Source organism: Flavobacterium sp. (genome assembly GCF_039930565.1).
GTDB lineage: Bacteria > Bacteroidota > Bacteroidia > Flavobacteriales > Flavobacteriaceae > Flavobacterium.
Genome location: NZ_JBDTTP010000024.1, coordinates 1 through 45,816, shown reverse-complemented (window position 1 = coordinate 45,816; position 45,816 = coordinate 1). Strand labels below are relative to the sequence as shown.

The following is a 45,816-nucleotide window of genomic DNA, read 5'->3' as shown; positions in this document are numbered from 1 at the left end:
TAATTGTTTCTGAAATAAAAATAGCAAAATTATATTTGTGTCCACACGGTAGGCTAGCGGGGGAGCTGGTGCGCACGAGCGAGACGCTCACGGCAGCAGAGGAAAGACTGCGGGAAGCGAACAAATCCACCCATAAACTACAAAAAAAGCCCCGTAAATGGGAGCCCTAAAAATATTCTGAAAGCATTTCAATGCAAATAAATATAGTCGAACCAAGAACGTATGTTATGCATCATTACGGCATATACGTCTTCAACTTATCATCAATATAGTATTCCGTCTGCTTTTTCTGGTCACGGACATTAAAATAGAATTTAAGCCCTGCCCTGTTTTCGACGGTAACTTCATCTCCCTGCATCTTCTGTGTGGTATAATTTATCGCTATGATTTCAAGTTTTTTCTGCGGTCTGATGACCCACTGCATCTTCAGCATGTCCAGCACACCACTCAACTCATCATTATACTCCACCGAGTATCCATAATAGTTGATGCGCAGCGAACGCTCTGTATCAATAAAGGAGAAATTGCCTTGCGTACTGCTGTTGCTCCCGCTGATTATATCATTCACCAGCTTCTTTTCCCCATCCATATTGATGAATCCTTCCTCTCCGGCCGAATTCTTGTATTTGAACCAGATGATGTCATTTCCAAGATTCACCATCTCCAAAGCCAAATAGTCAAACCCCAGATTGCTTCCTGTCTCTCCGTCCTCATTTATCACTGCCTTTTTGCCATCTTTTAAGGCAATAGCAAAATTCCTGTTTTTATATTTGAATAGATAAGGGCAGTAGGTATAGATACCCGAATAGGAAAAAATCTTGTTATTAACCACATAAAAGCCTCTTGAGTATCCTTTGCTTATGGGCTCATGATATTCTGAATTGTCATCGAAAATCCTCCACTGTTGCAAATAGACCTTAACTTCTTTTGTCCTGCCGTCAATCTCAAAAAAAGCAGTATTGTCAAAATTCCCCTTAAGGTTAGGTTTGGCAAAATCCAGCTTATGATATTTTGGCTTCAGGACAGCCTTATTGCTTTTTGAATTAAAATATCCGGCACCTTTTCTATTTTCAAAAGGAACCAGATACTGGAAGTCCTCCAGCTTTATCCTGGCAAAATCTTTTTCAATAACCGCCTTAACGCTATCCAAATATTTTTCCTGAGAAAATGCGGTGCTACAAAAAAGAAATCCCAACAGGGACAACAATGGTAATTTTCTGATCATAATTTATTTGCATTAAAATGGCTTTGCTCTTCGAGGAAATTTATAAATCTCATACAGCAGAAAACATACAGGCTCTCTCTTCAGGAGCACTTTTGTGTGCCAAATATAAAACAATATCTTAATTACAGGTCATAATTCTCATTTGTCTGATGCAAATATTTCATCAAATAAATCACTTTAGCCTCTATTCCGTTCTGTCTCTCATAAAAAAACCTCCCAATTATCTTGAGAGGTTTTCAATAAATCTATAAAAAATTAAAATCTACATATTCCTTCTATACTGTCCACCAACTTCAAACAACGCTGAAGTAATCTGACCCAAAGAACAAACCTTTGTAGCTTCCATTAAATGGTCGAATAAGTTTTCGTTTTTAATGGCGGCTTCCTGTAGCTTGTTTAGGTGCTCATTTACTTTTGCTTCGTGAAACTGGTGTAAATTTTCCAGCATTGTAATCTGATATTGTTTTTCTTCTTCGGTGGCGCGAATTACTTCTGCCGGAATTACTGTTGGAGAACCTTTTGAACTCAGGAACGTATTTACACCCACAATTGGGAAATCTCCGTTGTGTTTTAAAGTTTCGTAATACAAACTTTCTTCCTGAATTTTAGAACGTTGGTACATCGTTTCCATTGCGCCTAAAACTCCGCCACGTTCTGTGATTCGGTCGAATTCCTGTAGAACGGCTGCTTCTACCAAATCGGTCAATTCTTCGATGATAAACGAACCCTGAATTGGGTTTTCGTTTTTCGTCAAACCTAATTCTTTATTGATAATCAGCTGGATTGCCATGGCACGACGTACAGATTCTTCGGTTGGTGTTGTAATCGCTTCGTCATAAGCGTTTGTGTGCAATGAATTACAGTTGTCATAAATGGCATACAAAGCCTGCAATGTGGTTCTGATATCGTTAAAATCAATTTCCTGAGCGTGTAACGAACGTCCAGAAGTCTGAATATGATATTTCAGCATTTGCGCTCTTTCGTTGGCTCCATATTTGTTTTTCATGGCTTTCGCCCAAATTTTACGTGCTACACGACCAATAACCGAATATTCAGGATCTACTCCGTTCGAGAAAAAGAACGATAAATTGGGTCCAAAATCGTTAATGCTCATACCGCGGCTTAAGTAATATTCCACATAAGTGAAACCATTTGAAAGCGTGAAAGCCAATTGCGTAATTGGGTTTGCTCCGGCCTCGGCAATATGATATCCTGAAATCGAAACTGAATAAAAATTACGAACGTTTTGGGTAATAAAATATTCCTGAACGTCGCCCATTAATCTCAAAGCAAATTCGGTTGAGAAAATACAAGTGTTTTGCGCCTGATCTTCTTTTAAAATATCAGCCTGAACAGTTCCACGAACTTGCGATAATGTTCTGGCTTTTATTTCATTATAAACTTCCAAAGGCAAAACCTGATCTCCGGTTACACCTAAAAGCATTAATCCTAAGCCATTGTTTCCTTCCGGCAAATCTCCTTGGTATTTGGGACGTTCAGTTCCCTTTTCCTTATATATATTGTTGATTTTTATGTCAACTTCTTTTTCTAAATCATTATCCTTAATATAATACTCACATTGCTGATCGATTGCGGCATTCATAAAAAAGCCCAACAGCATTGGCGCTGGTCCGTTGATGGTCATACTTACAGAAGTTAAAGCATGTACTAAGTCGAAACCTGAATACAGTTTTTTAGCATCATCCAGACAACAAATCGAAACTCCGGCATTCCCGATTTTTCCGTAAATATCAGGTCGAATATCCGGATCGTTTCCATATAAAGTCACACTGTCAAAAGCTGTCGAAAGTCGTTTTGCAGGTAATCCTGCACTCACATAATGAAAACGTTTATTGGTTCTTTCGGGCCCGCCCTCGCCCGCAAACATTCTTGACGGATCTTCGCCTTCACGTTTGAAAGGATACAATCCTGAAGCAAACGGAAATTCACCAGGCACATTTTCCTGTAAATTCCAACGCAAAATATCGCCCCAGGCTTCGTATTTAGGCAAAGCAATTTTCGGAATCTGTAAATGTGATAAACTTTCAGAATGTGTTGCAATCTTGATTTCTTTATCACGGACTTTAAAGCTGTAAACCGGATTTTTATATTTGGCTACTTTTTCATCCCAATTCAGGATAATTTCCCAATTGTACGGATCCAGGTCCATTTTTACTTTATCAAATTGATTGAGTAAAAGATTTAAAAAGATTCTGTTTTCGTCATGTGATTCGATTGCGCTTGTTAAAACGGTCGAATCATCAATTCCTGCTTTATTAATTTGTGGAAGTTTTCCTGAAACCGATTCGATTGTTTTAAATATTCCGTACAATTTCTGAGCTACTTTTTGCTGCGAAAGTGCGCTTTCATCGTAACTTCTGTTGCTTTCTGCAATTTCAGATAAATAGCGGGTTCTGTGTGGCGGAATCACGAAGATTTTCTCGCTCATTTCTTTTGAGATTACAAAAGTCGATTGCAATTCTGAATCTGTTTTTTCGACAATTTTATCCATAATCGCTTTGTATAGCGTATTCATCCCGGGATCGTTAAACTGCGAAGCAATGGTTCCGAAAACCGGCATTTCGTCCGGATTTTTATCCCATAAATTATGATTACGCTGGTATTGTTTTTTTACATCACGAATTGCATCTAATGCACCTCTTTTATCGAATTTATTTAATGCTACTAAATCAGCAAAATCAAGCATGTCAATTTTCTCTAATTGTGTTGCAGCTCCAAATTCGGGTGTCATTACATATAAGGATACATCAGAATGATCCATAATTTCGGTATCAGATTGTCCGATTCCGGAAGTTTCCAGAATAATCAAATCATATTTTGCGGCTTTCAAAACCTGAATCGCTTCGGCAACGTACTTAGACAAAGCCAAATTGGACTGGCGTGTTGCCAGCGAACGCATGTAAACGCGCGGATTATTAATGACATTCATACGGATTCTGTCTCCTAAAAGTGCTCCTCCTGTTTTTCTTTTGGAAGGATCTACAGATATTAATCCAATTGTTTTTTCAGGGAAATCAATTAAAAAACGACGAACCAATTCATCCACCAAAGATGATTTTCCAGCACCGCCAGTTCCTGTAATTCCCAAAACCGGAATTTTAGAATTGGCATTATTTTCATGTATTTTATCAAAAACCGGTTTTGCGATTTCGGGAAAATTTTCTGCAGCCGAAATTAATCGTGCAATTGCGGTTGGAATTTTATTTTCGATATGATCAATTTCTCCGTTTAGTTTATCTCCAATCGGGTAATCAGATTGTTCAACCAAGTCATTAATCATTCCCTGCAAACCCATAGAACGACCATCATCAGGAGCGTAAATTCTGGTAATTCCATAGTCCTGCAATTCTGCAATTTCGCTTGGCAGAATTACGCCTCCGCCTCCGCCAAAAATCTTAATGTGCCCTGCTCCTTTTTCATGAAGCAAATCATACATATATTTAAAGTATTCATTGTGCCCGCCCTGGTAGGATGTCATGGCAATGGCATTGGCATCTTCCTGAATGGCTGTATTCACCACTTCTTCAACACTTCGATCATGACCTAAATGTATAACTTCGACTCCGGTTGACTGGATAATGCGTCGCATAATATTTATGGCAGCATCATGTCCGTCGAAAAGAGATGCGGCTGTAACAATTCTTACTTTATTTTTAGGAATATATGGTATTTGTTGCTCCATTTTATGAATATGATAATTTTAAGGGAGCAATTTACAAATTTTTTTAATATTTGATTACTACTATGGATTTATGTTTTATAAAAAAAATAAGTATTTGAATTTAAAGGAAAATAGTATCTTTCATAAATTAAAAATAAAATATTATGGAAGAAAATTACACTGAAGTTAGAAAAAATTGGTGGGACAGAAACTGGAAATGGTTTGTTCCAACGGGGTGTTTAAGTCTTTTGGTTCTTTTTGGGTTATTTATAGCCGGAATCTTTTTCGGAGTTACCTCTATGATAAAAGAATCCGATGCCTATAAAGGTGCTATGACTGAAGTACAGCATAATAAAGTAGTCATTGAAAAACTAGGAAGCCCTATTGAATCAGACGGAATGACCTCTGGCAGTATTAATGTTAACGGCGAAAAAGGAAACTGTGACATTCAAATTCCTATAAAAGGTTCAAAGGGAACTGGTGTTTTATTTGTTGTTGCTGAAAAGAAAGTTAATTGGAAATACAGTGTAATGTCTGTTTATGTCAACTCGACAAAAGAAGAAATTGATTTACTAAAGAAATAAAGTACTAAATACTTTATGAAACGTAAAATTGTGATTTAGCCCCGATAATAGTGGAAATCCTTTTGTGCCGGGGTTCGGCATAAAAGATTGCAACGAATAGCGGGACAAAAGTTAATTATGAAACAAAATGTTTCTGCTCCTGAAATAAAATTGTGGCTTTGTTTTTGAATAAGTAGTATTTTTGAACTTATAAAATCCCAACATGAAAAAGATTATATTATTGGCCCTTACGTTTTCGCTTGCATCCTGTGCTGAAATGCAGCAAACTTTAAATCAATTTCCTCAAATATCACAGATTCCCGGAGTTGGAGGTGTCGATATTGCTGGCGGATTAAAAGAAGCCCTGAATAAAGGAATTACACAGCAGGTAAGTAAATTGACTTCTGTTGATGGTTTTTACAGAAATGAAGCCGTAAAAATTCTCCTGCCGGCCGAACTGCAAAAAGTAGATGCCACTTTAAGAAAAATTGGACTGAGTTCGCTTGCAGATGAGGGAATAAAAGTATTGAATCGTGCTGCTGAAGATGCGGTAAAAGAAGCTACTCCAATATTTGTTTCGGCGGTTAGAAACATGTCGTTTACAGATGCCAAAAACATTTTGTTAGGAAATGACGTTGCAGCAACCAGCTATTTGCAAAGCAGTACCACTACAGCTTTATACGGTAAATTTAATCCTGTGATAAAAAGTTCTTTTGAAAAAGTAGGTGCTGATGCGGTCTGGACAAAAATTATCACCAAATATAATACGATTCCGTTAGTGAAAAAGGTAAATCCGGATTTGACAGATTATACAACGAATCAGGCTTTGGCAGGCGTTTTTAAAATGATTGCCGTAGAAGAAAAGGAAATTCGTAATAATATCAGCGCAAGAACAACTCCTTTGTTAAAAAGTGTTTTTGCTATGCAGGACGGAAAATAAATTTATCTAATCGTTTAGCGATTATAGATTAACCAATATACTAAAATGCAAAAAATAACCATTCTTATTCACTGCAAAGACCAAAAAGGAATTATTGCGGCTGTGACTACTTTTATCGCTAAAGTTGAAGGAAATATAACCTACATTGACCAACATGTTGATCGCGAGCAAAATGTATTTTTTATGCGATTAGAATGTGAATTATCTAATCACCGCATTACCATTGAAGCCCTTAAATCTGATTTTGACAAGACAATTGCTAGTGATTTTAACATGTCATGGGATTTGTACAATCAGGAACAAAAACCTAAAATGGCATTGTTTGTATCTAAATATGATCATTGCCTTTTTGATATTTTAGGAAGATATAGTGCGGGTGAACTGAATGTTGAAATTCCGGTAATCATTAGTAATCATAACGATTTACGTTCTATTGCAGAACGTTTCGATATTCCGTTTCACTGTGTTCCTTTCACCAAAGACAATAAGGAAGAAGGTGAAGCCAAGCAAATTGAACTGCTAAAAAGATTTCAGATTAATTTTATCGTTTTGGCGCGTTATATGCAAATTATAACTCCTGGTTTGATTTCGCTTTACGAGAATAAAATTATCAATATCCATCACTCCTTTTTACCGGCTTTTCCTGGTGCAAAACCCTATCACTCCGCTTTTAAAAGGGGAGTTAAAATTATTGGAGCCACCAGCCACTACGTGACGGAAGAATTAGATGAAGGCCCAATTATTGAGCAGGATATTGCCCGTGTATCCCATATTCACTCTGTTGATGATTTCATTATGAAAGGCCGTGATTTAGAAAGAATAGTTTTAGCAAGAGCAATAAAATTGCATGCCGAGCGTAAAACAATGGTTTACAGTAATAAAACAGTAGTTTTTTCTTAAGTATTCAATACTATGACACACAATCAAAGAAGCCGTTTCAAATATGAAACGGCTTTTTTTTATATAAAAAGTTTTGGTGTTATTATCTCTTGATCACACGTAATGTTTTTCTATATTCTCCATGAACAACAAGGATATTATAAATTCCTGATGCATAATTGCCTCCTATTTTTTGATTTTTTGCTTCCTCAACATCGCTGAAATCAAAGGCTTCAATTAGCTTTCCGTTCATATCATATATTTTTATAGAAACGGCGTCATTACTAATGGTTGATAAATCCAATTGGAAAGTTGAACTGGAAGGAACAGGATAAGCAATTACCTTAAATGAATCCTCAATATCAGAAGGATTTTCAACACCCAAAGATGGACTTGTCTTGGTGAAAACTCCCGGAGAACCAATCTCATTACTGCTATTTACGGCAATAAATGCTCCATTGGTACCTGCTGCGCTTAATTGTGTAACTGGAGTAGTAATTGTAATAAGTCCGTCAGTATTATCAAATGTTTTAAAAGTACCGGTTGATGAAACTCCAAATAATACAGAAGCTACAGGTGTACTGCTTACTCCATTATATAAATTAACCTGATCGCCACTTCCGCTTAAACCAATACCGCTACCAGTATAGTTTCCAATTTTTAAGCCTGCCGGAGGATTTGCTCCAAACCAGTTATTTAAAAATGCAGTAGTTTTTCCGGCTAAATCATTCGTTTCAATAAAGATTACAGATTCTCCGGGAGCGATAGTTGTAATTCCGTTTAATAATACAGCTGCTGCAGGTGATTGTGAATTGTCATCTACTTTCCAACCTGTGATATCAATCGCTGTGGCTTTAGTATTAGTAACTTCGAACCAATCAGATCCAACTGGGCTGTCACCGCTTGACCAGGGTGCTACTTCAGATATAAATAGTTTTCCTGTAGTTCCCGGAGAACCAATTTGATTCGTATCATTTTTGGCAGCAAAAGCATCATTAACATTTACCTGACTCAATGTAGAAATGGCAGTATTGTTAAGACCTGCCGCATTATTAAAGGTTTTGTTTGTGGTTGCTACTCCAAAACTCACACTAGCTTTAAGGTTTTGGCTGGCATCGTATAAATTTACTTCATCTCCTGATGTACTTAAACCTGCTCCGCTACCTGTATAACTTCCAACTTGCAAATTAGCCGGAACATTACTGCCAAACCAAGCCGATTTAAAATTTGTAATAACAGTTGCGTTATTAGAAGCGGTTGTTTCAAGGAAAATTACAGATTCACCCGGAGCAATACTTGTAATTCCGTTTAATGTTAAAGCAACAGCAAATGATTTAGAACTGTCGTCGAATTTCCATCCTGTAATATCAAGAGCAGTATTTCCGTTATTGGTCACTTCAAACCAATCTGCTCCCACCAAACTATTACTGCTTGACCACGGTGCTACTTCTGAAATACTTATTGTGGCAGCCTGAATAGTTTCAACTACTACATCTGTAACAGCTAATGTAAAATTAACAGAAGCATCAGGAGTAGATCCAACAGCTGCATCATCTACATTTATAGTGATATTGTAGCTTGTTTTAGTTTCATAATCCAATACAGTTCCAGCTTTGATATATAAAGCTGCACCTTTGATTTCAAAAACATTGGAATCTGTTCCGGATATTGAAAGGTTATTTGTTCCTAATCCATCATCAGTAACAAGAATATCTGAAATTTTAACTGCAGAAGTTGTATTTGAGTTTTCTAAAACAGAATTTGTTGTGTTTGTTAAAGCAACATTTATCGGTGCCTGATTTGGTATAGCTGAAGGAGCATAAACCCAAAGTTGCGGATGATCAATATCACCTCCGCCATTTTCATTCACAATATATAAATTACCATCGCGATCCATAGTAAGTCCTTCATGTTGTTGTGAAGGAGCATCCAAAGGATTTCCCAGATCTGCTACAATTGTTAAGGTACTTAAAATAGTGCCGTTTCGGTCAACATTTACCACTTTGGCATTCTCCTGACTTAATACCAATAAATTATTGTATAAAGGCTGTCCGTTCAATGCAGGCAAATTAGATAAAGCAAAAACATCAGCAACATCTGAAAATCCTAACAAAGCAGGATCAAAAATATTAACTGAATTATCTGTAGTTGCTGAACCATTTGTAGCTGTTCCGGCATTAAAATCGATTCCTGTCTGGAAAATTCCCATTGGAGAAATTTCTTTTAAAACAATATAACCACCTGTTAAAGGATCATACGAAAGTCCTTCTGTACCTGTATTATTTACAAAAGTCCCTAATTTTACAGTTTTAGTATTTGCTCTGGTAAGTGTCGTTCCGGCAGCATACGTAAATAAAACCACTTGCCTGTCGCGCTCTTCAGTCATTACAAACTGACCATTACCAATATAGGTAATTCCTTCAGAGTCATAAAAGTCGGTTCCTTGCGGGCTGCTTCCCTGAGCCAGTGTCATCGTATCAATAAATTGCCCTGTTAGTGAAACCTGAGTAACAGAGGTAGTTCCGTCTCCTACAATAAAAAGTGTATTTGTATCCCAGTTGTAAGTTACTCCGGAAGCTTCCTGAGCTAATAAATTATTAGTTGGATGTGCTGTTCTTGTTGGTTCAGGTAAATCGTATCGACCAACTCTAACATAAGTAGAAAGATCTATAGTTTGAGCAATACTATTTTGGCTAAATCCCAATAGTGTCGCAATCGAAAATAATCCGATTCTTAGCGTGGGAATTAGTCCTGAATTAAAAGTGGTTAAAAAGTTTTTTGATTTTAATAGTAAATATTTTGTCATAGAATAGCAAATTTTAAATTTGGTACAAATGTATTTAACTGCTAAAATTCACATTTAATGGAATAGTTACTTTATGATTAACTCTCTGTATGTTATTCTTTAAATTAATGTTATGAAATAGCTACGTTAAAAAATAAGCGCAAAAAAACCGCCTCATGTTGTGAGACGGTTTCGTAATTATTTTGTAATTTTTATTTTCCTTTTCTTCTTTTGCGTTCTGCCTTGATCATTGACAATTCTCGACTGGTCTGTCCGGCAACAGAAGTATTTTCTTCAGCACGGCGAATCAGGTACGGCATAACATCTTTAACAGGTCCGAAAGGCAAATATTTAGCGACATTATACCCATTTTCTGCTAAATTGTAACTGATGTTGTCGCTCATTCCGTATAATTGTCCGAACCAAATTCTGTTATCATTTTTGGCAATTCCTTTTTGTTCCATTAGTTCCATCAGTTTGTAAGAACTCAATTCATTGTGAGTTCCTGCAAAAATTGACATAGTTTCCAAATGCTCTAACATATAAAATACAGCTGCATCATAATTTTCATCTGTAGCTTCTTTAGAAACACAAATTGGCGAAACATAATTTTTCTCTTCAGCTCTTTTGTTTTCTTTTTCCATGTAGGCACCACGAACTAATTTCATTCCGATAAAAAAGCCTTCATTTTTGGCAACTTCATGCAATTTTTTCAAATAATCCAAACGATCCCAGCGGTACATTTGTAAGGTATTGAAAACAATAGCTTTTTGTTTATTATACTTACGCATCATTTCGGTAACCAAATCATCGGCTGCGTCCTGCATCCAGCTTTCTTCGCCATCAATTAATAATGCTACGTCTTTTTTGTGAGCTTCACTGCAAACCTGATCAAAACGGGCTACTACTCTATTCCATTCTTCTTGCTCTGAAGGAGTTAAAACTTGTTTTTCTCCTAATTTTTCGTATAATTCAAAACGTCCCAAACCTGTTGGTTTAAAAACTGCAAATGGAATCGCTAAACGTTCTTTGGCAAATTCTATCGTTTTTAAAGTCATTTCCAAAGCTGCGTCAAACTGCTCTTCTTCTTCTTTTCCTTCCACAGAATAATCCAAAACGGATGAAACACCTTTGGTAAACATTTTATCGACAACTGTAATACAATCATCTTCGTTTACACCACCACAAAAATGGTCAAAAACGGTTGCACGGATTAACCCTTCAACTGGAAGATTTGCTTTTAGGGCGAAATTAGTAACAGCAGTTCCTATCCGTACCAAAGGCTGGCTGTCGATCATCTTAAAAAGAAAATAAGCTCTGTCAAGTTCCGTATCACTTTTTAACGAAAATGCAACCTGAGTGTTATCGAATATTTTTTCCATTAAATTTATTTTTTGGGCAAAGATAAAGAGTGTTTTGAATATTATTTAACAAAAGAAGGATATTTTTAAAAATTCATAACATCATGTATCAAAATTAATTTAGTGAATTCCCAGTGAAAAATATTAAAAGAGCAAATTTAAAACTTAAAGAAGAGTTGGATTACTTAAAAGCTGATTAACGAAATTTATTTTTACCGATTATAAAAACTCATTTTTAAAACAAATTAGAATCCTGATTTGAATATTATTTAGTTAAAAATGCCTTATTTTGCCGATTCAATTAACCGAAAAATTATGCAATCTATTCAAGCCAATAATTATTTAGTACATTTTAACCAAAATGCATACGAGGCTTTAAACAATCATTTAAAAGAAAACAAATACTCCAACATATTTATTATTGTTGATGACAAAACAAATCAATATTGTTTGCCTAAATTTTTACCTTTATTAGAAACTGATTTAACCATAGAAATTATAGAATTCGAATCGGGTGAAGCTAATAAAAACATTGAAACCTGCATCCAAATATGGAATGTGCTTACAGAATTAGGAGCTGACAGAAAATCGTTGGTCATCAATCTGGGCGGTGGCGTTGTCACTGATTTAGGAGGGTTTGTGGCTTCTACATTTAAAAGAGGTGTTGACTTCATTCATATTCCAACTACTTTATTATCTATGGTAGATGCTTCCGTTGGAGGAAAAACAGGTGTTGACTTAGGAAATCTTAAAAATCAGATTGGTGTGATTAATGTACCGCAAATGGTTTTGATTGATACACAATATCTGGAAACTTTACCTCAAAGTGAAATGCGTTCCGGTCTTGCTGAAATGCTGAAACATGGTTTAATTTATGATGCTTCCTATTGGAGAAAGTTTTTAAATTTACAATCTATTGATTATGCCGATTTTGATGAATTGATTTACCGTTCTGTTGAAATTAAAAACGAAATTGTAATTCAGGATCCAACTGAGAAAAACATCCGTAAAGCGTTAAATTTCGGACACACTTTAGGTCACGCTATCGAAAGTTACTTTTTGGAAAGTGAGAGTAAAACAACATTATTACATGGTGAGGCGATTGCTATTGGAATGATTTTGGAAAGTTATATTTCATTACATAAAAACTTAATTACTGCAGAAGAATATGCTGAAATTAAATCGGCTATTAAAGGCATTTATGATGATGTAAAAGTTGACGAAAATGATATACAACCGATACTTGAATTACTCGTTCACGACAAGAAAAATGAGTACGGTTTAATTCAATTTGCATTGATTGAAGGCATCGGAAAAATAAAAATTAATCAATTAGTTGAAAATAAACTCATTCTGGATGCGTTTGAGGATTATAAATCTTAAACTTTTTTAATAAAAAGCATTGCTTTTGGTATATAATATTTTTTACATTTGCCCAGATGAAAACAAACAATAAACAAAGACATTTTAGTTCTTATAGAAATCGTCTCAATAGTTCTTTATTAAGAATGTTGAACCGTTTTTATTACAGTAAAAGTCCGTTTTGTTTTGATGTTTTTTTATGTTCAAAGGCAGAAAATGAAAAACTGGAAATTGTATTTGCCAATATTAGGGTTTGAATTAAGGTTTAGCAACGTATACTAAATTAAAAAATCACTCTCTAAATATTTTACTTAATGAATACAAAATATTCTGACCTAATTAATCAAACATATTATTTTCCACAGGAGGAATTTAAATTAAATAAGGAGAACTTACAATTTCACAATATAGATTTGATGAAATTGGTTGAACAATATGGTACACCATTAAAATTCACTTACTTACCACAGATTTCTGAAAACATCAACAAGGCAAAGGCATGGTTCAGAAAATCGATGGAAAAAAACAAATACGAAGCAAAGTACTATTATTGTTATTGCACAAAAAGCTCCCATTTTGAATACATTATGAATGAGGCTTTCAAAAACAACATTCACGTTGAAACATCTTCAGCTTTTGACATAAATATTGTGGAAAATTTACTTGAAAACGGTAAAATCAACAAAAGTACTTATGTAATTTGTAATGGTTTTAAGAGAGATGAATATATTAGTAACATTGCACGATTAATCAATAACGGACATAAAAATACTATTCCCATTATTGATAATTATGAAGAATTAGATTTGCTTCAGGCTGAAATTAAAGGGAAATTCAAAATTGGAATTCGTATTGCTGCGGAAGAGGAACCTAAGTTTGAATTTTATACGTCAAGATTAGGTATTGGATATAAAAATATAGTTTCGTTCTATAAAAAACAAATTCAGGAAAATGAAAAATTAGAGCTTAAAATGCTTCACTTTTTTATCAATACCGGAATAAATGATACCGCATACTATTGGAATGAATTGGTAAAGTGTATTAAAGTATATATTGCACTTAAAAAGGAATGCCCAACCCTTGATGGACTGAACATTGGAGGCGGTTTCCCGATTAAAAACTCATTGGCATTCGAATATGATTACCAATACATGATTGATGAAATTATTAATCAGATTAAAATTGCCTGTGATGAAGCCGAAGTTGATGTTCCAAACATATTTACAGAATTTGGATCCTTCACAGTAGGGGAAAGTGGTGGTGCCATTTACCAGATTTTATATCAAAAACAACAAAACGACAGAGAAAAATGGAATATGATTGACTCCTCTTTCATTACCACTTTGCCGGATACATGGGCGATAAACAAACGTTTTATCATGCTGGCGGTGAATCGCTGGAATGATACTTATGAACGGGTTTTATTAGGAGGATTAACTTGCGATAGTGACGACTACTACAATTCAGAACAAAATATGAACGCCATTTATTTGCCTAAATACAACAAGGAGAAACCATTATATATTGGTTTTTTTAATACTGGCGCGTATCAGGAAACTATAGGAGGGTACGGAGGTTTACATCACTGCTTAATTCCACAGCCAAAACATATTTTGATTGATCGTGATGAAAACGGAATTCTGGCAACCGAGGTTTTTTCTGAACAGCAAACTTCTGATGACGTATTGAAAATTTTGGGATACACAAAAAAAGTATAAAAAAAACCGCAAATTAAAAAACTAGATATTTATAAAATCATTAATTTGCAGTAACAACAAAGAGGTAAAACTTTTAATTCAAAAAAAATAAAAAACAAAAACAAAAAATGAAAGGACCAATCAGTCAGTTTATTGAAAAACACTATTTACATTTTAATTCTGCCTCTTTAGTTGACGCGGCAAAAGCATATGAACAGCAATTAGCAAATGGTGCTAAAATGATGGTAAGTATGGCTGGCGCAATGAGTACTGCAGAAATTGGAAAAATTTTTGCTGAAATAATCAGACAGGATAAAGTACAAATTATTTCATGTACGGGTGCAAATCTTGAAGAAGATATCATGAATTTAGTTGCACATTCTCATTATGAGAGAGTACCAAACTATCGTGATTTAACTCCGGAAGATGAATGGGCTTTGCTTGAAAGAGGATTAAATCGTGTTACTGATACCTGTATTCCTGAACATGAAGCATTTCGTCGTTTACAAAAGCACATTTACAAAATCTGGAAAGATGCTGATGATAAAGGAGAGCGCTATTTTCCACATGAATTCATGTATAAAATGTTATTATCTGGTGTTTTAGAAGAATATTACGAAATTGACTTAAAAGACAGTTGGATGTATGCAGCTGCTGAGAAAAATTTGCCTATTATTGTACCGGGATGGGAAGACAGTACCATGGGTAATATTTTTGCATCTTACGTCATTAAAGGTGAATTGAAGGCCTCTACCATGAAATCAGGAATTGAATATATGGTTTTCCTTGCAGATTGGTATCCAAAAAACAGCTCTAACGGAATTGGGTTTTTCCAAATTGGCGGAGGTATTGCTGGAGATTTTCCTATCTGTGTTGTACCAATGCTGTATCAGGATATGGAAATGCATGATATCCCGTTTTGGAGTTATTTCTGCCAGATTTCTGATTCAACAACCAGTTATGGATCGTATTCCGGAGCTGTTCCTAACGAAAAAATTACATGGGGTAAATTAGATATAAAAACTCCAAAATTTATAATTGAGTCGGATGCTACAATTGTTGCTCCGTTAATTTTTGCCTATTTATTAGATTTATAGATTATTTATGAAAAGAGTTATAGTAGACTACGCTAAACTTACCCACGAAATTTTAAACCTTTTGGTTGAAAAATTTCCTGATGGTTATGATGACTCGGATGTTATCCGTTTTAGAAATGCTAAAAACGAACTAATAGAAGCTGTTGAAGTTAAAACTGAGGACACTATTTATTTAGTCAAAATTAGTACCAAACTTGCTGACAGAATTGAAAATTACGATGAAGATGATGATATCGATGTTGATGTTGATGTAATTGAACCCGTAAAAGGCCTTGATCTTGATGATGATGATATTGAAGACGATGATGATGAAGACGAAAATCTTGACAAACCAGATGTTGACGGCGGAGATGATGATGACGATGAAGATAAAAATGATATTATAGACGAAGACGATGATGAAGACGATGAAGATTAATTAATCTTTTTAAATACACAAAAGGAACTCTACTCGGGTTCCTTTTTTTGTTGATGATAAAATAAAATTCAGTTTTAAATTTATTTAATATAAGAAAAATAGTATATTTAAAAATTCTTATATACCATAGAAATTAATTATCAGCCAAATGAACTCAGAAATACTACATACCAAATTAAAGGAAAATTTTGGTTTTGAAAAATTCAGGCCTAATCAGGAAACAATAATAAATACTATTTTTTCAGGTCAGGATACGCTTGCTATTATGCCAACTGGTGGAGGAAAATCTATTTGTTTTCAGTTGCCGGCATTGCTTCTTCCAGGAATTACTATTGTTATTTCACCACTAATTGCCTTGATGAAAGATCAGGTAGACAGCTTAAAAGCCAACGGAATTTCTGCCTGCTATATCAATAGCAGTCAATCCAGTGAAGAGCAGCAATTTTATATTGATAATTTAAAGTCGAATACTTTTAAACTCGTTTACATTGCACCCGAAAGTTTATCCTATCTTGATGTTGTGTTTAATGAATTAACAATCAGCCTGATTGCAATTGATGAAGCACATTGTATTTCTTCATGGGGACATGATTTTCGTCCGGCATATACCAATTTAGGATATCTAAAAAACCGCTTCCCTTCTACTCCAATTCTTGCCTTAACCGCTACAGCAGATAAAGCAACACGTACCGATATTACAAAACAACTAAATCTAAAGAATTCTAAAACTTTTATTTCTTCTTTCGACAGAAAAAACCTGAGCCTGGAAGTCCGTCCTGCTCTTGATCGTGTAAAACAAATCGTTGATTTTATTGAAAATAAACCAAATGAATCCGGCATAATTTATTGTTTAAGCAGAAAAACCACTGAAGAACTGGCGCAAAAATTACAAAAAAGCGGAATCATTGCAAAAGCGTATCACGCAGGATTAGAAAACAAAATCCGTGCGAAAACGCAGGATGAATTTATAAATGACGATTGTCAGGTAGTCTGCGCTACTATTGCTTTCGGAATGGGAATCGATAAATCAAATGTGCGTTGGGTTATCCATTATAACTTACCAAAAAACATTGAAGGCTATTATCAGGAAATTGGTCGTGCCGGACGTGATGGACTTCCAGCGGAAACTGTTTTATTTGAAAGTTATGCCGATGTAATCCAACTTCAGAAATTTGCTTCTGAAGGATTGAACTCTGATGTGCAGCTGGCAAAATTAGACAGAATGAAACAATATGCAGATGCTTTAAGCTGTCGAAGAAAAATTCTTCTTTCGTATTTTGGTGAGTTGGTAACAGAAAATTGTGGTAATTGTGATATTTGCAAGAAACCGCCGGTATTTTTTGACGGGACAATTTTGGCACAAAAAGCATTATCAGCCATTACCCGTTTGCAGGAATCTGAACCTTTGGCTGTAATTGTTGATTTTTTAAGAGGCTCAAAAAACGCTCATATTTACGAAAAAAATTATCAGGAATTGAAAACGTATGGAATCGGAGCTGACATTTCGTGGTACGATTGGAATCAATATCTTATTCAGCTGATTAATTTAGGATATTGCGAAATCGCTTTTCATCAGCATAACAAAATTTTATTAACTTCTTTTGCCAAAAAAGTATTGTTTGAAGGAGAAAAAGTAAAATTAACAACAGTCATTAAAAAAGTAATTGATAAAAACGAAATCAAAGAAGCAAAAGTTAAGTCAGCTACAAACTCTCTTTTTCAAACGCTTAGAAAATTACGATACGATATTGCAAAAGAAGACGAAGTTCCCGCATACGTTATTTTTAGTGATGCTGCTTTAAGACAAATGGAAACTTTACTACCAATTACCAATGAAGAATTTCTGGCAATAGATGGTGTTGGAAAAACAAAACTGGAAAAATATGGTTCTGAATTTATTAATGCTATTATTAAATTTCAGAAAAGTAAAACTTCCAATACTAAAATAAAAAAAGAAAGCGCTACTTATAAAACAACTTTGGAATTGTTTGAAAGTGGAATTTCACTTGAAGAAATTGCGATAAAAAGAAAGTTAGGACTTTCAACCATTATTTCACATCTGGCAAAATTATATTTGGATGGAATCGATATTGATGTCAGTCAGTTTATTTCTGATGAAGAAGTTACTTTATTACAAAAAGCCCAGATAGAACTTGAAAACCCAAACGCTTTAAAACCTTATTTTGATCATTTTGAAGAAAAAATGGGATATGATAAAATTCGGTTTGGCCTTGCTATACTTGAAAAGCAGAAACTATAAGTAAATAAAAAATCCAAATTCTAAACTCTAGAATTTGGATTTTTTTATTTAAAAGTTGATTTTATTTCAATGTTTTTGCATTTTTAGCATTCTGATCAGTTAAAGCTAAAGTTAAAACTTCGCTCATTTCTTTTACATAATGAAAAGTCAAACCTTCCAAATATTCAGCTTTAATTTCATCAATATCACTTTTGTTTTCGTGGCATAAAATGATTTCTTTAATATTAGCTCTTTTGGCTGCAAGGATTTTCTCTTTAATTCCGCCAACAGGCAATACTTTTCCACGAAGCGTGATTTCACCCGTCATTGCTAGACTTTTCTTTACTTTCTTTTGCGTTAACAAGGAAACTAAAGATGTCAACATTGCAATACCGGCACTTGGTCCGTCTTTTGGTGTTGCTCCTTCCGGAACGTGCAGGTGAATGTTGTATTTTTGAAATAAAGAAACATCTAATGCCAGTTTTTTTGCATTTGCTTTAATGTATTCTAAAGCAATTGTAGCAGACTCTTTCATTACGGTTCCTAAGTTTCCGGTAATCGTCATAGCACCTTTTCCTTCAGAAATTAAGGATTCTATAAACAAAATATCACCTCCAACACTTGTCCATGCTAAACCAGTTACAACTCCGGCAACATCGTTATTTTCATATTTATCACGCTCTAATCGTGGTACGCCTAAAACGGTAACAATATCTTCATCCGTGACCTTTTTATTGTATTCTTCTTCCATTGCTACAGATTTTGCAGCATTACGAATTACCTGGGCAATTTTAGTTTCTAAGTTACGAACGCCAGATTCACGAGTATACCCTTCAACAATTTTTTCTAATTGTTTTTTTCCAATTGTTAAATCTTTGCTTGTTAATCCGTGTGCTTCCAATTGTTTTGGAAAAAGATGTCTTTTGGCAATTTCTACTTTTTCTTCAATAGTGTAACCAGACATTTTAATAACTTCCATTCTGTCACGCAATGCAGGCTGAATGGTACCCATATTATTAGAAGTGGCAATAAACATCACTTTAGATAAATCATAACCCATTTCAAGGAAATTATCATAGAAGGCATTGTTTTGTTCCGGGTCTAAAACTTCTAACAAAGCTGAAGAGGGGTCGCCACTGTTTCCACTTGATAGTTTATCAATTTCATCTAATATAAAAACAGGGTTTGAAGTTCCGGCTTTTTTTAAACTTTGAATAATTCGGCCCGGCATTGCACCAATATATGTTTTTCTATGTCCGCGAATTTCGGCTTCGTCGCGTAAACCTCCTAACGAAATACGAACATACTCACGACCAAGAGCTTCGGCAACAGAACGTCCAATTGAAGTTTTACCCACTCCCGGAGGACCTGTTAAACAAATAATTGGCGATTTCATATCATTACGAAGTTTCAATACGGCCAAATGTTCGATCATTCTTTTCTTCACTTCTTCAAGTCCAAAATGATCTTTATCTAATATTTTTTGAGCATTTTTCAAATCAAATTTATCTTTAGAAAATTCACCCCACGGCAACTCTAAAAATAACTCTAAATAATTCCTTTGAATTCCAAAATCAGGGGATTGTGGATTCATCCTGCGCATTTTAGATAATTCTTTTTCGAAATGTTTCTGGGTTTTTTCATCCCATTTTTTGGTTTTTGCTTTCTGTCCCATCTCGTCCATTTCTTCTTCCTGCGAAACCCCTCCCAATTCTTCCTGAATGGTTTTCATTTGCTGATGAAGAAAATATTCACGTTGTTGCTGGTCTAAATCAAAACGAACTTTTGACTGAATGTCATTCTTCAATTCTAATTTTTGAAGTTCAACATTCATATAGCGCAAAGTCTCGAGAGCCCTTTCTTTCAATCCGCTTATCGATAACAAACCTTGTTTTTCTTTTACCGATAAATTCATATTAGAAGAAACAAAATTGATTAAAAACGACTGGCTTTCAATGTTTTTAATCGCAAAAGTAGCTTCTGATGGAATGTTTGGACTTTCCTTAATTATTTGAATGGCCAATTCTTTTACAGAATCTAAAATAGCAGTGAACTCAGTATCAGTTTCATCAGGACGTTCTTCAGAAACTTCTTTAACAGTAGCAGTAATATAGGGCTCTTCCGAAACAACCTGGTCAATTTCAAAACGTTTTTTTCCTTGTAAAATAACGGTAACATTTCCATCAGGCATTTTTAAAACACGTAGAATTCGGGCTACAGTTCCTATTGTATGGATATCATCTTTTGACGGATCTTCATCTTCTTCGTTAATTTGAGAAACTACTCCGATGATTTTCCCACCAGCATTTGCGTCGTTGATTAATTTTATTGATTTGTCTCTTCCTGCAGAAATAGGAATAACAACACCCGGAAATAAAACAGTATTACGTAAAGGTAAAATTGGTAAAGAAAAAGGGAGTTCTTCATTGTTCATCTCTTCTTCGTCTTCGGGAGTTAATAGGGGAATTAATTCTGCTTCGGAATCAAATTCCTGAAGTGACAGATTGTCAATAGTAAGTATTTTATGGTTTGACATAGTAATATATAAGTCGTTTTGTCATTAAAAGGTTTATTCTAATTTCAAATACTAAATACGAAACCTGTATTTTAAATAAAATGAGGTTATAAATTGTCTTTGAAAGTCAGGCCATAAAAATAGACAATCATTATGCCAAAAACAAAGACATTCCTTTTGAATTTTTATTTTAAAAAGCACATTTTATAAGTATGGCGGGCATTCTAAAAAAATACAATTAATTTTATCAAAAGTGTAACAAACCCAAAAAAGGAAAGTCATTATAAAAAAACCATCAATCATTATTGAACACAACCAATCAAAATATCGAAGAGTTAATCAAACTTTGTAAAGAAAACAATCAAAAAGCGCAATTCGAAGTTTACAATCGTTATTGTAAAGCCATGTATAATGTGGCTTACAGAATTGTAAAAGATGAACATTTTGCACAAGACGTCATGCAGGAAGGTTTTTTGAAAGCTTTTACAAAGATCAACGACTATAAACAGGAAGTGGCTTTTGGAGCGTGGCTTAAAAAAATTATTATTAATTATAGTATTGATTTTTATAAAAAGAACAATGTTCTTCAGATGGAAGACCTGAATAAGACACTCTATAAAATTGAAGAAAATGATAGCTTTTTTTCTGAAAGTATAGATTTGAATTCACTTAAAGTAAAGCAGGTTTTGGATATAATTTCATGCTTAAAAGATAATTACCGCATGGTTATGACACTTTTTTATATTGAAGGTTATGATCAGGAAGAAATTAGCGAAATCTTAAATATAAGTTATGCCAATTGCAGAACTACATTAAGCAGGGCAAAAGAAAGTTTGCGGAAAAAATTAGAGGAAATATGAGAAAGGAAAATAACAACTTTGAAGAATTATTTAAAAAATTTGAGAATCAGTGGGATATTCAGGAAATAAATTCTGACCACCAGCTGAATTTCTTAAATAAATTAAATAAAAAACAGCCGAAGAAAAAAAATCACACTGGTTGGGCCATTGCAGCGTCAATAGTATTATTATTAGGTATATCTGTTTTTTACAATAATAATGAGAAACCAAAGGAATTTAAATTTGCATCAAAAGAAACTAAACGAACAGATTCTATTTTTAGTATTCTAATTGATAATGAGCTAATTAAATTAAAAGAAAAAAGTTCACCGGAAAACAAACAAATAATTAATGATGCCTTGAGACAAATGAAAGTTTTCGATTCTGATTATGAAAAAATAATTAAAGAGGTCCAAAAAAACGGTGAGAACAAACAAATTATTTATGCTATGATCAGCAACCTGCAAACCAGAATATCTTTTTTACAAACGGTTTTGCAACGAATTGAAGAAAACGAAAATTTAAAAAATACAACTGATGAAAAAATATTATAACCAAATGATTTTATTCATTTTAATTCCTTTTTTAGGGTTTTCAAATGATGGTGATGCTTTTATTTCAAAGCAAAAAAGTATAAAAAAAACGTATATCGTTAATTCGAATGCAGGAATTGATATTGATAATAAATATGGTAATATTACAGTATTAATGTGGGATGAGGATAAAATTGACTTAGATATTACCATAAAAGTTACCGGAGGAAATGAAAATTGGGTAAATGAGAAACTAAATAGCATTGACATTGATATTACAGCACTTAAATCAATGGTTACAGCGATTACAAAAATTGGAAACTCCTCATTAAAAAGTAAGGGAAGCAGCAACAGTTTTGAAATTAATTATGTGATTAAAATTCCGAAAAACGGAACTGTAAAAATTAATAATAAATACGGAAATATTAATGCTCCCAGTTTAGAGTCAACCACAGATATTTCCTGTAAATACGGAAAAATAATATTAGGTAAGCTCAATGGTTCTAATAACAGAATTGAGATTAGATATTCTCAAAATTCAAGTATCGACTATATTAAAGAGGGTAAAATTGAAGCGGATTATTCAGGCTTAAAAATAAACGACTGTGGAAATTTACACCTCGATGCTAATTACACAGATGTTTCGATTCAGGAAGGCCAAAATATAAAATACGAAGGTAATTACGGAACTTTTAAGTTTCAGAAAATTAACTCTATTATCGGTTCAGGAAATTACCTGACCATTTTTATCAATGAAATTTCCAATAACTTGAACATCGATGGGAACTATTCTAAAATAAATGTTGGACTTTTGAATGACAAATCTAAAAATGTCAACATTAATACAGGATATACTAATATTTCATTAGGCTACACCACCAATTATGCTTTTGACTTTGATATTAATACAAAATATGCAAATATTAAAAGTGATGGCAGTTTAGAAATTGCTGTAAATGAAACCAAGGCCAATTCAAAAAGAATAAGCGGTTTCAATAGGAAAAAAGGTCAGAATAAAGTTATTGTTAACTCTAATTATGGTAATGTAATTTTAGTTAAAAAACAATAATCCCGATTTACTACTTACTATTCTAAAATAATTAAAACACCAATCTTTTAAAGACTGGTGTTTTTTTTATAATTCTTTGACCTATCTGTTGCCGTCTTTGTATTCTTTGCCATTCCTCTAAAAATTACTATTTTTGCAATCTAAATTTTAGGTCATGCCAAAAAGAAAATATAAAATAGCCGTTATTCAGTTAAACCTTAACGATGTTGCTGAAAATAATCTTAAAAAATGTATTAACTGGGTTAGGGATGCTGCCACTAAAGGTGCAGAAGTTATCCTATTACCTGAATTATACAGCAGTCATTATTTTTGCCAAAGTGAAGATGTAGATAATTTTGCATTAGCAGAGCCACTTTACAGTACTTCATTCATTGCTTTTAGCGAATTAGCAAAAGAATTAGGAGTGGTTGTTATTGTTCCTTTCTTCGAGAAAAGAATGGCAGGAATTTATCACAATAGCGCATACATTATTGATACAGACGGAACAGAAGCAGGTTTATACCGTAAAATGCATATTCCGGATGATCCTCATTTTTATGAAAAATTCTATTTTACTCCTGGCGATTTAGGTTTTCAGGCTATCCAAACTAAAAAAGGAACTGTTGGAACTCTGATTTGCTGGGACCAATGGTATCCGGAAGCTGCCCGAATTACAGCTTTAAAAGGTGCTGAAGTCTTGTTTTATCCAACAGCAATTGGATGGCATCCAAAAGAAAAAGAGCAATATGGAGAAAACCAATATGGTGCCTGGATGAATGTTATGAAAGGGCATGCTGTTGCAAACGGAGTTTTTGTTGCTGCAGCAAACAGAATTGGACTGGAACAATACATTGAGGGAACAGACGGAATTCAGTTTTGGGGTTCTTCGTTTATTGCCGGCCCTCAAGGAGAAATTTTAGCACAAGCTTCTCATGATAAAGAAGAAATACTTATTGCCGAAGTTGATCTTGATTTACAGGAAAATGTACGTCAGAACTGGCCATTTTTCAGAGACAGAAGAATTGATGCTTTTGGAGATATTACAAAAAGAGCCATTGATTAATTTCAATAATTATTTATAAAATAAAAGGACAAAATCTAACTTTAGATTTTGTCCTTTTTTATTCTTCAAAAAAAACCGTTTCAAATATTTGAAACGGTTTTTTAAAATTTATTAATTATTTTACTTTAAAAGTAACTCTTCTAACGATTTGTCTTGCTTCCTGAGAGTTTTTGTTCACAGAAGTATCTTCACCGTTTGCAATTACATTTAATCTTGAAGCATCAATTCCAGCATTTATAGCTATACTTTTTACAGCTTCAGCTCTTTTTCTTGATAATTCACTGTTGTAATCTGTAGATCCAATTTCATCAGAGTATCCTATGATATCTGCCGATTTCCCTGGATTGTTTTTCAAATATTTTACTAAGAAATCAACACCTGATATTGAAGCATTTGTTGGTTTTGAAGAGTTAAAATCAAAATAAACATTTACGTATCCACCATTAATTAATTCTTCAATAGTGTTATTTGTAGCACCATTACCGTTTTGACCATACGTTTTTTCTAAGTAGCTTTCTAATTCATCCGGCACACCATTTTGATTATTATCTATGGCTTGTCCTTTTGTATTAACTGCAACTCCACTTACTGTATTTGGTTCTAAATCATATAAATCTGCAACACCATCTTTATCAGTATCTAAAAGACCTGTTTCGATTGTTGAAACTCTTTCTTCTAACTCATCCATTCTGTTTCCTTCTCCAACCCAGTCAGCATGTTTTTCATTTTTACCTAAGTAAAAAGTCAAACCAACAGATGCATTTAATAAAACGCCGTCAAATGAACCAGTAGTTGTAGGACTCATTCCATCAAAGTTATGATTTTGTCTTCCATTCACTATACCGGTTAAATCCCCGGTTAAGGCAACGCTGTTACTCAGTCTTATTTGTCCTGTAAGTCCAAGGATACCATGACCCATATAATCTTCACCATCAAAACCATTGTCAGAAGTCAATTGAGAAACTCCAAAACCACCATGAGCCAAAAGTCCAAATGTATTTGTCCATGTTTCAAAATCTAATGCTCTTCCAAGGTTAATAACCCCTTGTAAACTTGTTCTTAATTGTCTGCTTTCAAATGGAGCAGTATCATCACGTTCCTGAAATTGGTCATATCCAAAATCTAATTTCAAACCAAATTTAGGATTAAACATATATCTTACACCCAAGTCTGCATGAAATGGATTTAAAGTAGCTGTTGAATAGCCAGGAGTCAATGCTCTTGTTGGTTTATTTACACCACCATTCAATTCAATAGACCATTTATCGTAAGGTGCTTTTTCAACTGTTTTTTGAACTGATGTTGTTGACATATCCTGAGCATTTCCTGCGAAAGCCAGTAATAAAAGTGATAGAGTAGTTAATTTATTTTTCATGTTAAGTTTCGTTTGATTTTTATTTAATTATAAACTTATTGCAAATTTATAATAATGAATTCGCAATTATCTTCCATTGATTTTTGAGGTATTTATATAATTCCCATCTTTTATTGATTTTTAACAGTAATTAATCAGAAAATTACCTTTTTAGAAAAAATTAGAAAATAATGCCTGAAAAATTTTTGTTAATTCATCATTTAAAAATGTATAGTTTGTTATCATAAAAATTGATCAGATTTTAAAAATATAATTTGTAAATGCCTACACCTATTTCATAATCCTTACGAATGATTATCTTTGTACTCTTTAATTTTAGAAACTTTTTATGACAACAAATAATAGAAGATTTCCGGCAGAATGGGAAAAACAGCAAGGAATCGTATTGTGTTTTCCACACAATGGAAACGACTGGCCTGGAAAATATGAGGCAGTCCAATGGGCTTTTGTTGAATTTATTAAAAAAGTAGCAACCTTTGAAACTGTTTTTTTGGTCGTAGCCGATGAAAAACTAAAAGAAAAAGTTATAGAAATGTTGGAAAGAGCTCGTGTAAATGTGAGTAATGTTTGTTTTATCATTCATAAAACAAACAGAAGCTGGATGCGTGATTCGGGACCTATCATTGTAAAAAATGGTTCTAAAAGAGAAGCTTTGAATTTTAACTTTAACGGCTGGGCAAAATATAAAAACTATCAACTGGATAAATTTGTTCCTGGAAAAGTAGCAGATTGTATTAATGTTCCCTTAACGCAGGTACTGTATAAAGGAAAACCGGTAATTGTTGAAGGTGGGGCAATTGATGTAAACGGAAAAGGAACATTGTTAACTTCTGAAGAATGTTTAATGCATCCAACCATTCAGGTGAGAAATAAAAATTTCACTAAAGAAGATTACGAAGCTGTTTTTAAAGAATATCTTGGAGTGACCAATGTAATCTGGTTAGGAGACGGAATTGAAGGTGATGATACTCATGGTCATATCGATGATTTATGCCGATTTGTAAATGAAGATACGATTGTGACAATTGTAGAGACTGACAAAAACGATTCAAACTACAAACCTTTACAAGATAATTTGAAACGTTTGCAAAATTCAAAATTAGAAGATGGAAAAGCGCCGACAATTGTAGCATTGCCAATGCCTAAACGTGTTGATTTTGAAGATTTAAGGTTGCCTGCCAGTTATGCTAATTTCTTAATTTTAAACAAATGCGTTTTAGTTCCAACGTTTAACGACATTAATGATCGTGTAGCATTAAATATACTCTCAGAATGCTTTCCTGACAGAGAAGTAATTGGTATAAACTGTATCGATTTTATCTGGGGATTCGGAACCTTACATTGCCTGAGTCAGCAGATTCCGGCTTAAACTCAAATATAGCATAAGCTGTAATTTTAAATCCAGAATTTTAGGATTTCGGTTTACAATAATTCATATAAAAAAACTTGTTAGTAATTTAACAAGTTTTTTTATATCATCATTTGTATTTTATTCATGGCCTAATAAACGGAGGCAATAATTGGCTGCAAACTTCTCCAAAACCTAGTCTAACTTCTGCATTTTCACAAAAACCCCTAAAAATAACAGTATCATTATCTTCGATAAATTTACGTTCACTCCCACCCTGTAATTGTATTGGCTTCTGACCTCCCCAAGTCAATTCTAACATAGAACCATAACTGTCAGGAGTTGGTCCGGAAATGGTTCCGGAACCCATCATGTCACCAGAATTTACGCGACACCCATTTGAGGTATGATGTGCCAATTGCTGTGCCATTGACCAGTATAAATATTTAAAATTAGATTTGGAAATTACGGTTTCTTCCTGATCTTCAGGTTTAATTGAAACTTCTAAATTAATATCAAATGTCTTTTTTCCTTTTGTCTGTAGATAAGGAAGTGGTGAGGGATCCTGTTTAGGTCCTTTAGCTCTAAAAGGCTCCAATGCATCCATAGTTACAATCCATGGAGAAATTGAAGTGGCAAAGCTTTTAGCGAGAAATGGCCCAAGTGGTACATATTCCCATTTCTGGATATCGCGTGCACTCCAGTCATTCAATAAAACCATTCCAAAAATATAATCTTCCGCTTCATAAGTTGGGATATTTTCGCCCATTACATTTACATCGGTAGTTATAAAAGCCGTTTCCAGTTCAAAATCTACTAAACGTGACGGACCGAATACAGGATATTTTTCTCCAGCAGGCAAAGTCTGTCCCATTGGTCGGTGTACAGGAATTCCTGATGGAACAATCGTAGAACTCCTTCCATGATAACCTACCGGAATGTGCAGCCAGTTTGGTAATAAGGCATTTTCAGGATCACGGAACATTTTACCTACGTTGGTCGCATGTTCCTTACTGGAGTAAAAGTCGGTATAATCACCAATTAAAACAGGTAATTGCATCTCTACGTCATCTATTTCAAAAATAACAATCTCACGATCTTTTGTTGAATCCCTAAGTTGTGGATTGTTTGCATCAAAAATATCCGCAATACGATTTCTAACCAAACGCCATGTTTTTTTTCCGTCAGAAATAAAATCATTAAGCGTATCCTGCATGAACATATCGTCAGTCAGATCTATTCCTTCAAAATAGTTTAATTGTTGTAAAGCTCCTAAATCTATAGCAAAGTCGCCAATTCTGGTTCCTACTGTAACGACATTTTCTTTGGTAAGAAAGACACCGAAAGGAATATTCTGAATAGGAAAATCACTATTCTCTGGTACTTCTAACCATGATTTTCTTTTGGTATCGTTGGCGGTTATTGGCATGTTAATGTTAATTATTTGTTGAAAAATTCTATGTCAAATATATCATAATCTAACAGTTTCACAAACGTTTTTTTGTATTTTTGCAGGAAATTAACGAAAAACGAAAAAATGCAACGCGACGAACAAATTTTTGACCTTATACTAGAGGAACAAGACAGACAAATTCACGGATTAGAACTTATTGCTTCAGAAAACTTCGTAAGTGATGAAGTAATGGAAGCAGCAGGATCTGTTTTAACTAATAAATATGCTGAGGGATATCCTGGCAAAAGATACTACGGCGGTTGCGAAGTAGTTGACGTTATTGAGCAAATTGCAATTGACAGAGCAAAAGAATTATTTGGCGCTGAATATGCAAATGTGCAGCCTCACTCTGGTTCTCAGGCAAATGCCTCTGTCTTTCATGCTTGTTTACAGCCTGGAGACAAAATATTAGGATTCGATTTATCGCATGGTGGTCACTTAACTCACGGTTCTCCTGTAAACTTTTCAGGACGTATTTACAATCCTGTTTTTTACGGTGTAGATAAAGAAACCGGACGATTAGATTATGATAAAATTCAGGAAATTGCAACTAAAGAACAGCCAAAATTAATCATCGCAGGAGCTTCTGCTTATTCACGTGATATGGATTTTGCACGTTTCAGAGTAATTGCGGATAGTGTTGGAGCTATTTTATTTGCTGACATTTCCCATCCTGCAGGTCTTATTGCAAAAGGATTATTGAATGATCCAATTCCGCATTGTCATATCGTTTCTACCACAACTCACAAAACATTACGCGGACCGCGCGGAGGTTTGATTTTAATGGGAAAGGATTTTCCAAATCCGATGGGCCTAACTACTCCAAAAGGAGAAATCAGGATGATGTCTAATTTATTAGATTTAGCTGTTTTTCCGGGAAATCAAGGCGGCCCTTTAATGCATATTATCGCTGCTAAAGCGGTTGCTTTCGGTGAAGCTTTAAAAGATGAGTTTTTTACTTATGCCATGCAACTACAAAAAAATGCCAACGCTATGGCTGACGCTTTTGTAAAAAGAGGATATAACATTATTTCTGGAGGGACTGACAATCACATGATGTTAATTGATTTAAGAAATAAAAATATTTCAGGAAAAGAGGCAGAAAATGCATTAGTAAAAGCTGAAATTACAGTTAATAAAAACATGGTTCCATTTGATGATAAATCACCATTTGTAACTTCAGGAATTCGTGTTGGAACAGCTGCTATTACTACTCGTGGTTTAGTTGAAGAAGATATGGAAACTATCGTAGCATTAATTGACAGAGTATTGTCAGATCATACAAATGAAACTGTTATCGAAGAAGTAGCTAATGAAGTGGATGAAATGATGAGCGAAAGACCAATTTTCGTATACTAAAAATAATCATAAAATCTTAAAGTCGAAGGTCAAAAGTCTTGAAATGGAATATTAATTTCTATTTTATTTTTGATTTTCGACTTTTTTTGACTTTACAACTTTATGACTTTCTAACTTTAAGACTTAAAAAATGGGCGTATTACGATTACAATTACCAACAGACCCAAGATGGGTTAATATTGTAGAGAAAAATATTGAAGAAATTCTTACTGATCATGCGTGGTGCGAACAAAAAGCCGCAACAAATGCGATTACCATTATAACCAATAATTCTGAACATCAGGATTTGGTAAAAGATTTATTGGCTCTGGCAAAAGAAGAAATCGATCATTTTGAACAGGTTCATAATATTATCATCAAAAGAGGATTAAAATTAGGACGCGAACGCAAGGACGATTATGTTAATGAATTGTATATGTACATGAAAAAAAGCGGTGATGGAAGCCGTGTTTCGGGTTTAGTGGAAAGATTATTATTCTCCGCTATGATTGAAGCCAGAAGCTGTGAGCGTTTTAAAGTGCTATCTGAAAATATTCAGGATGAAGAACTGTCGCTTTTTTACAGGGAATTGATGGAAAGCGAAGCCGGACATTACACTACTTTCATTACGTATGCCCGTAAATACGGAGTTGGGATTGATGTTGAGAAACGCTGGAGAGAATGGCTGGAATTTGAAGAATCAATTATTACCAATTACGGAAAAGGAGAAACTATTCATGGCTGATTTTTTGAAAAATCTATAAAAAACTACAATTACAATTAACCAATTTTGTCAATTGTAAATACGCATTTTATAAATTTTTATCACCTTTTTCCTTTATCTTTTTACGTAAATAATTACATCCGAAAATTTAATTTTATACTATTTTTAATACTTTTTAAGTTCTAGAACTTTAAATTGCATTAAAATTAAAGTCAATTATGGATAAGATAAAAATACTTTGGGTCGATGATGAAATCGATCTTTTGAAACCACATATATTATTTCTTGAGAAAAAAAACTACGCAGTTACTACTTGCAATAACGGATTAGACGCAATAGGGTTATTTGAAGAAAATAATTTTGATATTGTTTTTTTAGATGAAAATATGCCGGGAATGAGCGGTTTGGAAACACTTTCAGAAATGAAAGAAAAAAAATCAGCTATTCCTATGATTATGATTACCAAAAGTGAAGAGGAATATATTATGGAAGAAGCAATTGGTTCTAAAATTGCCGATTACCTGATAAAACCCGTAAATCCAAATCAAATTCTGTTAAGCCTAAAGAAAAATTTAGATCATTCGAGATTAATTTCTGAGAAAACAACTTTAGACTACCAAAAAGAATTCAGAAAAATTTCAATGGAATTGGCCATGGTCAATTCTTTTGAAGATTGGATTGAATTATACAAAAAATTAATTTTCTGGGAGTTAGAACTTGAAAATATCAATGATCAGGGAATGGTCGAAATCCTGGAATCACAAAAAGTCGAAGCCAATTCGCAGTTCGGAAAATACATTGAAAGAAATTATGAAGACTGGTTTTCTCCAAAAGCCGATAAACCGATTCAATCCCATACTTTGTTTAAAGAATTGGTAGTCCCGGAGATTAAAAAGAAAGACAAGCCAATTTTGTTTGTTGTCATTGATAATTTACGTTATGATCAATGGAAATCCTTTGAAACCGTTGTATCCAATTATTATAAATTAGAAAAAGAAGTTCCTTATTTCTCCATACTTCCAACAGCAACTCAATATGCAAGAAATGCGATTTTTTCAGGCTTGCTCCCTACAGAAATGGAAAAGCAGTTTCCTGATTATTGGAAAAATGATGTAGAAGATGGTGGTAAAAACCTTTTTGAAGCCGAATTTCTTTCTGCTCAATTGAAACGTCTGGGATTGGATATCAAGGAAGATTATTTTAAAATCACCAATTATGCAAGCGGAAAAAAACTGTCAGAAAACTTCAAGGCATTAAAAGGTAATGATCTTGTAACGGTTGTTTACAATTTTGTGGATATGCTGTCACATGCCAAAACTGAAATGGAAGTTGTCAAAGAACTGGCTTCTGATGATAAAGCTTATCGTTCGTTGACACTGAGCTGGTTTAAAAATTCTCCACTTTTAGAAATCATTCAACAGGCACAACTGTTAGGTTTCAAATTGATACTTACTACAGATCACGGAACCATTAATGTAAAAAACCCATCGAAAGTTGTTGGAGACAAAAACACAAGTCTTAATTTGCGTTATAAAACAGGTCGTAGCTTAACCTACGAGCAAAAAGATGTTTATGTCGTAAAAGAACCTAAAAAAATTGGTCTGCCAGCTATAAATATGAGCAGTTCGTTTATTTTTGCAAAAAATGATTTGTTTTTGGCTTACGTAAACAATTATAATCATTATGTAAGTTATTACAAAAATACGTATCAGCATGGTGGAATTTCATTAGAGGAAATGATTATTCCTTTTCTGGTATTTAATCCAAAATAAAATAAACTTCAGTCCCCTATTTAATTTTGTTTGGGGGCTAATTCTTTAAATCAAGAAATACAAACAAATGAATATCGTTTTTTCATTAGATCAGATTCAAGATGCAGCAGAACAAATTATTGCTCAAAATCCAAGAAAAATTATTCTTTTTAATGGAGAAATGGGAGTTGGAAAAACAACGCTCATCAAGCAATTGTGCAAAAGTTTAGGCGTTAAAGACGCTACCAGCAGCCCCACTTTTTCTTTAGTTAATGAATATCAAAATTTTGATAATCAACATGTTTATCATTTTGATTTCTACAGGATAAATAAAGAAAGTGAAGCACTGGATATGGGTCTTGATGATTATTTATATTCTGGGAACTGGTGTTTTATTGAGTGGTCTGAAAAAATTTCCAGCTTAATACCTGAGGAACATTCTGTGGTGACAATTGAGTTATTGGCAGATGGAAAAAGAAAGCTTGAACTAATTTAAACCAATGAATACAGAAAATCACATTGAAATTATTCCGTTTTCACAAGATCTAAAAGAGCACATCAAGACCTTAAATCTGGAGTGGCTTACCCAATATTTTAAAATTGAAGAGAAAGATCAATTAATGCTTTCAAATCCACAGGAGGAAATTATAGATAAGGGTGGAATGATATTTTATGCCAGATATAATAATGAAATTTTAGGAACAGTTTCCTTAATGAAAGTAGACGAAACCACTTTTGAATTGAGTAAAATGGCGGTTTCAGATAAAGCTCAGGGTTTAGGAATAGGGAATAAATTACTTTTACATACTTTCGATGTAGCCAAACAAAATAACATCAAAAAATTAGTTTTATATTCGAATAGAATTTTATTATCGGCTATTCATTTATATACCAAATTTGGTTTCACTGAAATTCTTCTTGAAGATGGACTCTATGAAAGAGCGAATATTAAAATGGAAAAGATAATGCCTTAATTACAGGAATTCAGTATTGGCCGAATTTTGCACTAATTTTAAAACTTTTTACGTAATTTGTACTCTTAATTTTTTGCTTAACTTATGTCTATAACCTTAACTCCATTTACGAAACAACAACTTTTACCACAAGAAGAAAAACTTGAAGTTGGCCGACATAAAAGAGAACTTTTCATAGGAATTCCTAAAGAAACAAGTTATCAGGAACGCCGTATTTGTTTGACACCGGATGCTGTTAATTCGTTGACATATGCCGGACATCGCGTTATGATAGAATCCGGTGCAGGAGAAAGTTCTAGCTATTCGGATAAGGAATATAGTGACGCTGGTGCCGAGGTAACAAAAGATACCCAGAAAGTTTTTGGCTGTCCGATGTTGTTAAAAGTTGAACCTCCTACTTTGGCAGAAATTAAAATGATTAATCCTGAAACGATTATCATTTCGGCCATTCAGCTTAAGACTAAAAAGAAAGCTTATTTTGAAGCCTTGACACAAAAAAAAATTACAGCACTTGCATTTGAATATATTAAGGATGAAGACGGATCGTATCCTGCTGTAAAATCCCTAAGTGAAATTGCTGGAACAGCTTCCATTCTTGTTGCCGCAGAATTGATGATCACAAATGAATTTGGTAAAGGTTTGTTATTTGGAAATATTACTGGAGTCCCTCCTACTGAAGTTGTTATTTTAGGTGCAGGAACTGTCGGCGAATTTGCTGCAAAAACAGCAATTGGTTTGGGTGCCAATGTAAAAGTATTTGATAATTCAATTACCAAATTACGTCGTTTACAAAATAACCTGAATCAACGCATTTTTACTTCTACTATTCAACAAAAAGCATTACTGAAAGCCTTAAGACGTTGTGATGTGGCTATTGGTGCAATGAGAGGCAAAGAGCGCTGTCCGATTGTGGTGACTGAAACTATGGTGGAACACATGAAAAAAGGTGCTGTTATTGTTGATGTAAGCATTGATACAGGAGGATGCTTTGAAACTTCTGAAGTAACAACGCATGAAAAACCTACTTTTATAAAAAGCAATGTTTTACATTATTGTGTACCCAATATTCCATCGAGATATTCTAAAACGGCTTCCCTTTCTATTAGCAACATTATTACGCCCTATCTTTTGCAGATTGCAGAAGATGGAGGATTGGAAAGTGCCATAAGATGCAATAAAGGCTTAAAAAACGGAATATATCTTTATCATGGAATATTAACCAACAAAGCCATTGCAGAATGGTTTGATTTACCTGATAACGACATCAATTTACTTGTTTTCTAAAGTAACTTTCGCTTACCTTTGCAAAAAATTTATTTCATGAAGTTCGTACATCGTTTTGCTTATTATTTGATTGGTTTAGTTATGGGATGCTTTTTTGTAGCGCTTGTTTTTAGTGGAAAAGATACCCGATGCAATTACTTTCCGAATGCCCGTGTTTTGAATAACTTAAGAACAAAACCTTTTCAGTATTCTGATAAAGCAATTAAGACATTAAATGAAAAATGGGTTGATACTACAGATATCAAAAATACATTAACGTATGGGGATGTTGACTTTGATAAAAGTAATATTACTGTCAAAAGTGGGAAACTATATGTTATTGAAGGCAAAACAGCTAAAAATCAGGAAATCATTTTGAAAGTAATGAATTACGAAAAGAAAGCAGTTTTAGAGGAAATCATTAAAAAATAATTCAACAAAATATAGCAATAGGGATAGTTTTTAGCTATCCCTATTTTTATTCTTAGAATTAAGTTTCTAAGATTAACTTTTAATATATAGATTTAAACAGAAAAGTAATTCTTATTAACTCTAAAGCCCTAGCCCTGATGGAAGCGGCATCCTTTTGTGCCGGGGTTCGGCATAAAAGATATAGCGGACAGCAGGAAAAAGCTCCTCGAATTATTCCAATAAAAAAAGGTTCAACTTTTAACAGCTAAACCTTTTTTGTGTGAATTAATAATTATTTTATTTTTTATAATGTTTTCTATACGACGGATACGTTACGGCACCAATTAAGGCTATAGTTCCCATTGAATACCATATCCAGTTGAGTGAATGTGCTTCGCCGCTTGCGTAGGAATGCAAACCTACTAAGTGAAAATTTACACCGTAATACGTAAATAAAATCGAGATAAAAGCAAACATACTCATTACATTGAAGAACCATTTGCTACGAAGTGCAGGAACGAAACGAGCGTGGATCACGAAAGCATATATCATGATACTAATTAAGGCCCAGGTTTCTTTTGGGTCCCACCCCCAGTAACGACCCCAGCTTTCATTGGCCCATTGTCCACCCAGAAAGTTCCCGATGGTTAACATGACAAGACCAATAGTTAGTGACATTTCGTTGATATAGGTTATTTCTTTTAGGCTTAAGCTTATTTTTGCCTTGTTGTTCTTATTGGTAAAAAAAATTAACAGCAGAGCTACAAATCCTAATATCATTCCGAGAGCAAAAGGTCCGTAACTTGCTACGATAACTGCTACGTGAATCATTAACCAATATGAGTTTAATACGGGCTGCAGATTTGCTATTTCGGGATCAATCCAGTTCATGTAAGCCGCCATTAAAATCATAGCGGTAACAAATGCAGAAGAAGCAACGGTAAGTTTTGATTTTCTGTCGAAAGCTAATCCGAAGAACATGGTTGCCCATGCTACATAAATAATTGATTCGTAAGCATTACTCCAGGGTGCATGACCTGAAATGTACCAACGGGCAATTAAGCCAAGTGTATGCAATCCGAATAAAATTCCGATAATAACATGAAAGCCATTAATAGTTATTCGAAGCAATTTCTTTTCAAAGAAGATGTTTACAATCGTAAAAATCAACATAAAAATAGAAGCTGTAATGTACCAGTAAGGCAATTTCTTGAATACATCATATTTATTATACGCAATCTCAGCATCAATTTTTTCTTCGCTCGGACGAACTTTGCTTCCAAATTTCTTTTGGAAACCATTGATACTTTCTACCAGTTCATCAGCAGTTTTAAAATCTTTTGAAACAGAACCATTATTTAAAGCCCTGAAATATAAAGGAAGAATTTGCTTTGTATAAGTAGCGTCCATACCTTTTAAACCGGACTGACCAATTTCCAGATAAGAAATCCATTTATTATTAGGATCATTTGGAATTGGAAAAATTTTGAGAATACTTCCGCTCAATGCCGATTCCATCAAATTTACTTTTTTATCTGTCTCGATAAAATCTTTTTCAAACTGGTTTGGATTTGCAGATTTATAAGCGGTTTCCAGATAAGAAGAGAGCTTGTAATTCCCATTAGCATCAAAAAACTTTACAAAAGGCGCATGTTCAGCATCTTTTTCTACTCCAATAATTTTACGAATGCTGTCGTTTCCTGATCGCAAATAGATTATTGGAACTTGTATCCAGACTTGCGCATATTGTGTTATGGATAAGAAAGCCTGATCAGAATTCATTCCGTTATACGTATCGCTATGGCTTACTTTTCGCAGTAATTCAGATGAAAAAGTGTTAACAGGTTTCATTCTGCCTCCTGCATCCTGAATAATCAAGCGTCCAAATTTGGCCGCATGTTCTTCAGGAGCTTTATAAATTGTCAATAAAGAATCTATTTGTTTTTTACTAGGAGCAGCTGTTACGTGATTGGCATGATCATTTGGATCTTCAGTATTTTTGTGGTTATGTTCATGAACATGAGGCGCCTGAGCAAAACCAGTAAAGCTTAGCATCAAAACCAGGATTGTGATTAGCTTTTCTTTTTTCTTTTTTACTACATCCAGCTTTCGCTTCAAATCAGCAAAACGCGAATGTTTGGTAAACATAATTGCCATTAGTCCAAAAAACAACATAAAATATCCCAAATAAGTAATTGATGTTCCCCAAAAATCATGGTTTACAGATAATACCGTTCCTTTTTCGTCCGGATCAAATGAAGATTGAAAAAAGCGATATCCTTTATGGTCCAAAACATGGTTCATATAAATATCGGCATTAAAAGTTTCTGCAGAATCCTGAACTGTCACCTTACTTTCAAACGCCGAATAGCTTTTTTCAGTTCCGGGATATTTTGTAGCAATAAAATCGTTAAGTTTTATTTTAAATGGCAATATGTAAGCTTTACTTCCATAGAACAAAGTATAATCAATATTACCTATTTTAACTGATTTTGGTTCCCCAATTTTTCCTTTAGACCCTAAGAGGGTTACTTCTTTTTCCTGTCCTTCTGCGGTAAGTTTTACAATTAAGGCATCGTTATGTGATTTTGCTTTAAAGTCCTTATTAGACTCGTAAGTAATTATTCCTTTGATTGCAGGATCAGGAAATACAATTCTAATATCTCCAATACTATACAGGGAACGCATCATTAATGGCTGGACATTATCTTTGGTTAGTGATCCCTGAAACTTATCAGCCATTCGCATATAGGTTCCTTCAAACGGTGTTTGAATAGTGTATTTTTCTCCTGTTGTATTAATGTTGATCGCACCAGCTGTAGGTTTATTCAAAGCAAACAGAACATTATGAATATTTTGAACTTCGCCTTCTTTAATAAAATGCTCTTCACGCCCGCCCTCTCCTGCTTCAACTAATTTCAAATATAATATTCCTTTGGGATCCGGTTTTACCGTTTCTTTGGCACCCATGATATAATTAGAGTAAGAAACCTCGAAAGGAGTCTGATCAAATTTACCTGATTTGGTAAAATAATTATTGGTAACTGGTGATAACAATAGACTTTTTTCGAAAACCCTTCGTTTCATTTCGCCTTTATATTCTCCATCAGCAAAAATGGTTAGGAATGTTTTTTCTGAATAAATTTGATTTTCTGCCGCACCTTCCCTGATTGGCATTACACCTTCATAACTAATGTAACGTGTTATAAAAGCGCCTAACAGAATAAAAATAAAAGCAAGATGAAGAATCAAGGTTGCCCATTTCTCTTTTTTTAGTAGCTGATAACGTTTAATATTTCCAAGGAAATTTATCATAAAAAACACCATTATAGCCTCAAACCACCAAGTGTTATAAACTAAAATTCGGGAAGTATCTGTGTTGTATTTGCTTTCTATAAAAGTGCCCACGCCCATTGCAATTGCAAATGTTAAAAAAAGAATCGCCATTAATCGGGTAGAAAACAAAAAAGAGAATATTTTTTTATCCATTTTTGAGGAATTACATTGTGTAAAAGTGGCACAAAAGTACTTAAAAATGTTGAGTTCCTATATTTGCAATTTGTTAATTAAAACCAAAAATACCTTGTAATAATGAATAGAAATGCTTTTGGAGAATCAATCATTTCTAAATTATAAGTTTTGTGAAAATCAGGTGTCTTAAAAAAATAATGTTAATTTTGCCTTATGATTAAAATAACGCTAATTGGTTCCGGAAATGTTGCCCAGCATTTAATAAAAGCTTTCGAAAAAAGTGCGTTTATTGAATTGACGGAAGTATTTTCGAGAAAAAAAGAAACCTTGGAAAATCTTTTGGATTCGAATAAAATTACAACTGATTTTGCCAATCTGAAAGAAGCTGATTTGTATATTATTGCAGTAACAGATGATGCCATAAACGATGTTTCTAAACAAATACCGTTTCGTGATAAATTGGTAGTTCATACTTCTGGAACATCTTCAATTGATACTTTAGATAATAAAAATAGAAAAGGAGTTTTTTATCCTTTGCAGACTTTCTCCAAAAATAAAGCTGTTGATTTTTCAGTAGTTCCAATTTGTCTGGAAGCTGAAAATAAGGATGATTACAATATCCTTGAAATTGTAGCGAGTAGTATTTCAAATGAAGTTTTTGAAATTAGTTCGAAACAAAGAAAAGCATTACATGTTTCTGCTGTTTTTGTTAGCAATTTCACCAATCATTTATACCAGATTGGACATGAAATCTGCAACGAACATCAGGTGCCATTTGAAATTTTAAAACCACTCATTCAGGAAACTGCTGATAAAATAAAAACACTAAATCCTAATGAAGCCCAAACAGGTCCGGCGAAGCGTAATGATATAGGTACAATTGAAGCACATTTAGCATTTATAACAAATGACAATCAAAAAAATATTTATAAAATACTAACACAATCTATTCAGAATAATGGCAAAAAGTTATAAGGAAATAATGAATGATATCACAACATTTATTTTTGATGTTGACGGCGTACTTACAGATAGTTCTGTTTTTGTTACCTCCGATGGCGAAATACTTCGCACTATGAATATTCGGGATGGCTTTGCCTTGAAAGCAGCTGTAGAAAGCGGCTATCATGTTTGTGTTATTTCTGGTGGAAGCAACGAAGGTGTGCGTATCAGATTACGCAATTTAGGAATTACAGATATACATTTAGGCACTCCTGATAAAGTAGCAACTTTTAAAGAATATACCGATACTTACAGCATAAATCCAGAAAATGTTTTATACATGGGTGATGATATTCCTGATTTTCATGTAATGAAGCTGGTAGGATTGCCAACCTGCCCACAGGATGCCAGTCCGGAAATAAAAAATATCTCCCGCTATATTTCGCATGTAAAAGGTGGAAGAGGCGCAGCACGTGATGTTATTGAGCAGGTTATGAAAGTACAGGGGAAATGGATGGAATACTTTAATGGCAAACACGACTAAATAATTGTTAATTTAAGTCATTAACTAAGAAACAAAAAAATGAAATACCTTAAACTTATTCGGTATCAAAACCTTCTAATGCTTGCGTTCATGCAGGTTTTATTTCGATATGCATTTTTAAAGCAACAAAATATACCTTTAGCCTTAACAGATTGGCAATATGGTTTATTGGTTTTAAGCACCATTTTAATAGCAGCAGCCGGCTATGTGATTAATAATGTTTTTGATGTTGTGACCGATACAATCAATAAACCAGATGATGTTGTTATTGGCAGGGGAATTTCTGAAACAATGGGTTATAATATCTACATATTCCTTAATATTACAGGAGTAGCAATTGGTTTTTATCTCTCAAATGTAATTCAGAGACCCGGATTTGCTACCATTTTTATTTTAATCGCTTCGTTGCTTTATTTTTACAGTACTACATTAAAACAAATTATGGTTTTGGGTAATATTGCTGTAGCTTTTACTTTAGCTATGAGTATTATAATTATTGGTTTTTTTGATATTTTTCCGGCAACAATAGCAGAAAACCGGGCACAAATGGCAAGCTTTTTTTCTATCCTGACAGATTATGCCATATTTGCTTTTATGATTAATCTTATTCGTGAAATAGTTAAGGACATTGAAGATGTAAATGGAGATTATAATCAGGGAATGAATACCTTGCCTATTGCAATCGGAACAAGCAGAACAGCCAAAATAATTTTAGTAATTACCCTGATACCCATCATTTTATTACTCATCTACATTAAAAAATACTTTATAGAAAATAATTTATACATTGTTACTTTATATGCTCTCGCATTTGTATTAGCTCCTTTAATTTATTTTGTAATAAAACTTCTGAATGCAAAATCCCAAAAAGACTTTCATCATTTAAGTAGTGTTTTGAAGCTCGTACTTTTATTTGGAATATTATCAATCGCAATTATTACTTTCAATATTCGCTACAATGCTTAGAGAAAAATTAAAAAAGTATAACTTAATTCTGGCTTCAGGTTCGCCTCGCAGACAGCAATTTTTTAAGGATCTGGATCTCGATTTTGAAATTCGATTAAAGGATATTGAGGAACTTTATCCCTCAGCATTACAAGCTGTTGAAATAACAAATTTTTTGGCAGAACTAAAAGCAAATGCATTTCATGGTGAACTAAAACCAAATGACATTCTGATAACCAGCGATACTATTGTATGGCATCAAAATAAAGCATTAGGCAAACCAAAACATGCTGAAGATGCTTTTATTATGATAAAATCGCTGTCCAATACTACACATGAAGTTATCACGTCTGTCTGCTTTAAAACGGATAAACATTTGACACTTTTGCATGATATCACAAAAGTTACATTTAATACCATATCTGATGAGGATATATTGTATTATATAAAAAAACACCAGCCTTATGATAAAGCTGGTGCTTATGGAATTCAGGAATGGTTAGGCTTTATGGCTGTAGCAAAAGTAGAAGGCTCGTATACCAATGTTATGGGACTGCCAACAGCCAAAGTTTACGAATATTTAAGTACATTAGTGTAAAAAATAATTTATGTTTTCTTTGAAAGAATATAGTCAGGAAATATTTGCAACGGGAATTCTAATATTAGCTTTAATTTCATTAAGGATTATTATTGCAAAATTAATTCGCAATTATGCTAAAACTACTCATTTATTTGAGCATCGAACCAATTTGGTAATTAAATATGTTCATCTTTTGATGAATACATTGTTTATTATTAGCCTTATTGTAATTTGGGGAGTAGAAACAAAAGATATTTTTATAACCGTTTCTTCTATAACTACTGTTATTGGTGTCGCAATGTTTGCACAATGGTCCATTTTGAGCAATGTCACTTCGGGTATGATTTTATTTTTTTCTTTTCCATTTAGAATTGGTGATACTATAAAAATTCATGATAAAGATTTCCCAATTGAAGCAGAAATCGAAGACATAAGTGCTTTTCATGTGAATTTAAGAACCAAGGAGGGAGAAAGAATTATTTATCCAAACAATCTTTTATTACAAAAAGGAATTTCAATACTACCAATATACCATCAGGAAGAAAAGGAATTTGTTGATTAATTGTAATGGGAATTTTATAAACTAATGAAGAAAAATTACAACACTACAATTTGATTTATATATCAATTTTGTTGTACCTATTTAACTTCATAAAAATCCGAATATGACAGAAACTATAAAATTGCCGTTTTACGTAAAATTTACCTGTATATTATTAATTTTAATTTGTATTGGTGGCTTATCCTACATTGGAAGTGATGTGATTACACCTGTATTACTGGCTTTTTTATTTACTGTTTTGCTCCTGCCGTTGCATAGTTTTTTTTCAGTAAAATTACATTTCCCTACTTATCTTGCTTCTTTTATAACTGTTATAATTTTTGTTCTTTGTATTGCTGCTATTTTAGTATTCATTTCTTATCAGGTTACTGACATTGCAAATGATTTTGACATCATTAAAAAGAATGCAATTTCATTTTTTAATAATACCCAGTCCTTTATTAATGAAAAATTTCAAATAAGCATATGGGAACAAAAAAAATATATTCAAAAAGTAACCAGTGACACTGTTCAAAATGGATCTGAAACTATAGGTACAGCAATAGGGTCTGTTAGTGATGTATTGTTGAATAGTATGCTTGTTGTAGTTTTTACATTTTTGTTTCTTTTGTATAAAACTCACTTTATTCTTTTTTTAGCTAAATTATTTGATAAAGATGATCATGCTAAATTAAAAGATATTATTACGCAAATAAAAATTTCAATCAATAACTACATTTTGGGACTTATTTTTGAAATGTTTGTTGTTTCCATACTTACAGGTTTAGGTTTATGGATTATTGGTGCGAAATATTTTATTTTGTTAGGTCTTGTTACAGGGATTTTAAATATGATTCCTTACATCGGAATTATGATTGCAGGTATCTTAACTATCCTATCATCGCTGACAGGAACACCTGAGGTATCTATGGTAGTTAGTATTTTAGTCGTAAATATCATAGTCCAACTAATTGATAATAACGTACTTGTTCCTTTAATAATTAATTCAAAGGTTGAAATTAATGCACTTGTTTCCATAATTGGAATTATTATTGGTGGAGCGATTGCAGGAATTTCAGGAATGTTTTTGGCCATACCTTTATTGGCAATGCTCAAAATTATCTTTGATAGAATTGAATCTCTAGAACCTTGGGGCTATGTTATGGGCAATCATATGCCCAAAAAATTCACCTGGAGAATTCGTAAGGTAAAAACGGAGAATTAAAAATGTCTGTATTCCTTTTAATACTTTCTTGTATAGTATACATATTCATATAAAATTAAGAAGCAAAAAATATTCGAATGTTTCGAAAACTAAAAATAGTTGTAATCATCCTCTTTTGCATTGGTTCTCAAAGCACATTTTCGCAGGAAATTAAAACTATAAAAGATACTACAGAAAGATATTCGAAACTCAAAAAATTTTCTAAAAAAAATAAATTTACAACCTTTCTGAATAAGATAATTTTCAGACCTACTAAAATAAAAAAGAAAGACATAACTCTGGTAGAAACAAAGCAGGTTAAAAAAGCAGAGGGAAAAATTATAAGGAATATTAGAATTATTACTTTAGATCCTTTTGGCAATTCTGATACTGATTCTACGATGGTGCCTAACAATTGGGGGGAAAGAACGGGAAACAGGCTTCATCTTAAAACCAAAAAATTTGCTATTAAAAATTTATTGCTTTTTAAAAAGAACACTCCTTATAATACTTTTAAAATTAGCGAGTCAGAACGTATTATAAGATCACAGCGGTATGTAAACAGAGTAGATATTACTGAAAAATTAGTAGGCACATCAAATGATTCCGTAGATGTTACAATTAGGGTTCTCGATTCATGGAGCTTACTTCCTAAATTTTCAATGTCAAGTTCAAAAATAAGAGTAGGGTTTAATGATCGAAATATACTTGGAACGGGACAGCAATTAGAATATCGGTTTACTAATAGATTTGAAGATGGACGAAATGGCCACGATATGACGTATACCATACCGAATATTAACAATACTTTTATAAACTCCAAAATGAATTATTATACTGATTTGGATAAAAACTATAATAAAGGTATTAGCATAGAGCGACCATTTTATTCACCATTAACAAAATGGGCAGGTGGAGTATCATTAATACAGAACTTCAGGAAAGATAGTTTACAAGCTGCCGATTTGCATTATGAGTTTCAGAACTTTAAAAGCAATACACAGGATTACTGGATTGGAAAAGCATTTAATATTACAACATCAACTCCCAAAAAAAAGGATAGAACTACAAATATCATATTGTCCGGACGATTTTTGAATATAGATTATACTGAAAAACCATTTACAGAATTTGATACTATTAATTTTTTTTCTGATGAAAAGCAATATTTGATGGGTATTGGAATTAACACGCGTGAATTCGTAAAAGATAATTATATATTCAGAAATGGTAATACTGAAGATATTCCTATTGGAAGAATATTCGGAATTACTTTTGGCTATCAACATAAAAATCAAACATGGAGACCCTATTTAGGCGCTCAGGCTTCATTTGGAGATTATTACAAATGGGGATTTCTTAGTACTAATTTTGAGATAGGAAGTTTTTTTGATGAATCCAAAACTTATCAAACTTCTATTTCTTTTGAGGCTAATTATTTTACAAAATTATTGGAAATTGGAAATTGGAAAATAAGACAGTTCATTAAACCTGAAGTAATAGTTGGAATAAATCGTCAAAACTCTATTGGAGATCAGCTTACTATTAATGAAAACTATGGAATATACGGATTTAATGCTCCCGCATATGGAAAAAGTAAAATGGTTTTAACTTTGCAGACCCAAACGTATGCACCAAAAGAAATTCTGGGGTTTAGGATGAATCCCTACCTTAATTATTCTATTGCCGTTTTAGGAACAAGTAATTCCGGACTCTTGCAAAACAAATATTATTCAAAATTAAGTCTAGGGGTTTTAATAAGTAACGACTATTTAGTATTTAGTTCTTTCCAGCTTTCTATTTCATACTATCCAACCATACCTTTTCAGGGCGATAATATCTTTAAAACTAATACTTTCCAAACTACTGATTTTGGTTTACAAAGCTTTGAGTTGGCTAAACCAAGGATGGTTGAATATAGATAGGAAAAAATATCACGCTTCAAACATTTTTTTATTTAATAAAATCGCTGATAATCAGCTGTTTTATATTTATATCTCTTTATTCATAAAAAAATAGCAATGTTTTCAGTTTATAGTTTTAAGTTTTGGCATAATATATGGATAAACCAAAATAAGTAACATAAAAAACAATAAAAATGAAAACAATTAAAATAGCAATTCTTGGATTATTTCTTTTAATTGCAAATGCTACGCAAGCTCAGGTATCTTTAAATATTAATATCGGGACAACTCCTGATTGGGGACCTGCTGGTTATACAAATACTGAATATTATTATTTACCTGATATTCAATCTTATTATGATGTAAGAGCATCTCAGTTTATTTATTTTGGAGGAGGGACATGGGTAAGGTCAAATCGATTACCAGCTCATTACAGAAATTATGATTTATACAATGGTTATAAAGTAGTTCTAAATGATTATCACGGCAGAACGCCTTATGTTCATTATGATAAACATAAAGTTAGATATCACAAAGGTTATTATGGAGCACCACAAACGTGTTACAAACCTAGATATGAAAATAAACACTTTGGCTATAATAATAAACATCATCAAAAAAATAATAATCACAACTATGACAGACATGAAAACAATAGCAGGCATGATAGACATTATAAACACGATAGACATAATTAATATCAAATCGATATGTATAAAAAAAGAGTGTCAATAATATTGAACTCTTTGGTAGTGTCTCACTAACTGTGTAAGTTAAAAAATGATGGGGTTATTAAACCATC

The 45,816-nt window shown here is 33.3% G+C and carries 36 protein-coding genes; 28 read left to right on the top strand and 8 right to left on the bottom strand.

Going from position 1 to position 45,816, the window contains the following annotated elements; genetic code table 11:
• Nucleotides 1-235: 235 nt before the first annotated feature.
• Both ABI657_RS08315 and ABI657_RS08310 read right to left on the bottom strand, forming a co-directional pair.
• Nucleotides 236-1,225 carry a hypothetical protein gene (locus ABI657_RS08315; RefSeq protein WP_348096784.1) on the bottom strand — a complete coding sequence of 330 codons (990 nt, stop codon included), beginning with the start codon at nt 1,223-1,225 and terminating at the stop codon, nt 236-238.
• A gap of 262 nt (nt 1,226-1,487) precedes the next feature.
• Entirely contained in the window at nt 1,488-4,928 is a 3,441-nt protein-coding gene (locus ABI657_RS08310; RefSeq protein ID WP_348096783.1) for a methylmalonyl-CoA mutase family protein, read from the bottom strand.
• Between the two features lie 143 nt (nt 4,929-5,071).
• Here ABI657_RS08310 and ABI657_RS08305 point away from each other — a divergent pair, with 143 nt between their 5' ends.
• The 3 genes from ABI657_RS08305 to purU all read left to right on the top strand — a co-directional run bounded on the left by ABI657_RS08305 (nt 5,072) and on the right by purU (nt 7,310).
• Entirely contained in the window at nt 5,072-5,491 is a 420-nt protein-coding gene (locus tag ABI657_RS08305) for a cytochrome c oxidase assembly factor Coa1 family protein (protein WP_348096782.1), read from the top strand.
• Between the two features lie 202 nt (nt 5,492-5,693).
• Nucleotides 5,694-6,410, top strand: a complete 717-nt coding sequence (locus ABI657_RS08300) for a DUF4197 domain-containing protein (protein WP_348096781.1) — start codon at nt 5,694-5,696, stop codon at nt 6,408-6,410.
• Nucleotides 6,411-6,455: 45 nt separating this feature from the next.
• A complete protein-coding gene (gene purU / locus ABI657_RS08295) occupies nt 6,456-7,310 on the top strand; it encodes a formyltetrahydrofolate deformylase (protein ID WP_348096780.1) in 855 nt (284 codons plus the stop codon).
• A gap of 82 nt (nt 7,311-7,392) precedes the next feature.
• On the opposite strand, the gene ABI657_RS08290 is transcribed toward purU, so the two are convergent.
• Together ABI657_RS08290 and ABI657_RS08285 are read right to left on the bottom strand one after the other, a co-directional pair.
• Complete coding sequence (locus ABI657_RS08290) at nt 7,393-10,095, bottom strand: SdiA-regulated domain-containing protein (protein WP_348096779.1); 2,703 nt, start codon at nt 10,093-10,095, stop codon at nt 7,393-7,395.
• A 191-nt stretch (nt 10,096-10,286) separates the two neighbouring features.
• Nucleotides 10,287-11,456, bottom strand: a complete 1,170-nt coding sequence (locus ABI657_RS08285; RefSeq protein WP_348096778.1) for a proline dehydrogenase family protein — start codon at nt 11,454-11,456, stop codon at nt 10,287-10,289.
• A 294-nt stretch (nt 11,457-11,750) separates the two neighbouring features.
• On the opposite strand from ABI657_RS08285, the gene aroB reads away from it, so the two are divergent.
• The 5 genes from aroB to recQ all read left to right on the top strand — a co-directional run bounded on the left by aroB (nt 11,751) and on the right by recQ (nt 18,269).
• Nucleotides 11,751-12,818 (top strand): 3-dehydroquinate synthase, encoded by a 1,068-nt coding sequence (gene aroB / locus ABI657_RS08280; RefSeq protein ID WP_348096777.1) that lies wholly within the window; start codon nt 11,751-11,753, stop codon nt 12,816-12,818.
• Between the two features lie 293 nt (nt 12,819-13,111).
• Nucleotides 13,112-14,515, top strand: a complete 1,404-nt coding sequence (locus ABI657_RS08275) for an arginine decarboxylase (RefSeq protein ID WP_348096776.1) — start codon at nt 13,112-13,114, stop codon at nt 14,513-14,515.
• Nucleotides 14,516-14,622: 107 nt separating this feature from the next.
• Complete coding sequence (locus ABI657_RS08270; RefSeq protein WP_348096775.1) at nt 14,623-15,591, top strand: deoxyhypusine synthase family protein; 969 nt, start codon at nt 14,623-14,625, stop codon at nt 15,589-15,591.
• Nucleotides 15,592-15,598: 7 nt separating this feature from the next.
• Nucleotides 15,599-16,009 carry a DNA primase gene (locus ABI657_RS08265; protein WP_348096774.1) on the top strand — a complete coding sequence of 137 codons (411 nt, stop codon included), beginning with the start codon at nt 15,599-15,601 and terminating at the stop codon, nt 16,007-16,009.
• A gap of 148 nt (nt 16,010-16,157) precedes the next feature.
• Nucleotides 16,158-18,269, top strand: a complete 2,112-nt coding sequence (gene recQ, locus ABI657_RS08260; RefSeq protein WP_348096773.1) for a DNA helicase RecQ — start codon at nt 16,158-16,160, stop codon at nt 18,267-18,269.
• 61 nt (nt 18,270-18,330) lie between these two features.
• On the opposite strand, the gene lon is transcribed toward recQ, so the two are convergent.
• Nucleotides 18,331-20,784: an endopeptidase La gene (lon, locus tag ABI657_RS08255; RefSeq protein ID WP_348096772.1), complete on the bottom strand. Its 2,454-nt coding sequence runs from the start codon at nt 20,782-20,784 to the stop codon at nt 18,331-18,333.
• Between the two features lie 284 nt (nt 20,785-21,068).
• Between lon and ABI657_RS08250 the strand changes: the two genes are divergently transcribed.
• The 4 genes from ABI657_RS08250 (at nt 21,069) to ABI657_RS08235 (ending at nt 24,246) form a co-directional block, all read left to right on the top strand.
• A complete protein-coding gene (locus ABI657_RS08250; protein WP_348096771.1) occupies nt 21,069-21,623 on the top strand; it encodes a sigma-70 family RNA polymerase sigma factor in 555 nt (184 codons plus the stop codon).
• Nucleotides 21,620-22,156: an anti-sigma factor gene (locus ABI657_RS08245; protein WP_348096770.1), complete on the top strand. Its 537-nt coding sequence runs from the start codon at nt 21,620-21,622 to the stop codon at nt 22,154-22,156. Before ABI657_RS08250 ends, ABI657_RS08245 begins: the two co-directional genes overlap by 4 nt.
• Nucleotides 22,140-23,204, top strand: coding sequence for a hypothetical protein (locus tag ABI657_RS08240; protein ID WP_348096769.1), 1,065 nt, complete (start codon nt 22,140-22,142; stop codon nt 23,202-23,204). Before ABI657_RS08245 ends, ABI657_RS08240 begins: the two co-directional genes overlap by 17 nt.
• 154 nt (nt 23,205-23,358) lie before the next feature.
• A complete protein-coding gene (locus ABI657_RS08235) occupies nt 23,359-24,246 on the top strand; it encodes a carbon-nitrogen hydrolase (RefSeq protein ID WP_348096768.1) in 888 nt (295 codons plus the stop codon).
• A 115-nt stretch (nt 24,247-24,361) separates the two neighbouring features.
• Here ABI657_RS08235 and ABI657_RS08230 read toward each other — a convergent pair whose 3' ends face one another.
• On the bottom strand, nt 24,362-25,621 hold the full coding sequence (locus tag ABI657_RS08230) for an OmpA family protein (RefSeq protein WP_348096767.1): 1,260 nt from the start codon (nt 25,619-25,621) through the stop codon (nt 24,362-24,364).
• Between the two features lie 328 nt (nt 25,622-25,949).
• On the opposite strand from ABI657_RS08230, the gene ABI657_RS08225 reads away from it, so the two are divergent.
• Nucleotides 25,950-26,990 carry an agmatine deiminase family protein gene (locus ABI657_RS08225; RefSeq protein WP_348096766.1) on the top strand — a complete coding sequence of 347 codons (1,041 nt, stop codon included), beginning with the start codon at nt 25,950-25,952 and terminating at the stop codon, nt 26,988-26,990.
• Between the two features lie 124 nt (nt 26,991-27,114).
• Here the strand turns inward: ABI657_RS08225 and fahA are convergent, their stop codons facing one another.
• On the bottom strand, nt 27,115-28,398 hold the full coding sequence (gene fahA / locus ABI657_RS08220) for a fumarylacetoacetase (protein ID WP_348096765.1): 1,284 nt from the start codon (nt 28,396-28,398) through the stop codon (nt 27,115-27,117).
• Nucleotides 28,399-28,506: 108 nt separating this feature from the next.
• Between fahA and glyA the strand changes: the two genes are divergently transcribed.
• The 7 genes from glyA to ABI657_RS08185 all read left to right on the top strand — a co-directional run bounded on the left by glyA (nt 28,507) and on the right by ABI657_RS08185 (nt 34,904).
• Nucleotides 28,507-29,781, top strand: coding sequence for a serine hydroxymethyltransferase (gene glyA / locus ABI657_RS08215; RefSeq protein WP_348096764.1), 1,275 nt, complete (start codon nt 28,507-28,509; stop codon nt 29,779-29,781).
• Between the two features lie 130 nt (nt 29,782-29,911).
• Nucleotides 29,912-30,505 (top strand): tRNA-(ms[2]io[6]A)-hydroxylase, encoded by a 594-nt coding sequence (locus ABI657_RS08210; protein WP_348096763.1) that lies wholly within the window; start codon nt 29,912-29,914, stop codon nt 30,503-30,505.
• Between the two features lie 197 nt (nt 30,506-30,702).
• Entirely contained in the window at nt 30,703-32,256 is a 1,554-nt protein-coding gene (locus ABI657_RS08205; protein ID WP_348096762.1) for a bifunctional response regulator/alkaline phosphatase family protein, read from the top strand.
• A 67-nt stretch (nt 32,257-32,323) separates the two neighbouring features.
• Complete coding sequence (tsaE, locus tag ABI657_RS08200; protein WP_348096761.1) at nt 32,324-32,731, top strand: tRNA (adenosine(37)-N6)-threonylcarbamoyltransferase complex ATPase subunit type 1 TsaE; 408 nt, start codon at nt 32,324-32,326, stop codon at nt 32,729-32,731.
• Nucleotides 32,732-32,735: 4 nt separating this feature from the next.
• Nucleotides 32,736-33,209 (top strand): GNAT family N-acetyltransferase, encoded by a 474-nt coding sequence (locus ABI657_RS08195; RefSeq protein ID WP_348096760.1) that lies wholly within the window; start codon nt 32,736-32,738, stop codon nt 33,207-33,209.
• Between the two features lie 84 nt (nt 33,210-33,293).
• Complete coding sequence (locus tag ABI657_RS08190) at nt 33,294-34,493, top strand: alanine dehydrogenase (RefSeq protein WP_348096759.1); 1,200 nt, start codon at nt 33,294-33,296, stop codon at nt 34,491-34,493.
• Nucleotides 34,494-34,529: 36 nt separating this feature from the next.
• Complete coding sequence (locus ABI657_RS08185; RefSeq protein ID WP_348096758.1) at nt 34,530-34,904, top strand: DUF4258 domain-containing protein; 375 nt, start codon at nt 34,530-34,532, stop codon at nt 34,902-34,904.
• A gap of 276 nt (nt 34,905-35,180) precedes the next feature.
• On the opposite strand, the gene ccsA is transcribed toward ABI657_RS08185, so the two are convergent.
• Nucleotides 35,181-38,372 carry a cytochrome c biogenesis protein CcsA gene (gene ccsA / locus ABI657_RS08180; protein WP_348096757.1) on the bottom strand — a complete coding sequence of 1,064 codons (3,192 nt, stop codon included), beginning with the start codon at nt 38,370-38,372 and terminating at the stop codon, nt 35,181-35,183.
• A gap of 195 nt (nt 38,373-38,567) precedes the next feature.
• Between ccsA and ABI657_RS08175 the strand changes: the two genes are divergently transcribed.
• The 8 genes from ABI657_RS08175 (at nt 38,568) to ABI657_RS08140 (ending at nt 45,712) form a co-directional block, all read left to right on the top strand.
• Nucleotides 38,568-39,329 (top strand): Rossmann-like and DUF2520 domain-containing protein, encoded by a 762-nt coding sequence (locus ABI657_RS08175; protein ID WP_348096756.1) that lies wholly within the window; start codon nt 38,568-38,570, stop codon nt 39,327-39,329.
• Complete coding sequence (locus ABI657_RS08170) at nt 39,313-39,840, top strand: HAD-IIIA family hydrolase (RefSeq protein WP_348096755.1); 528 nt, start codon at nt 39,313-39,315, stop codon at nt 39,838-39,840. Before ABI657_RS08175 ends, ABI657_RS08170 begins: the two co-directional genes overlap by 17 nt.
• A 39-nt stretch (nt 39,841-39,879) precedes the next feature.
• Nucleotides 39,880-40,806, top strand: a complete 927-nt coding sequence (locus ABI657_RS08165) for a geranylgeranylglycerol-phosphate geranylgeranyltransferase (RefSeq protein WP_348096754.1) — start codon at nt 39,880-39,882, stop codon at nt 40,804-40,806.
• On the top strand, nt 40,799-41,383 hold the full coding sequence (locus tag ABI657_RS08160; protein WP_348096753.1) for a Maf-like protein: 585 nt from the start codon (nt 40,799-40,801) through the stop codon (nt 41,381-41,383). Before ABI657_RS08165 ends, ABI657_RS08160 begins: the two co-directional genes overlap by 8 nt.
• A gap of 10 nt (nt 41,384-41,393) precedes the next feature.
• The gene (locus tag ABI657_RS08155; RefSeq protein ID WP_348096752.1) at nt 41,394-41,927 is read left to right on the top strand and encodes a mechanosensitive ion channel domain-containing protein; all 534 of its coding nucleotides are present in this window, start codon (nt 41,394-41,396) and stop codon (nt 41,925-41,927) included.
• 103 nt (nt 41,928-42,030) lie between these two features.
• Nucleotides 42,031-43,131 (top strand): AI-2E family transporter, encoded by a 1,101-nt coding sequence (locus ABI657_RS08150; protein ID WP_348096751.1) that lies wholly within the window; start codon nt 42,031-42,033, stop codon nt 43,129-43,131.
• Nucleotides 43,132-43,208: 77 nt separating this feature from the next.
• Complete coding sequence (locus ABI657_RS08145) at nt 43,209-45,035, top strand: POTRA domain-containing protein (RefSeq protein ID WP_348096750.1); 1,827 nt, start codon at nt 43,209-43,211, stop codon at nt 45,033-45,035.
• Nucleotides 45,036-45,208: 173 nt separating this feature from the next.
• Entirely contained in the window at nt 45,209-45,712 is a 504-nt protein-coding gene (locus tag ABI657_RS08140) for a hypothetical protein (protein WP_348096749.1), read from the top strand.
• The last annotated feature ends 104 nt before the right edge of the window (nt 45,713-45,816 follow it).

Coding starts and splice junctions, on each gene's coding strand:
- ABI657_RS08315 (WP_348096784.1), bottom strand. CDS start 1,225: ATGATCAGAAAATTACCATTGTTGTCCCTGTTGGGATTTCTTTTTTGT.
- ABI657_RS08310 (WP_348096783.1), bottom strand. CDS start 4,928: ATGGAGCAACAAATACCATATATTCCTAAAAATAAAGTAAGAATTGTT.
- ABI657_RS08305 (WP_348096782.1), top strand. CDS start 5,072: ATGGAAGAAAATTACACTGAAGTTAGAAAAAATTGGTGGGACAGAAAC.
- ABI657_RS08300 (WP_348096781.1), top strand. CDS start 5,694: ATGAAAAAGATTATATTATTGGCCCTTACGTTTTCGCTTGCATCCTGT.
- purU (WP_348096780.1), top strand. CDS start 6,456: ATGCAAAAAATAACCATTCTTATTCACTGCAAAGACCAAAAAGGAATT.
- ABI657_RS08290 (WP_348096779.1), bottom strand. CDS start 10,095: ATGACAAAATATTTACTATTAAAATCAAAAAACTTTTTAACCACTTTT.
- ABI657_RS08285 (WP_348096778.1), bottom strand. CDS start 11,456: ATGGAAAAAATATTCGATAACACTCAGGTTGCATTTTCGTTAAAAAGT.
- aroB (WP_348096777.1), top strand. CDS start 11,751: ATGCAATCTATTCAAGCCAATAATTATTTAGTACATTTTAACCAAAAT.
- ABI657_RS08275 (WP_348096776.1), top strand. CDS start 13,112: ATGAATACAAAATATTCTGACCTAATTAATCAAACATATTATTTTCCA.
- ABI657_RS08270 (WP_348096775.1), top strand. CDS start 14,623: ATGAAAGGACCAATCAGTCAGTTTATTGAAAAACACTATTTACATTTT.
- ABI657_RS08265 (WP_348096774.1), top strand. CDS start 15,599: ATGAAAAGAGTTATAGTAGACTACGCTAAACTTACCCACGAAATTTTA.
- recQ (WP_348096773.1), top strand. CDS start 16,158: ATGAACTCAGAAATACTACATACCAAATTAAAGGAAAATTTTGGTTTT.
- lon (WP_348096772.1), bottom strand. CDS start 20,784: ATGTCAAACCATAAAATACTTACTATTGACAATCTGTCACTTCAGGAA.
- ABI657_RS08245 (WP_348096770.1), top strand. CDS start 21,620: ATGAGAAAGGAAAATAACAACTTTGAAGAATTATTTAAAAAATTTGAG.
- ABI657_RS08240 (WP_348096769.1), top strand. CDS start 22,140: ATGAAAAAATATTATAACCAAATGATTTTATTCATTTTAATTCCTTTT.
- ABI657_RS08235 (WP_348096768.1), top strand. CDS start 23,359: ATGCCAAAAAGAAAATATAAAATAGCCGTTATTCAGTTAAACCTTAAC.
- ABI657_RS08230 (WP_348096767.1), bottom strand. CDS start 25,621: ATGAAAAATAAATTAACTACTCTATCACTTTTATTACTGGCTTTCGCA.
- ABI657_RS08225 (WP_348096766.1), top strand. CDS start 25,950: ATGACAACAAATAATAGAAGATTTCCGGCAGAATGGGAAAAACAGCAA.
- fahA (WP_348096765.1), bottom strand. CDS start 28,398: ATGCCAATAACCGCCAACGATACCAAAAGAAAATCATGGTTAGAAGTA.
- glyA (WP_348096764.1), top strand. CDS start 28,507: ATGCAACGCGACGAACAAATTTTTGACCTTATACTAGAGGAACAAGAC.
- ABI657_RS08210 (WP_348096763.1), top strand. CDS start 29,912: ATGGGCGTATTACGATTACAATTACCAACAGACCCAAGATGGGTTAAT.
- ABI657_RS08205 (WP_348096762.1), top strand. CDS start 30,703: ATGGATAAGATAAAAATACTTTGGGTCGATGATGAAATCGATCTTTTG.
- tsaE (WP_348096761.1), top strand. CDS start 32,324: ATGAATATCGTTTTTTCATTAGATCAGATTCAAGATGCAGCAGAACAA.
- ABI657_RS08195 (WP_348096760.1), top strand. CDS start 32,736: ATGAATACAGAAAATCACATTGAAATTATTCCGTTTTCACAAGATCTA.
- ABI657_RS08190 (WP_348096759.1), top strand. CDS start 33,294: ATGTCTATAACCTTAACTCCATTTACGAAACAACAACTTTTACCACAA.
- ABI657_RS08185 (WP_348096758.1), top strand. CDS start 34,530: ATGAAGTTCGTACATCGTTTTGCTTATTATTTGATTGGTTTAGTTATG.
- ccsA (WP_348096757.1), bottom strand. CDS start 38,372: ATGGATAAAAAAATATTCTCTTTTTTGTTTTCTACCCGATTAATGGCG.
- ABI657_RS08175 (WP_348096756.1), top strand. CDS start 38,568: ATGATTAAAATAACGCTAATTGGTTCCGGAAATGTTGCCCAGCATTTA.
- ABI657_RS08170 (WP_348096755.1), top strand. CDS start 39,313: ATGGCAAAAAGTTATAAGGAAATAATGAATGATATCACAACATTTATT.
- ABI657_RS08165 (WP_348096754.1), top strand. CDS start 39,880: ATGAAATACCTTAAACTTATTCGGTATCAAAACCTTCTAATGCTTGCG.
- ABI657_RS08160 (WP_348096753.1), top strand. CDS start 40,799: ATGCTTAGAGAAAAATTAAAAAAGTATAACTTAATTCTGGCTTCAGGT.
- ABI657_RS08155 (WP_348096752.1), top strand. CDS start 41,394: ATGTTTTCTTTGAAAGAATATAGTCAGGAAATATTTGCAACGGGAATT.
- ABI657_RS08150 (WP_348096751.1), top strand. CDS start 42,031: ATGACAGAAACTATAAAATTGCCGTTTTACGTAAAATTTACCTGTATA.
- ABI657_RS08145 (WP_348096750.1), top strand. CDS start 43,209: ATGTTTCGAAAACTAAAAATAGTTGTAATCATCCTCTTTTGCATTGGT.
- ABI657_RS08140 (WP_348096749.1), top strand. CDS start 45,209: ATGAAAACAATTAAAATAGCAATTCTTGGATTATTTCTTTTAATTGCA.